This window comes from Streptomyces sp. NPDC001902, assembly GCF_042891295.1.
In the GTDB taxonomy this organism is placed as follows: domain Bacteria; phylum Actinomycetota; class Actinomycetes; order Streptomycetales; family Streptomycetaceae; genus Actinacidiphila.
The window spans coordinates 171,812-226,322 of record NZ_JBIATA010000008.1; the positions used below are offsets into that span (position 1 = coordinate 171,812).

Sequence of the window (54,511 nt, forward strand, 5' to 3'; positions counted from 1 at the left end):
TCCCCGGTGACCGGCCACTACGTCACGATCGACGTGGAGGACGTCCAGTACAAGGTCTTCTACCTGGAGAACGGCCAGGGACAGCCGCTGGTGTGCCAGCACACGGCGGGCTGCCACAACCACCAGTGGCGCGGCCTCCTGGAGGACGAGGAGATCACCGCGAACCACCGCGTCATCGCCTACGACCTCGCCCGCCACGGCAAGTCCGACCCGCCGCTGAACAAGGAGTGGTGGAAGGAGGAGTACAAGCTCACCGCGGACCACTACGTCGCCTTCATCACCGCGTTCTGCGACGCGCTGGGTCTGGAGGACCCGATCTTCATGGGCTCCTCCTTCGGCGGGAACGTGGCCCTGCAACTGGCGCTGCGGCACCCGGACCGCTTCAAGGCGGTCATCCCCGTGGAGGGTGCGGACTACTCTCCCGGCTTCTACCTCGACTGGTGGCAGCATCCCCACGCCAACGCGGCGCAGGTCTGCGCCAGCGGGGTGTGGGACCTCATGGCCCCGCAGTCGCCCGACGCGGACCGCTGGGCGACCTGGTTCTACTACAGCCAGGGCTCGGAGGCGTTCAAGGGCGATCTGTACTTCTACTCCGTCGACCACGACCTCCGCGGCAGGCTGGGGGAGATCGACGGGGAGCGCTGCCCGGTCGTCATGCTCACCGGCGAGTACGACTACCTGACCACCCCCGAGGACGGGGCCCGTACCGCGGAGCAGATCCGCGGGGCCGAGTTCATCGAGATGAAGGAGATCGGGCACTTCCCGATGAGCGAGAACTACCCGCGCTTCGCCGGGTACCTCAAGCAGGCGCTGCGGCGGATCGAGGAGCGCACCGCCTCCTGAGGCACGCGCCGTACGCTGCCGCCCGCCGGGCCGCGGGGTGCCCCGCGGCCCGTGGCCGGGCGATCAGTTGAAGGCGTCGGGGTCCGGGCCGATGCGGGTGCCGTTGTCGAGGGCGGTGATCGCCGCGACGTCGGCGTCGGAGAGCGCGAAGTCGAAGACGTCGAGGTTCTCGCGGATCCGCTCGGGGGTCACCGACTTGGGGATGACCACGTTGCCGAGCTGCAGGTGCCAGCGCAGGATCACCTGGGCCGGGGTCCTGCCCAGGCGGCCGGCGATGCCGGTGATGACCGGGTCCTTCAGGACGGCGCCCTGGGCGAGCGGGCTCCATGCCTCCGTGGCGATGCCGTGCCGGGCGTGGAAGGCACGCAGCTCGGCCTGCTGCAGTTGCGGGTGCAGCTCCACCTGGTTGACGGCGGGCACGACGTCGCCGTTGTCGATGAGCCGCTGCAGGTGCGCGGGCTGGAAGTTCGAGACGCCGATGGCGCGGGCCCGGCCCTCGGCGTGGATCCTCTCGAAGGCGCGCCAGGTGTCCAGGTAGGTGTCACGGGCCGGGGCCGGCCAGTGGATCAGGTAGAGGTCCACGTGGTCGAGGCCGAGCTTGGCGAGGGAGGCGTCGAAGGCGGCGAGGGTGCTGTCGTAGCCCTGGTCGCCGTTCCACAGCTTGGTGGTGACGAACAGTTCGTCACGGGCGATGCCCGAGGCGGCGAGGGCCTGGCCGACGCCGGCCTCGTTGCCGTAGATCGCCGCGGTGTCGATGCTGCGGTAGCCGCTCTCCAGGGCCGAGGTGACGGCGGCCGCGGTGTCGGCGTCGGGCACCTGGAAGACGCCGAAGCCGAGCTGCGGCATGGTGACGCCGTTGTTCAGCGTGATGTCCGGGGTGGGGGTGGTCATGGTGCAGATCCTTTCGCGTCGCGGCCGGCGATGGGTGCCGGTGCGAGTGCGGACGGGTGAACGTCCCGGGAGGGGGCGGGGGACGCGCCCTTCCCGTGCTCCACGACCAGGTTAGTTGCGCACGCGGTTAATTGCAAACGCGGAATAAGTTCGTGCGCGGAATGGCCGGGTCAGGAAGCCGGGACCTTCGCGCCCTGCAGGTCCTCCACCGCCTTGACCAGGGGGGCGAGCTCCGGGACGAGTGCCGCGTCGTCCATCGCGGCGCGCAGCGCCGCGTTGTTCGTCGGCCGGGCCTCCTCCAGCAGCTTCAGGCCGGCCTCCGTCACGTCCGTGTAGATGCCGCGCCGGTCGGTGGGGCAGAGGTAGCGGGCCAGCAGGCCGCGGTCCTCCAGCCGGGTGACCAGGCGGGTCGTCGCCGACTGGCTCAGCACGACGGCGTCGGCGACCTGGCGCATCTGCAGGTGGCCGCCCTCCCCGTCGTGCTGACGGCTGAGGACGTCGAGCAGGGAGTACTCGCGCACGCTGAGGTCGTGGTGAACCTGGAGCTGCTTCTCGATCCGCCCCTCGATCCGTCCGTGTAGGAGCGACAGGGCGTGCCACCCCTGGGCGAGGGCGGTCAGGGCCGGATCGGTGGCGGTCATCGAGGTCCCCTTTGTGCGGCGGCTGCGGGTGAAGGCTGTTCGTCGTCACTGGCCATGGTATGCCGCCGCCCGGAGATGTCCAGCGTTTGACGTTATAGCGCGTCTGCAATTATTGTTTTCGCTTGTTAGGTGCCACTGCAACATCTGGAAGGTCTCCGCCATGCCTCTCGCGCTCCTGGCCCTCGCCATCGGGGCTTTCGGGATCGGAACCACCGAATTCGTGATCATGGGCCTGCTGCCCGAGGTCGCCTCCGACTTCGGGGTCTCCGTCCCCACCGCCGGCCTGCTCGTGACCGGCTACGGACTCGGCGTCATGATCGGCGCGCCGATCATGACGTTGCTCGGCACCAAGGTGTCCCGCAAGAACATGCTCATGCTGCTCATGGGCCTGTTCGTGCTCGGCAACCTGGTCTCCGCCCTGGCACCCGCCTTCGGCGTGATGATGGCCGGGCGCATCCTCGCCTCCTTCACGCACGGTGCCTTCTTCGGCATCGGCTCGGTCGTCGCCGCCGACCTGGTGGCCCCGGAGAAGAAGGCGCGCGCGATCTCGATGATGTTCGCCGGCCTCACCGTGGCCAACGTGATCGGCGTGCCGCTGGGCACCTTCATCGGTCAGAACGCCGGCTGGCGCGTGACCTTCTTCGTCGTCGCGGGCCTCGGCGTCGTCGGCCTGGCCGGCGTCCTCAAGCTGGTGCCCGACATGCCGAAGCCGCAGGGCGTGCGCCTGCGGCACGAACTGGGCGCCTTCCGCAACGTCCAGGTCCTGCTGGCCATGGCGATGACCGTGCTCGGCTTCGGCGGCGTCTTCGCGGCCATCACCTACATCGCGCCCATGATGACCGAGGTCACCGGGTTCGCCGACTCCTCCATCACCTGGCTGCTGGTCCTGTTCGGCGCGGGCATGGTCGTCGGCAACCTGGTAGGCGGCAAGTACGCCGACCGCGCCCTGATGCCGATGCTGTACACGGCGCTGGGCTCCCTGGCCGCCGTGCTGGCGCTGTTCACCCTCACCGCCCACAACGAGGTCACGGCCGGCGTGACGATCCTCCTCATCGGCGCCCTGGGCTTCGCGACGGTGCCGCCGCTGCAGAAGCGGGTCCTGGACCAGGCGTCCGGCGCCCCCACCCTGGCCTCGGCCGTCAACATCGGCGCCTTCAACCTCGGCAACGCGCTGTCCGCCTGGCTCGGCGGGGTCGTCATCGCCGCGGGCTTCGGCTACACCGCGCCGAACCTCGTCGGGGCCGTCCTCACCGCCTCCGCCCTCGTGCTCGCGGTTGTCTCCGCGGCACTGGAGAAGGGCCGTGGCGGCCGGACCAGCCGGGTCGTCACCGGGGCCGCGCCCGCCGAGCAGCCGGCCCTCACCTCCCGGCACTGACCGCGGGGGCCGGGACCACGGGCACCGCCGGTCCCGGCCCCGACACCGCACCGACGAAGGCCCGCACCATGACCAGCACCGCCCTCACCCGCCTCACCGGCCCGCACCAGCGGCTCACCCTCGGACTCGAACTCCCCCTGGACAACGACTGGGGAGCCGGCCGCCGTGCCGCCGACCAGCAGGCCGGCCGCCCCTTCGGGGTGCCGGACCTGAGCGGTCACGCCGACCTCGCCCGGCTCGCCGACCGCCTCGGCTTCAGCGCCCTGTGGCTGCGCGACGTACCGGTGTACGACCCGCTCGCCTTCGGCGACGCCGGATCCGTCTTCGACGTCTTCGCGTACCTCGGGCACCTCGCCGCGCTGACCGAACACGTCGTGCTCGGCACCTCCGCCGTCGTCCTGCCGCTGCGCAGCCCGCTGCACGTGGCCAAGGCCGCGGCCACCGTCGACGTGCTCTCCGCAGGACGCCTCGTCCTGGGCCTGGCCAGCGGGGACCGCCCGGTGGAGTACCCGCTCTTCGGTGCCGACTTCGACGGCCGCGGACAGGCCTTCCGCGACGGCGTGCGGACCCTGCGCGCCGCCTGGGAGACCCCCGCTCCCGGGCTCGGGCTGACCCTGCCCGGCACCGGGCTCCGGGCCGAGCGGCGGATCGACGTCCTGCCGAAGCCCGTGGGCGGGGACATCCCGATCGCGGTGGCGGGCAGCGCCCGTCAGACCCCGGAGTGGATCGCCGGGCACGCCGACGCGGGCCTGAACTACCCCCGGCCCCTCGACGCCCTGCGCGACGACGTCCAGCGGTGGCGGGAGCTCACCGGCGGGAGGTCCAAGCCCTACCTCACGCCCATGCTGCTCGACCTGGTCGCGGACCCCGCGGCCCGGCCGGAGCCGATCCGCCTCGGCCTGCGCACCGGGCGCACCGCCCTCGTCGAACACCTGGGCGCGATGGCGGACCTGGGCGTCGCCCACGTCTCCCTCAACCTCCGTCCGGGGGACCGTCCGGTCGCGGAGGTACTGCACGAACTCGCCGAGGAGGTCCTGCCCCACTTCCCCGGGCGCTGACCCGGCGCCGGGCCCCCTCGGGGGACCGGCGCCGCGCACCCGCCGCGCACGCGGGGAGGTCAGCGGTGCCGGGGACTGCGGCCCGGCGGCTGCTCCGGCGCCTGACGCGTGCGCAGGGTCGGCACCTTGCGCGTCTGCGAGCGGTCGACGGTGAGCGTGAACCCGTCGTCGTAGTGGTAGAGCTCCAGCGGCTCCCCGTCCAGCAGGGTGTACGTCGCCGCCGCGCCGGTGATCTCCACCCTCAGCCGCCGCCCCCGCACCTGCAGGGTGAAGGCGAGCCGCCGCAACTTCTCCGGCAGCCGCGGTGCGAAGGCGGCGCGGCCGTCCCGGTACCGCATCCCGCCGAAGCCGCCGACCAGCGCGGCCCAGGTGCCGGCGAGGGAGGCGATGTGCAGGCCGTCGCGGGTGTTGTTCTCCAGGTCGTGCAGGTCCATCAGCGCCGCCTCGCCCAGGTAGTCGTAGGCGAGGCGCAGATGACCGACCTCGGCGGCCATGATCGCCTGGGTCGACGCCGAAAGGGACGAGTCCCGCACCGTCATCGGCTCGTAGTAGGCGAAGTTCCGTGCCTTCTGCTCGTCGTCGAAGGCCTCCGGTTGCTTGACCATGGCCAGTACCAGGTCCGCCTGCTTGACCACCTGCCTGCGGTACAGGTCGAAGTAGGGGAAGTGCAGCATCAGCGGGTACTGGTCGGGCTGCGTGGTGGAGAAGTCCCACATCTGGTGCCGGGTGAAGCCCGCCGACTGCTCGTGGACGCCGAGCGCGCTGTCGTAGGGGACGGTCATGGCCGCGGCCGCGTCCCGCCAGGCGGCCGTCTCCTCGTCGTCGACGCCGAGGGCCGCGCCCTCCTTGGTGTGGCGTTCGACGACGTCGGCGGCGGCGCGCAGGTTCGCCTGGGCCATCAGGTTGGTGTAGACGTTGTCGTCCGCGATGGCGCTGTACTCGTCGGGCCCGGTGACCCCGTCGATGTGGAAGTTCCCGTGGGGGTCGTGGTGACCGAGGGAGTGCCACATGCGCGCGGTCTCCACCAGGAGCTCCACACCCGTTTCGCGCTCGAAGTCCTCGTCGCCGGTGAGGGAGACGTAGCGGACGACGGCGTCGGCGATGTCCGCGTTGATGTGGAACGCGGCCGTTCCCGCCGGCCAGTAGCCCGAGCCCTCCGAGCCGTCGATCGTGCGCCACGGGAAGGCGGCGCCCTCGAGGCCGAGCTGGTGGGCGCGCTCCCGGGCGGCGGGCAGGGTGGCACGGCGCCAGCGCAGGGCCTCCGCGACGGACTCCGGCGAGGTCAGGGTGAGCAGCGGAAGGACGAAGGTCTCCGTGTCCCAGAAGGAGTGCCCGTCGTAGCCCGAGCCCGTCAGGCCCTTCGACGGGATCGCCCGCTGCTCGGCGCGCGCACCCGCCTGCAGGACGTGGAACATGGCGAAACGGACCGCCTGCTGGATCTCGGCGTCGCCGTCGATCTCCACGTCCGCCCGCGCCCAGAACGCGTCGAGGTAGTCGCGCTGCTCGTCGCACAGCCCCTGCCAGCCCGTGCTGCGGGCGCCCGCGAGCGCCGCCTCCACCTGGTCGCGCACGGCGGGCAGCGAGCGGACCTGGGACCAGCCGTAGGAGACCATCTTCTCCAGGCGCAGCTTCTCCCCGGCCGCCAGGGACGAGGTGACGGTGAGCCGGCTGGTGTCGTCGTTGCTCTCGCTGAAGCTCCGGGTGGACGGCGGCCCCTCCACGGCGTGATCGGCCGCCACCGCGACCCGCAGTCCGGTGACCGAGGTCGAGTGCACCAGGCGCAGACGGTTGTCCAGGGCCAGGTTCTCCTCCGGTTGCAAGGGGGAGTCCAGCACGGCCGAGACCCGGGGGTCGCCCGAGGTCGTCGGCAGCTGCTCGTTGGCCACCAGCTCGGACTGGACGACCAGGCGCACGTCGTCCACGGCCTCGACCTCGTACACCACCGCGGCGATGGACCGCTGGGTGAGCGAGATCAGGCGGGTCGAGGTCACCCGGATGGTGCAGCCGGCGGGGGAGGTCCATTCGCAGGTGCGGCGCAGGTGCCCCGCGCGCAGGTCGAGGACCCGTTCGTGCGAGACGAGCCGCCCGTAGCGCACGTCGAACGGCTCGTCGTTGACGAGCAGCCGGATGATCTTGCCGTTGGTGACGTTGATGACGGTCTGGCCGGCCTCCGGGTAGCCGTAACCCGCCTCCGCGTAGGGCAGCGGGTGCCGTTCGTGGACACCGTTCAGATAGGAGCCGGGCAGTCCGTGCGGCTCGCCCTCGTCGAGGTTGCCGCGCCAGCCGACGTGGCCGTTGGAGAGGGCGAACACGGACTCGCTCTGGGCGAGCACGTCGAGGTCCAGCTCGGTCTCACGCAGGCACCACGGCTCGACCACGTAGGAGGAGTGGCTGATCACGCGTCCGCCTCCAGCAGCTCGGCGAGGTCCCGTACGACGATGTCGGCGCCGTGCGCGCGCAGGGCGTCGGCCTGGCCCACCCGGTCCACCCCCACGACGTACCCGAAGTGGCCGGAGCGGCCGGCGTCCATGCCGGCCAGCGCGTCCTCGAAGACCACCGCCGCCTTCGCCTCCACCCCGAACTCGCGCGCCGCCTCAAGGAAGGTGTCGGGGTGCGGTTTCCCGGGGAGCTTGCGCTCGGCGGCCACCACACCGTCGATGCGCACGTCGAAGAGGTCCTCGATGCCGACCGCGACCAGCACGTCGCGGCAGTTGGCGCTGGAGGACACCACGGCCGTCCGCAGGCCGGCGGCCCGTACGGCCTTCACGTAGCGGACCGAGCCCGGGTAGGCCTCGACGCCCTCGCTGCGGATCTTCTCCAGCAGGATCACGTTCTTGCGGTTGCCCACCCCGTGCACCGTGTCGCGCTCGGGCGGGTCGTCCGCGGAGCCCTCGGGCAGTTCGATGCCGCGCGAGGCCAGGAAGGCCCGCACGCCGTCCGCGCGTGGGCGGCCGTCGACGTACTCGTCGTAGTCGGTCACCTTGTCGAAGGGGCGGAAGTCCGCACCCTCCCGGTGCCGCAGGAAGTCGTCGAACACCTCCTTCCAGGCGGCGGCGTGCACGACCGCGGTCTTGGTCAGCACTCCGTCGAGATCGAACAGGCAGGCCCGGATGCCCTCCGGGAGACCGGTCTTCGTCATGCAACGCGCTTCCCCGCAGCGGGCCCCGGGCATGCCTTCCGCGGCCGCGGACCACCGGGACGCGGGAACAATCCGGGCCGGGGCACGGTTCCACCTGATGCGGGTGCCGTGAGTGGGCCAGTGACCCCGGGCCTCATCCCTTCGCCCGTGGGGACGATCGTTCGGCTGAAGCCCCACGGAGCCCCTCGCCGGGGGCGACCGCCACCGCGGCCCCGCAACGCAGACCGGCGCCGGTCAGGTTCCCCCGTCCTGACCGGCGTCTTCGCGTCTCTGGGGGACGGGCTTGATGACGGGCTCCCGGTACGGCACCAGGGCCTGGCTGACGACGGCGAGCGGACGCCGGGGCGCGGGGCGGGCGGCCTGAACGGCCGTCACGTAGGCCAAGGCGTCGGCGGGGGTGAGCGCCGGTATCCGTTCCCGCAGCTCGACCATGGCGAACACGCGGCCGCGGGCGGACACCGACGTGCGTATCCGGTCGTCCAGATCGTCCACCGCGGTCCGCACCGGCAGTCGGCGGACACGCGCCCGGTACTCGTCCTCCCATCCGCCCATGAGGTAGTCCACAGGTCCGATCGCGTGCATGCGGCCGTCGGCACGGTCCACCAGGTACGGTCCGTTGCCGGCCAGGAGATGCTCCGCGTCGCCGGTCCTGACGTACTCCGCGGACTGGTAGACGACGACCCACACCAGTTCGTGCTCCTCGGCCTCCACCACCGCCATGCGCCCCGGGAAGCACCGGTCCAGGTGCTCCTGAACCCTCCGGACCGCGTCCTCGCGCTCGATCATGCGGGGAGCATCCCGCAACCGGCGCGGACCGGACCAGTGGTCCCTTGGTCCTAGGTCCCCGGCCGGCACGAGGCCCTGCTCTCCTCCGCGCTGTCCTCCGTGGCGGCCTTCAGCATGCGGAGTATCTCCTCGTGGCCCCTGCGGAGCCGTGTGCTGTCGTAGAACAGCGTGAGGAGCGGCCCGGAGAGCGACTCCTCGATCGTGACGACCGTCCGGCCGTCGTCCGTGGGTGCCATCCGCATCCGGTCGACCGCCTTCATCCAGCCCATCGCCAGCCCGGTCCACGACAGCTCCCGCTCGGGCGCCACCACGGCGAAGGAGGACGTGATGCGCGTCCCCCGCAGCTTCCAGCGGAAGCGTGCGTCCGGTTCCACGGCCCCGAGCTCGACGACGCGGGCGTCGGAGCGCCAGGTGTCCCAGGCGCGCAGGTCGCTGACGAGCCGCCACACCGTGGCGACCGGTGCGTCAACGGTGACCGAACTGGTCGACCTGACCGGGGCGCGCTCGTCCAGCCGGCCCTTCTTCGCGTACTCCTCGTGCAGTTCCCCGAGCGGCGGGCCCGCGTAGAACAGCTTCATCCCCATCCCCCGTCGAGAGCAGTGCTTATAAATGAGAGCAATGCTCTCCCATGGGCATGGATGCGGTCAAGACCCGCCGGCGGCATGCGCCGGCGGGCCCGATGTTCCGCTGGTCGGGGGAGGGGTGGGTGCGTGTGCCCTACGGCGACGTCGCGGGGTCGGCGATCTCCAGGCGCGCGGGTGGCGGTTCCGGCAAGGGCCCGGAGTCGGCGGCGCGCAGCCCGTCGAAGGCCAGCGCGAGGTAGCGGCGCCACGCCTGCGGCTGGATGGGGAGCAGCGGTGCCGCCGTCTGGTGGATCCCGCCGAGCAGCAGGACGACGTCGGTCCCCGTGATGTCGCCGCGCACGGCGCCTTGCTCGCGCGCCCGGGCCGTGAGCGCCTCGGCGGCGTCGCAGAGCAGGGCGATGCGGTCGCGGACCTCGGCGTGCTGCAGTGACGGGCGGCCGATCACCTCGCAGAACGCGCGGTCGGTGGCGAGCGCCTCGACGCCGTCGGTCATGAACTCGCGCAGCGCCGCCCCCGAGTCGTCGGCCTCCAGGAGGCGGCCGGCCGAGCCGACGAGCTGGTCGAGCAACTGGAGCATGATCGCCGCGAGGAGGTCCTCCTTCGAGGCGAAGTGCCGGAAGACGGTGCCCTTGGCGAGGCCGGCCCGCTGGGCGATCTCACCGATCGGCACGTCGACCCCGCGCTCGGCGAACGCCGCCGTCGCCGCCTCGAGCAGCAGGCGTCGGTTGCGGACCATGTCCGCCCGCTGGCCCGGAGTGGCTGTCGTCCCGCTCATCCGCGCCTCCTCCCAGGTGTGGAGCCTATCACCAACGTGACCGGAGGGTCAGGTTAGCTGTTACGCTCAACATGACCCGGCGGTCACCTTCTGCCCGGGTCGCGAACCACGAACACGAACCCCTGGGAGAACAACGTGAGCGGCACCCTGGAAGGCAAGGTCGTCCTCGTCACCGGCGCGTCCTCGGGCATCGGCCGGGCCACGGCCATCGCCCTGTCGAAGGCCGGCGCCCTGGTCGCGGTCGGGGCCCGGCGGGCCGACCGGCTGAAGGACCTCGTGCAGGACGCCCCCGGCGAGATGCTCGCCATCGATCTGGACGTCACCGACCACGCATCGGTGCGCGACGCGGTCGCGGCGACCGTCGAGCGCTTCGGAGGTCTCGACATCCTGGTCAACAACGCGGGCGTCATGCTCAGCGGCCCGATCCTCGGCGCGGACACCACCGAGTGGACGCGCATGGTCGAGACCAACCTGCTGGGCTCGATGTACGCGGTCCACGCCGCCCTGCCCCACCTGCTGGAGCGCAAGGGGGCCGTGGTCCAGGTCTCCTCGACCTCGGGGCGCACGGCGACGGCCGCGAGCGGCGTGTACTCGGCCACCAAGTTCGGCGTCACCGCCTTCGCGGAGTCGCTCCGTCAGGAGGTCACCGAACAGGGCGTCCGGGTCGTCCTGGTCGAACCCGGCTTCGTCTCGACCGAGCTGACCAGCCACATCACCGACCCGGCGATCCAGGCCATGGCCAAGAGCATGGCCGAGTCCATGCGGACCCTGCAGCCCGAGGACATCGCCGCCGCCGTCCTGTACGCGGTCACCCAGCCCGACCACGTCGCGGTGAACGAGATCCTGATCCGGCCCACCGACCAGGCCCGCTGACGAGGCCGGCCGCCGCGGACCGGGGAACCCTTCCGCGGCGGTTCGCCCGGCTCAGGACGGCTCCAGCGACTCCAGCATGATGCGCTGCGTCTCGGCGAGGTACGCCTGGGCCGCCGCGCGGGCCGTGGTCGCGGCACCGTCGATGACGGCGGTGACGAGGGGTTCCAGGCGGGCGGCCGCCTCCGCCGGGTCGCGGAAGGGGGCGACGAGGCGGGCGCGCAACGGCAGGTAGGCGGCGAAGAGGGTGTTGGTGAGGAGCACGTAGACGCGGTTGCCGGTGGCCTGGGCGAGGGCGCGGTGGACCTCGGCGTCGGCCAGTTGGACGGCGTCGGGGTCGGCGGCGGTGCCGACGGCGTCCAGGAGGGTGCGTAGCCGGGCGCGTTGCGGGGGAGTGGCCTTGACGGCGGCGCGTTCGGCGATCAACGTGCCGACACCGGCACGGACTTCGAAGATGTCGGCCAGCCATCCGGGGTTGTGCCGTACGAGCATGGGCAACAGGTCCGCACCGCCGAGGCGCAGGTAGTCGCGGACCCGGGTGCCGACGCCGTGGCGGGTCTCCAGGAGACCGGCTTGGGTGAGCCGGCCGAAGGCGTGCTTCACCGTGGTGCGGGTGACGCCGTAGCCCTCGGCGAGGCGTTGTTCCGGGGGCAGCAGGGTGCCGGCGGGGTGGGTGCCGCCCAGGATGTCCTCCTGCAGGCGGCGTTCCAGCACGTCGACGATGGTCTCGCGGGGCAGTGGCTCCACCGTGGTCGTCCTCTCGAAGCGGTCCGGTCCAAGCCCACCGAGCAACGGGGACCGCGTCAACACACTCAGGCAGTGGATGAGCCACTCATTCAATGAGTCTGTGTGCAACCTCTTGCCCTGACGTCGCGTCAGCGGCATCCTGCGTGGTGCCCAGGCCCCGTACGCCCCGTCCCCACGACCGCCGGAGTCTGCCCATGCCCCGTTTCCGCCGTTCCTCACGCCTGCTGACCCTGGCCGCGGCCGCCCTGTTCGCGGTGACCGCCACCGCCCCCGCCTCGGCCAACGCTCCCGACCCGTACTCCGAGCCGCCGTTCGCCGCCGCCTGCGACTGGCACGCGTACGGGGAGGGCGAGACCCCCGACCCGTGGCTCTGGCTGTCCGACCCGGTGTGCGTGGAGTACTCCAAGCGCGACATCACCCTCGACAACGGCGGCGCCGTCCGCTTCCTGCTCGCCGAACCCGCCCGCTTCGCGCTCGCCCTGCCCGTGTGCCGCTACTACCAGCGCGACCACTGGAGCGTGCAGTCCACCACCGGCGCGGTCCCGTACGTCTCCTGGGACGGCCGCTACTGGTTCGACAAGCGCAACCGGCGTGCGGCGATGCTCCTGACGAACTTCCGGCTCAACGGGGTCACCGTGGGCATCGGCGACCTGGTGGCCGCGCTGCGTCCGCAACTGCCCGAGGTCGCGGACGTCCTGGACGCGTACGGGGACGAGGCCGGCGAGAGCGGGCTCTCCGTCACGCTGCCCTTCAGCCTTCTGTGCGCGGGGTGGTAGCCGGTGGAGCCGCTCCCCGGCATCGACCGGCGCGCCGTGCTGCGCGGTCTGGCCGCCGCCGTCGCCGCCCTGCCCGCACTGGGCACGGCGGCGGCTCCCGCCGCGGCCGCTCCCGCCGCGGCCGCCGCGCTCGGCTCCTGGCAGCCGGTCTCCACCCTGGAAGCCTTCGCCGACACCCTCGTGCCGGGGGAACGACGTTCCCCCTCCGACCGCGCCATCGCCGGTGCCGCCTCCGGCCCGGGCGCCGTACAGGCCGGCGTCATCACCCTGCTCACCTCGCCCGACCTCCCGCTGAACGCGCTCCTGCCGGGCATCGCGGCGCTGCTGGACGCCCGCGCCACCGCCTACGCGATCAGCCGGCTCATCCTGCTCCCGCTCGACCGCCCGCCTTTCGTCGGCCTCTCCTTCGACCACCGCACCACCCTGGTCGCCGGGCTCTTCCGGGCCGACGACCTCGACCGCCCGATCTGGCAACTGCTCGCCTTCCTCGTCGGTCTGGCCTTCGACACCGCCGCCCACCGCCACACCGCGCAGGCCCTCGCCGAAGGCCACCCCGGTCTGGTCTGGACCGGCTTCCCGCCGCCCGACGCCGACGGCCTGTGGCGCTACCCGTCCCACTCCTACGGCACGGCCCTCGCCGAGCCGCACCCCGCCACCACCCCCTCCGGGAGCCCCGCATGAGCCCCCAGACCACCGATGTCCTCGTCATCGGCAGCGGCTTCGGCGGTGCGATACCCGCCTACCACCTCGCCGCCGCGGGAGCTCGGGTCACCGTCCTCGAACGCGGACCGCGCCTGGCCACCGAGGACTTCACCCACGACCTCGACCTGGGCGCGTACCCCCGCATCGTCGACGTGATCAAGGGAGACGGCATCTCGGTCGTCGCGGGCAACTGCGTGGGCGGCGGCAGCGTCGTCTACTTCGCCGCGTCGCTGCGCGCGCCGTCCTTCGTCTTCGACCGGCGCGACGCCTCGGGACGGCGGCTGTGGCCCGCCTCCCTCACCCGCGCCGCCCTCGACCCCTGGTACGAGCAGGTCGAGCAGGCCCTGCCCGTGACGAAGCTCGACTGGCCCGACGTCTCGTACGCGGGCGGCGTGCTGGCCGCCGCCTGCGACCGCGCCGGGCACACCTGCAACCCGGTGCCCGTCGCCGTCGACCGGGCCCGCTGCACCGACTGCAACTGGATGCTCTCGGGCTGCCGATTCGGCGCCAAGCGCTCCATGCTCCTCAACTACCTGCCCGCCGCGGAGGCCCACGGGGCCGAGATCCGCCCCCTGCACGAGGTGCAGCTGATCCGCCCGTCCACGGTGCCCGGATACCGCTACGCCGTCGACTACACCACCGTGGACCCGGCGGACTACACCTGCCCCACGGGCGCGGGCACCGTCCACACCAAGGTCCTGGTGCTGGCCGCGGGCGCGGTCGGCACACCGGTCCTGCTGCAGCGTTCGGCGCTCGCCCTGGGGGGAGTCCCGCCGGCCGTCGGCGGCTACTTCTCCGGCAACGGCGACCGGGTCAGCGTCGCGGAGATGGACGAGGGCAAGGTCCGCTCCCTGCTCGGGCTGGCGCGCAGCGCGACGGTCGCGTACGAGGCGCTGCACATCGGGATGCCGATCACCGCGGCGTCCTTCGACCGACTCGACGCCCGGGCGCCGGAGTTCTCCCGCTTCACCCTCCAGCAGATCTACTTCCCGACCGTCACCAACTCCCTCGCCCAGACCGCCGGGGGGCGCTGGTCGGGCGTCGCCAAGAAGCAGATGCGGGCCCGCTGGCGCTCCTGGCTCACCGTGCTCGCCATGACCGAGGACGAGGCCGAGGGCAGCTTCGGCGTGCCGCCCCTCACCGGCAGTTTCACCCGCCTGGCCAACGGGCTGGGCCTGGGCACCATGCGGTTCGCACCGACGGCCGGCACGCGGCGCGGCTGGTCCGAGGCCGACACCCACGCACGGGCGGTACTGGAACGGGACGGCCTCGCCACCGTCCGCCCGTGGAACGAGGACGTGGCGGGCACGGTGACCGCCCATCCCCTCGCCTCCTGCCGGCTCGGCGACTCCGCCGCGATCTCCGCGCTGACCGAGCTCAACGAGCTGCGCACCCACCCCGGCCTCTTCGTGACGGACGGTGCGGCCGTCCCCACCTCCCTCACCGTCAATCCCTCCCTGACCATCGCGGCCCTCGCGGAGCGTGCCTGCCCCGCCATCGCCGCCCGCTGCGCCCAGTACGGCGTCGCCGTGCGCTACGCACCGAGCGATCCGCTCACCGGCGCGACCCGCGGGGGCGACATCGCGGCGGCGGCCCGTGCCGTCGCGGCCCGCGCGGGGGCTTGAGTCTCCCCCGGGGGGAGACGGAAGAGTGGAGGTGTGAACGGCGACGCGCGCTACTCGATCGGCGACCTGGCCCGGCGCACCGGGCTGACGGTCAAGACCATCCGCTCCTACTCCGACCGGGGGATCGTGACGCCGGCCGGCCGTAGTCCGGCCGGCTACCGCCGCTACGGCGACGAGGCCCCGGCCCGGCTGGAACTCGTGCGGACCCTGCGCGAGCTGGGACTCGACCTGGCCACGATCCGGCGGGTCGTGGACCGGGAGCTGTCCCTGCCCGAGGTCGCGGCGGCCCATGCCGCGGCCCTGGAGGCGCAGATCCGCACGTTGCGGTTGCGGCGCGCGGTGCTGACGGCCGTGGCCCGGCGCGGGTCCACCCCGGAGGAGACGGAGCTCATGCACGAACTGGCCGGGCTGTCCGCGGCGGAACGCGGACGGCTCATCGACGACTTCCTCGACGCCGTCCTCGGCGGATCCGGTGACCTCGCGGACGCCCCCGCGCTCGCGGGCCTGCGCCGCTCCCTCACCCCGGCGCTGCCCGAGGACCCCGAGCCGGAGCAGGTCCAGGCGTGGGTGGAGCTCGCCGAACTGTCACAGGACCCCGGCTTCCGGGCCACGATGCGCCGGATGGCCGGGGAGCACGCGGCCGACCGTGCCCGGGCCGGGACCACGTCGCCGCGCCGCGACGTCGTCGCGTCGGTCGGCGAGCGGGTCGGCCCCGCCGTGGCCGCCGGCGTCGACCCCGCCTCCGACCGGGCGCGTACGGTCGTCGCGGCCGTCGCCGCGGAGTACGCGGACCTCCTCGGCGCCGCGGACGGCGCCGAGCTCCGGCGACGGCTGCTGACCCGTCTGCGGACCGCGTCCGACCCGCGCCGGGAGCGGTACGCCCGGCTGCTCGCGGTGGTCAACGGCTGGCCCGTCCTGGAGAGCCGCGAGCCCGCCCTCGACTGGGCCGTCCGCGCCCTGGAGGCCGCCGCCGCGTGACCGGACGGCTCGCCGGGCCCTCACGCCGGTGCGCCGGACCCAGGTCCCGTCAGGTAGCGGGGGTGGATCACCGGCAGTAACTTGGGCGGCGGGTTCGCCCCGCACCGCCGGCCGTGCCGCGAGGCCGCCGGGGACGGAGCTCGGCCTTTCGGAGGGTGCGATGAGGGTAAGCCGATGACTGCCCCCTCCGGGCTGTCACGTTTCCGGCCGGCCGTGGTCATCGTCCTGCTCCTGGCGGTGGGGGCGGGGCTGTTCGCCGGTTCGTACAGCTTCGCCATGGCGCATCCGACACCGCATCACATCCCGATCGGCGTCGTGGACGACTCCCCCCAGCTGCAGAAGTTCGTGGCGGGCATGGACTCGGGCCTGAGCACCGAACTGCTGCAGCGCCGCTTCGCCACGCGGGCGGCCGCCGTCGACGCCGTCGACCGGCAGCATGTGTTCGCCGTGGCGCAGACCAGGGCCGGGGGCGGCGGCGTCTCGTTCGACCTGGTGCCGGCCGCGGGGGCCTCGGTGGCGCGTGTGCTGGCGGCGGCGGCCCCGGTGGCGGCCGCGCAGGCAGGGGTGCAGCTGAGCCTGGGCGACCTCAGACCGCTGCAGCCCGGCGACCCGCAGGGGCTCGCGATCTTCTACATCACGCTCGCCGCGGTCATCGTGGGCTTCCTGGGCGCGGTGCAGCTGACCGTGCACGCGTCGGAGCTCAGACCGCTGGAGCGCTTCCTGACGATCGTCGCGTACTCCGCGCTCGGAAGCCTGTCCATCGTCGCGGTGGTGGACTGGGGGCTGCACGTGCTGCGGCTGCCCTTCCTCCAGTCCTGGGCGATCCTGACCCTCACGATGGTGACCTCGGGGCTGGTGTTCACGGCGTTCTACATGCTGTTCGGCAAGTGGGCCATCCTGCCGACCTGGTTGCTCATGGTGCTGCTCGGCAATCCGTCCTCGGGCGGGGCGGTGTCCTGGCTGCTCCTGCCCGAGCCGCTGGGGGCCGTCGGCCGCTGGCTGCCGCCCGGGGCCTCGGTCAACGCCCAGCACAACGCGATCTACTTCGCCGAGAACCAGTACGCCTTCCCGTACCTTGTGCTCTTCGGCTGGGCGGTGGCGGCCGCCGCGGTGGCGTGGACCTGGCGGCGGCGCCGGTACCCGCAGATGTGACCCCGTACGGTCGTACCGGACGGCGTCACACCCGTACGGCGGCCGCTCAGCGGCGGTGCCGCTGCGCCGTCACGATGTCCCGCGTCGCACGCTCGGCGGATCCGCTGAGCCGCTGGACGCGGGCGGCGAAGACCGGGAACTGCCCGGCGACGGCGCTGAGCAGGCGCAGCTCGGGCGGGGCCACGTTCACCTCGCCGAGGTTGCGTTCGACGGCCCGGACGACCCCCGCCGTGACCTGCCGGGGCGTCACGGTACGCGCCCCGGCGGGCGCCTTGGCACCCGTGTCGGCGAACATGCCCGCGTCCCGGACGAATCCGGGCTGGACCAGGGACACCCCGACACCGGTCCCGTGCAGGTCCTCGCGGAAGCCGTGGGCGAAGCCGCGGAGGCCGAACTTGGTCGCGCTGTACAGGGAGGTGGACCGCGAGGCGGCCTTGCCGGACAGCGAGCCGATGAGGACGATGTGGCCCTGCCCGGCCCCGACCATGGCCGGCGCCAGCAGCCGCGCCAGCAGGACCGGTGCCCGCAGGTTCACCATCAGGGCGCGGTCGAGCTGGTCGGGGGAGTAGTCCAGCAGCTCGCCGCTGCTCGGCAGGGCGGCGTTGGCCACGAGGACGTCGACGCCGGCGCACTCGGCGGCCAGCCGCTCCACGTCGGCGCGATCCGCGAGGTCGGCGGGGACGGCCCTCGCGTCCAGGCTCTTGGCCAAGGGTTCGAGGACGTCGGCGCGGCGCCCGCTGAGGGTCAACCGCGCGCCCCTGGCGGCGAGTTCGCGCGCCATGTCCTGGCCGAGCCCACCCGTGGCACCGGTGAGCAGAACAGTTGCACCGGCGATGCGCATCCGTCTAACCTCCCGTCTCGTTCGTTCGAACGAACAATAGGGAGAGGGGGCGGCCGTGTCCACTGCCCGTACCGAGGGGCTTGCGGCGCAGGCCCGGGCGCTGCGCGAAGGCGATGTCACCGCGGCGGAGCTTGTGCGCGTGACGCTCGGCCGCATCGACGCCACCCAGCCGACCGTCAACGCCTTCCGCCGCGTGCGTGCCGAGGCCGCCCTGGCGGAGGCCGAGGAGGCCGACCGGCGGCTGGAGCGCGGCGAGCGGCTGCCGCTGCTGGGCGTCCCCGTCGCGATCAAGGACGACACGGACCTGGCGGGCGAACCGACCGCGTTCGGTTGCGCCGGGGCCTTCCCGGCCAAGTCCGAGGACGGCGAGGCGGTACGGCGGCTGCGCGCGGCCGGCGCGATCGTCGTCGGCAAGACCAACACCTGTGAGCTGGGGCAGTGGCCGTTCACCGAGGGCCCCGCCTTCGGTGCCACCCGCAACCCGTGGGACCTGGGGCACACTCCCGGGGGTTCCTCCGGCGGCGGCGCGGCAGCGGTGGCCGCCGGGGTGGTGGCCGCGGCGCTGGGCTCGGACGGGGCGGGTTCGGTCCGCATCCCCGCGGCGTGGACGCGTCTGGTGGGCATCAAGCCGCAGCGTGGCCGGGTCTCCACCTGGCCCGACGCCGAGTCCTTCCACGGCCTGACCGTCAACGGCCCGCTCGCCCGCACCGTTGGCGACGCGGCGCTGCTGCTGGATGCCGCCGCCGGACAGCACCCGGGCGACCTCCACCGGCCCCCGGGCATCGCCGCCGTCGAGGCGGCCGGACGCGAACCGGGCCGGCTGCGGATCGCAGTGTCCTGGCGGCCCCCGTTCGTCGCCGCCCGTGCCCCGCTCCACCCGTCCGTGCGCCGCGCGCTCGGGGACCTGGCCGACGCCCTCGCCCGGCTGGGCCACGAGGTGGAGGAGGCCGAGCCGCGCTACGGCCTGATCGGACTGAGCTTCCTGCCCCGCGCGTTCGCCGGCATCAGCCAGTGGAGCGACCGCGTCCCGGACCGTACGCTCCTCGACCCCCGCACCCTGACCGCCTCCCGGAACGGGCGCCTGCTCGCCGGGGCCGCCCTGCGCCGCGCCCGCCGCGCGGAGGGCGGCCAGCACCGCCGGATCGGCGAGATCTTCTCCCGCTTCGACGTGCTCCTCACCCCCGCCACCGCCACCCCGCCCCCGGCCGTGGGCGCCATGACCGAGCTGTCCGGGCGGCGCACCGACCAGGCGGTGATCGCGGCCTGCCCGTACGCCTGGCCCTGGAACGTGCTCGGCTGGCCCGGCATCAGCGTCCCGGCGGGCTTCGGCGACGGCCTGCCGGTGGGCGCCCAGCTCCTCGGGCCGGCCCACAGCGAGCCCCTGCTGATCTCGCTCGCCGCACAGCTGGAGAGCGATCAGCGCTGGTACGAGCAGCGCGCCCCCGCCGCGGTGACACAATGACAGGCATGCCCAACCCCGCCGGCACCCGCCAGAACATCATCAGTGCCGTCCTGCGGATCATCGGTCAGGACGGTGTCGCCGCGGTCACCAACCGGCGCATCGCCCAGGAGGCCGGGGTGTCCCTCGGCTCGGTGACCTACCACTTCGCCACGCAGCACGACCTGCTGCGGGAGAGCCTGCTCCACTTCGTGGAGGAGGAGACCGGCCGCTTCACCGAACTGGCCGCCCGGGGGCAGGAGGAGGGCATCGACCTCAAGGGTGCCGCCGCGCTGGTGGGGCAGGTCGCCGAGGGGACGGGCTTCGACAGCACCCACCTCGCGCCCTTCGAGCTGTACGTCCAGGCCGGCCGCGACCCCGCGCTGCGGGACGCCGCGGCCGAGTGCTTCGCCGCCTACGACCGGCTCGCCGCGTCCGTGCTGACCGCCCTCGGCGTGCCGGACGCCGAGGAGGCCGCCTCGACGGTCGTGGCCCTGGTGTTCGGGATGCAGCTGCGCCGCCTGGCCACCGGCAGCTCGGCCGAGAGCCTGGTCGACGCGCTGCTCCTGCTGGCACGGGGCGCCTCGGGCGCCCGCTGACCCGGGCCCGCCGGACTACGCGCGCGCCTGCCCGGCCGCCTCGGCGGCGAGCTTCGTGACCTCGTCGGCGGCCCGCTTGGCGCGTCCGGAGACCTTCCAGGCGACCATGCGCATCGCCACGGCCGGCGACGGGGGGAAGACGCCGAGCTGGCCCAGCATCGTGACGTCGTCACGCAGCGCCTCGTGCCGGACGACCTTGCCGTCGCGGAGGTCGAGCAGGTGCACCTGCTCGAAGTCGACCTCGCGCCCCGTGGGAGGGATCGCCTGGTCGAGGACGCCGTCCCGGAAGCGCACGAACGGGCCGGTGTGCCGTCCCTGCATGCGCAGCCGGATCCAGACCTGATCGTCGTTGCGCGCGATGCCCAGCACGGGGAAGCGCAGGTCGCTGAAGGCCGAGCGGAGCCACGCGCCAGAGGCCAGCGTCCCCGCCGGGCCGGGTGTCGAACAGGCCGCGGGCGAGACGGCCGCCTCCCGGTTGTGGTTGTCGGCGCCCACGACCTCGGCGGCCAGCGCCGCGTCGCCCGTCTCCAGGATCCGGAAGAGCCCTTCGGCCAGGTCCTTGGCGTCCATCGCCATCGTTCCCACCTTTCGCCCGCCCGTCCTGCGGGCCGGTCTCACCGGATGCGCGAGCCGCGCATCCGATATTGAGGTTATAGAGGACCGATTGGATAGGTCAAAGCGGCACTGATAGTAGGATGACGGCATGGTCACCAAGCGCGCATACGTCTCCCCGCTCCGTGAACAGGCCGCGGCGCGGACGCGTGCGGTGATCCTCGAACAGGCGGAGCAGCTCTTCGCCGAACGCGGCTACGGGCGGGTGACCGTCGCGGACATCGCGGCGGCGGCCGGGGTCGCGTCGAAGACGGTCTTCGCGAGCGTCGGCAGCAAATCGGACGTCCTGGACCGGATCGTCGACAAGGCCGTCGTGGGGTCCGGTTACGAGGGGGCCGTCGCGCGCATCCTGGCCGTACGGACGCCCGAGGGCGTCCTCCGGGCGCTCGCCGGCGGCACCCGGGCGGGCAACGAGAGCCAGTTCAAGGCGCACGAGGCGATTCAGAAGGCGTTGCCCGTGCATGAGAACGGCGAGGCGCTGTGGGAAAGGGCGACGGCCGACTACCGGGAGGCGCTGCGCGCGGTCGCCCGGCATTTCCTGGCGGTGAGCGCACCCGCCCCGCGCTACTCGCCGGAGGAGACCGCCGACCTGCTCTGGTTCTGGTTCGGCCCGACCGGCTGGCGCACGCTCGTGGTGGAGAACGGCTGGTCGTGGGACCGGGCCGAGGAGGTCCTGTACCGCACGGCGATGGACGCCCTCGTGTGAAACCGCGGCTTCCCGAGCGTGGAGGAATGCGGGGGGAATCGCGTGATGATGTGTCACAAACCCGGTCCGGGTGTCACTCGTTAAGGCGATCCGTGGATTGACGGGCGTTCACCGGGGAATGCGTTCTGGCGAAAGGGAGTGATTCTTCATGGATTTGAAGATTCGCAGGCTCGTTTTCGGTGCGGGAATGCTGGGAGTCGTGCTGGGCACCGTGGTCGGGGTGCTCTCGGCGGGCACGGTCTACAGCGTCGTCGTCGGCGCGTTGCTGTGCGCGACTGCCGGTGTCGTCGCGGTCCTCTACTGGGGCGAGCACGGAGGCGCCCGGCGCCGACGTGCCCGGTGGGCCCAGCGGCCGGAGCAGATCCCGCACCCGCGGCGGTTCGGGCGGCTCGACGGTCCCGACGCCTTCCGCTACTGACCCGACGGGGCGCGGCGCCCGGGACCGGAACCGGGACGCGGGAGCGCCGGCTTCCCCGGCGCCCCCATACAACGCCCGAAGCGGGGAAGGCGGGCATCCGACGCCACAGTGGAGGTGCCCATGTCGCCCGTGTCCCCCCGTGTCCACGACCGCCGCCACCCGTCCGACGCCCTCGCCCGCAGTCGGCGAACGTCCCTGCCGCACGCGGAGGATCTGCGATGATCGCCGCATTGGTGCTCGGGCTGCCGGTGTTCCTGCTCGGGCTGATGCTCGTCCTGTCCGCAGTGGAGGACCGGATCGTGAGTCCTCCCCCCACCCAGCCGTCGGCGGGCCCCAACGCGCCCGGCACGCAAGCGCCGTAGGGCGACCGCCCACCACGGCCCCCGGCGGTCCGGCGGCGGAGGAGGCACGTTGCCCGAAGCCGGCGCAACCCCTGATACCGATGTGACCACCGATACCGGCGCAACCACCGAAGCCGGGCCAGGCGGCCTCATCGTCTTCCTCAACGGGACGTCCAGTTCGGGGAAGTCGAGCATCGCCAGGGAACTGCTGCTCACCCTGGACGGGACCTACTTCCACATGCCGGTGGACGCGTTCCACGCCATGCGGTCCCGTCGCGAGGTGGGCCCGGAGGAATTGCCGGGCGTACTGCGGCGCACCTGGCGGGGATTCCACCGCGCGGTCGCCGGCATGGCCGCCGGGGGCAACAACGTGGTGGTCGACCACGTCCTCAGCGAGCCCTGGCGCCTGCGGGACTGCCTCGGGCTGTTCCCCCCGAGGGACGTCGTCCTGGTGGGGGTGCACTGCTCGCCCGGGGAACTCCGGCGGCGCGAACGTGAGCGCGGGGACCGCCCCGAAGGCCTGGCGGCCCGTCAGTCCGGACTCGTCCACGCCCACGGCCTCTACGACGTCGAGTGCGACACGACCGAGGCCTCCGCGGCGGAGTGTGCCCGCCGCATCCGTGACTTCCTGCCCCGCAGGCCGTTCCCGACCGCGTTCGAGCGACTGGCGGCCGTCACCCGGTGAGTTCCTGGGTGCCGAGCACGGTGAGCAGCGCCAGGCGGTCGGCGTCCTCGGTGCCGGGTTCTGCGGTGTAGACCATGATGCGCAGGTCGCTGCCCGTCACGGTGAGCACGTCGCAGTCGAGGGTCAGCGGGCCCACGCGCGGGTGGTCGAACGTCTTGCGGGCCGCCTCGTGGCGGCCGACCGCGCCGGCGTCCCACAGCTCGGCGAAGCGGTCGCTGTTCGCGCGGAGGTCGGAGACGAGCCGGCGCACCTGCGGGTCGGCCGGGTAGCGGTCGGCGGCCGCGCGGAGGTCGGCGACGAGCGCCGACTCGAAGGCGGCCAGGTACTCCGGGGTGCGCCGGATCCGCTCGCCCCCGCCGACGAAGTGGTTCCAGACCCCGTTGCGCTGGTTGCCGCGCCACCCGGACGGATCGCCCATGAGCGCCGCGTACGGGGGATTGGCCACCAGCAGCGTCCAGGACGCGTCGTAGACGGCGACCGGGGTGCCGGTCAGCCGGTCGAGCAGACGCTGGACGCTGGGCGTGATGTAGGCGGGGACGGTGTCCGGCCCCGGGGGCGCCAGACCGGCCAGCTGGAACAGGTGCCCGCGCTCGTCCGGGGACAGCCGCAGCGCCCTGGCCAGGGCTTCCACGACCTGTGCCGACGGATGGGAGGCCCGGCCCTGTTCGAGCCGGGTGACGTAGTCGACGGAGATCCCCGCCAGCTGGGCCAGTTCCTCCCGGCGCAGTCCCGGGGCACGCCGGTGCCCGCCGACCGGCAGCCCGGCGGCCTCGGGGGCCACCCGCTCCCGCCACCGCCGCACCGCTCTGCCGAATTCCGTCGCCGCCATGCCCCCAGTGTGCTGCGCGGGCCGCGTGGGTGCCTGGTACCCGCAGTCCCAGGAGGTCCGGCGACGGTGGCACGGGGCCGGCCCGGGGCGACCGCCGACATTTGACTCAGTCCAAACTGAGATTTACGTTGGGATGCACGAGGGAACGGAGTCCGGGTCCGCTGGGACGTGCGTCATCCCGGGAGCCGTCCTCTCGCCCCGGCGGTGCGGCCGGCGCCGACAGTTGGCCCCGGCGCCCGGACGCGCCGCCGGACTCAGGCGGTGACCATGCGCGACAGACGGTGCAGGCTGTCGTCCAAGGCCTGGTCCACGACGTCCTCCGGCGGCGCGATGCTCTCGTCGGAGAACGACAGGTGGATGGTCACCTCGCTGGTCCGCTCGTCGGTCCGGTCCACCTGCAGCCAGCCCGCGTAGCGGTCGTCCTCGCTGGTACCCCACTCCAGCCGTTTGTGCGCGCGGTCGGCCCGGAAGAGCGCGGCCGCGTCCCGTCCGGTGTCGTCGTCGTGCACGGTGACGGCGGGCGGTTCGGCGGCGTGGACGTGCAGCTCGTCGGGGAGCCAGGACTCGATACGGCCGAGGTCCTCCGCCCGGTCGAAGACGCGGTCCGCGGAGGCCGACATGTTCATGGAGCGCTCGAACTCGCTCACGGCGATCCCACCTCCTCAGGGGGAGACTTCAAGTGTCCCTTCGCCGCGAGGAGGCAGCCACCGGGCCCCCTTCCGCCCTTCCGGAGCGGCGGGCCGCCCGGCAGCGCCCACAATGGACCCCACCGGCGTCCGGAACGCCGGTCACCACCGTCGTCTGACCCTGGAGCGCAGCCGATGCCCGGCAAGATCACGCTGTCCACCTGGCCCACCCCCGTCGAGCCCATGCCGCGCCTGGCCGCCACCCTCGGCCTGGGCGCGGACGACCTGTGGATCAAGCGGGACGACCTCACCGGGCTGGGCGGCGGCGGCAACAAGGTCCGCAAGCTGGAGTGGACGGTCGGCGAGGCGCTCGACGCGGGCGCGGACACCCTGGTGACGGTCGGCGCGGCGCAGAGCAACCACGCCCGCCTCACCGCCGCGGCCGGCGCGCGCCTCGGGCTCGACGTCGTCCTCGTCTTCCCCGGCAAGGAACCCGAAGCCGGGTCCGGCACCGGCAACCTCGTGCTCGACGGCCTCTTCGGCGCCAGGGTCGTCTGGGCCGGCGACGCCGAGCCCGCCGACCTCGCGGGCGTCGCCGAGGAGGTGTGCGGGCAACTGCGCCGCGAGGGCGCGCTACCCCACCTCATCCCCTTCGGCGGATCCAGCCCGACCGGGGCCCGCGGCTACGTCGAGGCCGGTGAGGAGCTCCACGCCCAACTGCCGGACGTCGCCCACGTGGTGGTGGCGCTCGGCTCCGGCGGCACCATGGCCGGTCTCGTCGCCGCACTGGGTGAGGAACGGGTCCTGGGCGTCCACTGCGGCGCCGTGACCGGACCCGCCGCCATCGTGGCGGACCTGGTGGGGGAGGTCGCCCACCGTGCCGTCGCCCCGGACTCGCTGCGCATCCGCACCGACCAGGTCGGCGCCGGCTACGCGACGCTCCACGAACCGGTCCTCGAGGCGATGCGTACGGCGGCGGCCACCGAGGGCATCGCCCTGGACCCCACCTACACCGGCCGCGCCATGGCCGGTCTGGCCGCGGCGGTGCGCGACGGCGACATCCGCCGCGGGCGGCGCACCGTCTTCCTGCACACCGGCGGCCTGCCCGGGCTGTTCGGGCACGCCGAGGCCGTACGCCGCTCGGTCGCCGCGCTGCGGCCGTACGAACGGGGCTGACGGGCCCGGAGCTTCACGCCGCGTCGCGCAGGACGGCGTCGACGAAGCGGCCGCGCGGTTCCGGGTTGCCGGTGAACCACAGGGCGAGCCGGTGCTCCGCGTCCGGGTAGGTGAGCCGGGTGAAGCGCGCGCGGGAGCCCCCGAGCGCGGTGGCGACGGCCTCGGTGACGGCGGGCGGGATCACCGTGTCGGCGGCCGGGGTCGCCAGGACCGCCCGGCCGGACAGGGAGCGGAAGACGTCGAGGGCGGGCGAGTTCCGCCAGCTCTCCGGGCTCCGGATGATCTCGGTGAAGCCCGCCCCGAAGGGCACGGTCCACGCGTCGGCCGCGTACACGGCAGGAGCGCACAGGCCGACGGACGCCACCCGTGCACCGTAGTGCCGCGCCAGGTCGGCGACGGTCTGCCCGCTCATGCTGAAGCCGATCACGGCCAGGCGGTGCCGGGCCGGGACTTGTCCGTCGATGACGGCCCGGGCCTGGAGGAACCGCCGCCTCAGGCTGGAGTCCGCGAGCAGGCCGGTGCTGTCGCCGTGCCCCGAGAAGTCGAAGGCGAGCGCGTGGTGACCCCGGGCGGCGACGTCGCCGAGCAGGCCGGTGAGCCGCTGCCTGTCGCTGGTTCCCGCGCCGTGCAGGACGACGGCCGTCAGGGCCCCGGCCGCTCCCCGGTCGTCCGTGACCGGGCGCGCCGCCGTGCAACTGAGGGTCTCCCCGTCGCAGTCCACGGTGAACGACTCGATCGTGGCGGGGTTCCCGCCGGTGCGTTCGGTGCCGGTCATGCCGCCGAGACCTCCTGGTGCGCCGGTGCGGTGCGCGCGGGCGGCCGCAGGATGCCGGCCGCCGCGGCCGCGACGGCACAGCATGCCACGGGCAGCAGGAAGGTGATGTTGAGCGGCATCAGATGGGTCAGCGGCCCGATGACCGCCGGCCCGGCGAGCATGCCGAGGTAGCCGAGCCCGGCGACGCGGGAGACGTTGGCGCCCGCGGCGGCGGGGTCGGCGTGGCCCGCCGCGCTGAACAACTGGGGCACGCAGCCGGACAGTCCGGCGCCGAACACGGCCCAGCCGGCCACCGCCAGGGGCACCCAGGGTGAGAGGGCCGCCGTGAAGAGCCCGGCCGCGGCCACCGTGGCGCCGCCCCGCAGGACGGCCAGGGGGCCGAGCCGCGTGGCCACGCGGTCCACGACGAACCGGCCGGCCGTCATGGCGGTGGAGAAGGCCCCGTAGGCGAGCGCGGCGGTGGCGGCCGGCGCGTCCAGCACGGTGCTCAGGTGGAGCGTGCTCCAGTCGTTGGCCACCCCTTCGCACATCATGATCATCAACGCGAGCACGGCGAGTGCCCAGATGCGCCGTGGCGTCCGCCGGCGGACCGGAGCCTTCGCATGCTCCGTACCGGGGGCGTGGGTTGCGGGCCGCAGCAGGGCGGGTGCCGCCGCGACAGCGACGACGACGCCCAGCGCCGCGACGACCCCGAGCGTCCACGCTGGGCTCCAGCCGCTGCTGAGCGTGCGCGCGCCCGCGAGCGCGGCCAGGACGCCGCCGATGGAGAAGGTGGCGTGGAAGGCCGACATGACGGGCCGTCCGTAGCCGTGCTCGACCTGGACGGCGTGGGCGTTCATGCTGACGTCCAGGCTGCCGTTGCCGATGCCGAGCAGCAGGAGGGCGGCCCCCAGGGTCCAGGCGTCGCCGGCCAGGCCCGGCAGGACGACGGTGGCGCTGCACAGCGCCGCGCTGACGGGCACGACCGTACGGGCACCGAGGCGGTCGGTGAGCGGGCCGACGATCTGCATGCCCGCGAAGGCCCCCGCGCCGAGCAGCAGCAAGAGCCAGCCGAGCGTGGCATGGCCGATCCCCGTGCGGTGCTCGATCTCCGGGATGTGCACGATCCACATGCCCAGCACGAAGCCGTTCAGCACGAAGTAGGCGAAGGTGGCCATTCGGGCGGCCCGAGGTGCTGTGTTCACGCTTCGAACATAGCGAACATCGATTACTTTCGAAACCTTGCCTTTTGAACATGCCTGCTGTTCAATGCGCTCATGGCTGGTACCGACCGACTCAGGCAGATCACCGAGGCCGTGCAGGAGGCGGGGCGCGTCGGCGTCGCCGAGCTGGCCGTCCTCACCGGCGCCTCGGAGATGACCGTCCGCCGCGACCTGGAGGTGCTGGCCGCCCAGGGTGTCCTGGAGCGCTACCGGGGCGGCGCGCGGAGCCTGCTGCTGCGCGGTGACGAACCGCCCTTCGGGCTCCGGTCCCAGGAGGGGCAGGAGGGCAAGCGGCGCATCGCCGCCGAGGTCGCCGGGCTGATCTCCGACGGCGAGGCCGTCGTCCTGGACAGCGGTACGACCTGCCTGGAGGTGGCCCGGGCGCTCGAAGGGCGCCGGCTGACGGTGATGCCCCTGTCCCTGCACTCGGTGAACGCCCTGACCGGCGCCCCGCAGCTGACCCTGCTCGTCCCGGGCGGCCGGCCGCGGCCCGGTGAACTGGCGCTCACCGGCCCGCTGACCGAGGCGTCGCTGGCCGCGCTGCGCTTCGACACCGCGGTGATCGGCTGCTGCGGTCTCAACGCCGCCAACGGCCTCACGGCCTACGACCTGGACGACGCCGCCGTGAAGCGGGCCGCCATCGGCTCCGCCCGCCGCGTCATCGCGGTGACGGAGGGGGCCAAGCTCTCCCGTACCGCCCTCGCCTTCGTCGCCCCGGTCACCGCGTTGCACGCCGTCGTCACGGACGACTCCGCGCCGCAGGACGCGGTCGGCGCACTGACCGCGGCGGGTGTCATGGTCCGGCAGGTGTGACCACGCTTCCGTCGTCCGACCTCGTCAGGGTGTCCTGCCCGCGCGGAATGCGACGGCAGGTCAGACGTGGGCGAGGCGGTCGCGCAGCATCCAGGCGTGCTTCTCGACGGACTGCAGCGTGGTGTTGACCAGGTCCCCGGTGGCCGGGTCCTCGGCGCCCGTGGCACTGGATGCCGCGCGCAGCACGCATCCGACGGTGTTGAGGCGGCCGAGGACGAGGGTCGCGGCGCGGGTGTCCTCGATGCGGCCCGCCGGGAACTCGGGGAGCGTCGTGGTCCGTGCCACGGTGTCGCTCCTGCCGTCTGGGGTGGCGCCGACGGCGCGCGTCCGCTCGGCGATCTCGTCCGCCGCTTCACGGGCGGTCGCGGCGATCTCGTCCAGTTCCAGGTGCAGGCTGCGGAAGCCGCGGCCGACGAGGTTCCAGTGCGCCTGCTTGGTCTGTGCGTGCAGTTCCAGCAGGTCGACGAGGACGTCCTGGAGGGTGGCGGCCAGCGGTGCGGAGGCGGTGAACGGGGCGGCGTCGAAAGCGCGGCGCCGGTTGGTGGGGGAGGCGTGCAGGGTCGTGGTCACGATGGACTCCGTTCCCATGGGCGGGCGGTGTGCGGTGCGTGCCGCGAGGTCCGCGTCCGGCCGGCAAGGTGGGGGGTGAGGGGGCCGGTGGCGGCCTTCGTCCTGGTGCGCTTCCCACACTACGCCTAGATTGGACCCGGTCAAATCTAGATGCCGGTGGCGGCCTTCTGGCAGTCGGCGCACAGGCCCCACCAGGTGATCTCTGCCTCGTCGATGACGAAGCCCTTGTCCTCCACGGGGTCCAGGCAGGGGGCCGCGCCGACCGTGCAGTCGACGTCCTCGACCCGTCCGCAGTTGCGGCAGACCAGGTGGTGGTGGTTGTCGCCGACGCGCAGCTCGTAGCGCGCGGCGGAACCGGCGGGCTCGATGCAGCGGATCAACTGCACCCTGGTGAGGTCGTCGAGCACGTTGTAGAGGCCCTGCTTGGACAGTCCGCCCGCGCCCGGGGAGCCGACGCCGATCCTCGCCTCGAGCTCGGAGGCGGTGGAGTGGGGGTGGCCCTGCAGGGCGCTGAGGAGGGCGCGGCGCTGTGCCGTACTGCGCAGCCCCTTGCTCTTGAGCAGGTCGCCCACTGACTGCTCCATGGCGGCGTCACGCTCCTTCGTGCACGAGATTTGACACAGTCAATTTTAGTGCACGTGTCGCCGTGGCCGTGCTCACTCGGCGGTCTCGGCCGTGTGGCAGGTGGCGCAGACGACGCGGCGCGCGGGCAGGCGGCTGGTCGCCCGGCCGAGCCCGCGGGGCTGGTGGACGGGGAGGCGGACGACGCGGGAGTGGTCCGCGCAGGTGAACAGGCCGCAACGGGTGCAGACGCCGATGCCTTCGCTGTCGTGGCGCGCTTCCTGGGCGCAGTCGTAGCACTTCACGCGGGTTCGCTCCGTGGGGTGGGGGGAGGGGCGCGGCTCTCGTCGCCCGCCCCTCGAACGTAAAGGCGAGAATTGACCGAGTCAAATCTCGGGCCGTACGTGTTCCGCCGTACGGAAGGACTCAGGCCTCCGGGCGGCGGTAGGTGCCGTACCACTGCGACCCGGCCAGGTCGCGGGCCACGGCCTCGTCCCGGGACGGGTCGCCGATCGCCACCTGACGTGCGATGACCTGCTCACCGCCCCAGGCCAGCACCTGCGCCGCGGCCGTCGCGTCCACCCCCCGGTGGAGGCGGCCGGCCTCCTGCTCCTCCTCGATCAGCCGGGTCATGTGCCGGGTGAACCGGTCGATCTCCCGCGCCCTGGCCTCGCGCATCTCGGCGTCGTAGGCCGCCACTTCGGCGATGGCGGCGAGCAGGGGCCCGCGCTCGCGGTAGTAGCGCAGCTGCTCCGCGTAGATCGCCGCCAGGCCGTCGGGGCCGCCGTCCGGCCCGGTCGGACGCCAGTCGCCGCCGATCCGGAACAGCTCCTCCTTCATGTGGGCGGTCAGCCGGATGAGCAGGTCGGTCTTGTCCCGGAAGCACAGGTAGAAGGTCGACCGGGCCACGCCCGCCTCCGCGGCGATCCGCTGGACGCCGAGCTCGGTGAAGGTGGCGCCGGCCTGGAGGAGCCGCTCGGTGGCGGCGAGGACCGCCGCCTCGGAGTCCGCGCGGCGCCTGGTCTGGCGGGTCGGGCGGGTGATCGATGCCATGTGTGCTGCTCCCTGGTTGACCGGACGCCCATTCTCTCCGTCCCCTAGGTCACCGTACTGTCTCGGACACTGTGTCCGACACTATGTCGTGCATACTGTCCGATGTGCCCCGTGAACGGTGCACCGCTGTCCGGTCCGCGAGGCAGTGACACGCAAAGGCAAGGCAGACGACGACATGCGCTACACGCGACTTGGCAACACCGGCCTCCTGGTGTCCCGGCTCGGCCTGGGCACCATGTCCTTCGGCGGAGGCGACCACGACTTCTGGAAGGTGCTCGGGGGCCTCGGCGACACCGAGTCCGGCAAGATGCTGGACGCCGCGCTCGACGCTGGCGTGAACCTGATCGACACCGCGAACATCTACTCCGACGGGGAGTCGGAGGAGGTGCTCGGCCGGATACTCGGCGGACGGCGCGACGACGTCGTCCTCGCCACCAAGGTCTACGGCCGGATGGGGGCCGGCCCCAACGACATGGGCCTGTCGCGCCTGCACGTCATGCGCCAGCTGGAGGACAGCCTGCGGCGGCTGGGCACGGACCGGATCGACCTCTACCAGATCCACAGCTTCGACCCGCTGACGCCGCTGGAGGAGACCCTCCGCACGCTCGACGACGCGGTCCGCCAGGGCAAGGTGCGCTACATCGGCGCCTCCAACCTCGCCGCGTGGCAGCTGATGAAGGCGCTGGGCGTCTCGGCCCTGCACGACCTGGAGCGCTTCGCCTCCCTGCAGGCCTACTACTCCCTCGTCGGCCGGGACATCGAGCGGGAGATCCTCCCCGCCGTGCGTGACCAGGGGCTCGGCCTGCTGGTCTACAGCCCCCTCGCGGGCGGTTTCCTGAGCGGCAAGTTCCGCCGGGGAGCGGAGCGCGACCGGTCGACGCGCTGGGGCAAGGGCTCGAACCCGCCGGTCGACGAAGCACGCGGACACGACGTGGTCGACCGCCTCGACGAGATCGCCGGGCGGCACGGCGCGACGGTCGCGCAGGTGGCCCTGGCCTGGGTGATGCAGCAGCCCGGGGTGAGCAGCGTGCTGGTCGGCGCGAGCCGCATGGACCAGCTGCAGGGCAACCTCGCCGCGGCCGGGCTCACGCTCACCGAGGACGACCTCGCCGCGCTCGACGAGGTCAGCCGGCTCGCCCCGGAGTACATCGAGCGCGTGCACTCCGGCCCGGGAGCCCAGCGGGACCTGGACGGCTGACCCCGCCGTGACGGACGGGACCCCGCCGTGACGGGAAGGGCGCGGCCCGGCCGTCACGAACGGCGGGCCGCGCCCCTTCGGTCACGGTCGTGGCTCACCGGCGCGGGCCGGGGCGGACCGGGTGCTTGCTCAGGATGGAGACCCGGTTGAAGGAGTTGATGGTGATCGCCACCCAGATCAGGGCCGAGAGCTCGTCGTCGCCGAACACCTCGCGCGCGGCCTGGTAGGCCTCTTCCTGGGCGGCGGCGTCGGTGGGGTCCGTGGTCACCTCGGCCACCGCGAGCGCGGCGCGCTCGCGTGCGGTGAACAGCTCGGTGTCGCGCCAGGCCGGCAGCACGGTCAGCCGCTGCGGGGTCTCGCCCGCGCTGAGGGCGGTCCGGGTGTGCCGGTCGAGGCAGAAGGCGCAGCCGTTCAGCTGCGACACGCGGATGTTCACCAGCTCCACGAGGTCGTGTTCGAGCCCGGCCTCGGTGGCCACCGCGCGTACGGTCTCGGCGGCCGCCAGCATCGCCTTGTAGGCCCGAGGGCTCTGCTTGTCGATGAAGATCCGCCTGCTCTGCCGAACCGCCGTGGTGTCGCTCACCAGTACTCCTTCGCCGGGCCGTCTCCGGCCGCTGTGGGATGCGCCGTCGTCCGTCGGGGGCATCGCCGTATCATCAACTCCATGATTGTTGAAATTCGAAGCAGTCGTTGTGTGAGAAGCGCGACATGAGCGGGACCCCGCCCAAGGGCACCGTGGAGATCCTGTCCGCCCGTGACGTCCCGCTCGGCGGACCCCGCGCGATGACGGTGCGGCGCACCCTTCCGCAGCGGAACCGCTCGCTCATCGGCGCCTGGTGCTTCGCCGACCACTACGGGCCGGACGACGTCTCCGACACCGGAGGCATGGACGTCGCGCCCCACCCGCACACCGGGCTGCAGACCGTGAGCTGGCTCTTCAGCGGCGAGATCGAGCACCGCGACAGCCTCGGGACGCACGCCTACGTACGGCCCGGCGAACTCAACCTCATGACCGGCGGCCACGGCATCAGCCACTCGGAGGTCTCCACCGAGCGCACCACGGTCCTGCACGGCGTCCAGTTGTGGGTCGTGCTCCCCGAGCGGCACCGTGACACCGCCCCCGCCTTCCAGCACCACGTCCCGGAGCCCGTGGCACTCGGCGGCGGTGTGGCACGGGTGTTCCTGGGGTCCCTGGCCGGCGACACCTCGCCGGTGCCGACCTTCACCCCGCTGCTCGGCGCCGAACTCGCGCTCGATCCCGGTGCGACCGTCACCCTGGCGATCGATCCGGCCTACGAGCACGGCCTGCTCGTCGACGCCGGCGACGTGGAGATGGCCGGCACCCGGCTGAGCCCGGCCGAACTCGGCTACCTGGCCCCCGGCGGCGACACCCTGACCCTGACCAACCACGCCGACGAGCCCGCCCGGGCGGTGCTGCTCGGGGGGCCTCCCCTCGGCGAGCGGATCATCATGTGGTGGAACTTCATCGGCCGCACGCAGGAGGACATCGAACAGGCCCGCTCCGACTGGATGACGGGTACCCGGTTCGGTGAGGTCAAGGGCTACGACGGCGACGCGCTGCCCGCGCCCGAACTGCCGCGGGTGCCCCTGAAGTCGCGGGGGAACACGCACTGACCGGCGCGGTCCGGCGGCGGCCACCCGGGTCCGCCGCCGGACCGGTCGGCGTCGCTCAGACCGGGACCGACTCCGGAGCCTCGACGGGGGCGGGCCCGCCGGCGGGCCGCCCCGGCCTGCCGCGGCCCACGAACGCGTACGCCGCGCCCACCAGCAGTCCGCCGCCGACGAGGTTGCCGAGGCCCACCAGCAGCAGGTTGCGCGCGAAGGCGGCGGCCGTGGCGTCCGGCACGTGCTCCAGCATCCCGAGCGAGTAGTACGTCATGTTGGCCACGACGTGCTCGAAGCCGGAGCCGACGAACGCCAGCAGGGCCCAGAAGATCAGCGCGATCTTGGCGCCGTCCGAACGGGTCCGCGCGGCCATCCAGACGCCCAGGCAGACCAGGAAGTTGCAGAGCACACCGCGGAAGAACAGCGCCCCGCCGGACTCCGCCGCCTTCGTCTTGAGCAGGGTGGAGAGCAGGGCGAGGGCCGGCGCGGTGTGCCCGGGGGCGGCGCCCGCGGTGATGACCCCGCTGCCGTGCACCAGCAGCGCGAACAGGGCGGACCCGATGAGGTTGCCCACGAACGAACCGACGACCAGGGCCACCGCGTTGGCGCCGCTGATGCTGCGGACGACGACGCCCTGGACCGTCGTCATCATGTTGCCGGTGGTGAGTTCGGCGCCGGCGAAGACCACCAGGGTGAGCGCCACGCCGAACAGCAGGCCCTGGACGAGTTTCGTGGACGGCGAGCCCGCGGCCGCCAGTGGTCCGGTGACCGTGAGCAGCAGCACCGCCGCGACCCCGACGAACGCCCCGGCCAGCAGGGAGCTGACCAGGTAGCGGCCCGGGCTGCGGAGGCCGGCGGCCTTCTCGGCGGCCGTCCGCCCCTGCTCGTCGAGGGCCTGGGACACGGGGATCGGCATGGTGTCACCTCTTCACTGATGTACCGGAATGTCCGTCCTGGTTTTCCCGATGCTAGGTCCGTCGAGGCGTCGTGAAGGAAAAGGAGTTGCACGTCACAAGGGAAATGACGCGCTATGTCATCGGCATGCAATCCGTAATGCAAGGCCGGGTCAACGGAAATTCGGCCATGGGTAAAGTCGCGCTGCGTGGCGGGTGGAGCCGCAGGAAGAAGCCGATGACCGGTTCGCCGCGGCGGGGGTTCCCGAATGCGGTCCGACCTTGCTCTGCCTGATGCGTGGCACCGGAAATCATCGCCCGGGTGTCATCGCCGGCGGAATGCGGGCCTTTCCTGTTGTGGCGGCCGTGGCCGGGTGCCACCAAGGCCGCGCCGGCGGCGGACGATCGTCCGTATAATGGCCGCCGAGAGGATGCCCGTGCGGTCGGGAGCCGGTGAAGGGGAACGGACGCAGGCGCGACGCCGTCTGCGGGCGGTCCGCCCTGCGGTCACCGGTGGGCGGGGCATCGCGGTCGTGGACGCGGGAGGCATCGGATGGCAGGGCGCGGAAGCGGTCCGGACTTCGTGGAGGCGCTGGCCCGCGGGCTGGACGTGCTCGGCTGCTTCGACGCCCGGCACCGCCGGCGGACGCTGAGCGAGATCGCCGCCGCGACGGGGCTGGCGCGGCCGACGGCGCGCCGACTGCTGCTGACGCTGGAGGAGCTCGGCTACGTCCGCGCCGACCAGGGCGCGTTCACCCTCACGCCGCGCGTGCTGCGCCTGGGCATGTCCTACGTGGGCTCGCTCGGCCTGTGGGACGTGGCCCGCCCCCACATGGAGGCGCTGGTCACGCGGACCGGGGAGTCGTCCTCGATGGCGCAGCTGGACGGTTCCGACATCGTCTACGTGGCCCGCGTCTCCGTACCGAAGATCATCGCGCTGCGGGTGGACATCGGCACCCGGTTCCCCGCCCCGCAGACCTCCCAGGGCAAGGTGCTGCTGGCCGCCCTGGGCCCGCAGGAGCTGGAGGCCGTCCTGGCCGAGCCCAGCCGCTCCGGGCTGCCGGAGTCCCCGCGGCGGACGCCCGAGGAGTTCGCCGCGGAGCTGCGCACCGTCCGGGCCCGCGGCTGGGCGCTGGCCGACGAGGAACTCGCACCCGGCGTACGGTCGGTCGCCGTGCCCGTACGGGACGGCGACGGGTTGGTCCGGGCGGCGATGAACGTCACCGTGCACGCCGCCGAGACCAGTGTGGACGTGCTCACCGGCACGTACCTGCCCCTGCTGCTGCGCGCGGCCGGGGACGTCTCGGCGGACTGGGCGCTGTGGCAGAGCCGGCCGCACGGCGAGGTGCGCCCCGCCGCCGGCTGACGCCCTGCCGGAACAGGGCACCGCGCCGTGGCGGCGGCGACGCACCGCCCCTGCGGCCGACGCCGCGTCAGCGGGGCTGCAGCACGAAGTCGTACTCGGCGAGCAGGTACGGCACGTCGACGGCCGTTCCGTCGGGGGCGGGTCCCGCCGGCCGTTCGGTGAACCGGACCACCAGCGCTTCCTTCGTGCCGAAGACGACGTCGCTGTCCAGGTACGCGCTGCCCTCCTGGAACAGATGGGTGATCAGCTTCTCGTACCCCAGCTCGTCGACGAGGAAGTGGACGTGCGCGGGGCGGAAGTGGCTGATGTCGGTGGTGCTGATCAGGTCGCCGACCGGGCCGTCCATCGGGATGGCGTAGCCGCGCGGCGCGATGGTGCGGACGCAGTAGGTGCCGTCCTCGCGGGCCCGGTACTTCGCACGCAGCCGCGCCTCGTCGACCTCGGGGAGCTGCGCCTCGTAGGCGCCGTCGGCGTCCGCCTGCCACACGTCGAGGACGGCCCCGGGCACGGGCTTGCCGTCCAGGTCGGTGACCTTGCCGGTGATGAACAACGGCGTCCCGGGGATGCCGTCGGACATGTCGAAGCCGTACGGGGCGGCGGGGGACCCGTCGATGTGGAAGGGGCCGAGGACGGTGGCGGGGGTGGCCCGCGGCGCGAACCTGTTGTTCAGCTGCACCACGAGCGTGCTCAGCCCGAACACGTCGGAGGCGAGGATCAGTTCCTGACGTTTGTCGTCGCTGATCCGGCCCGCCTCGGTCAGCCACTGGATCGCGGCCATCCACTCGTCCTCGGTGAGTTCCACCTCGCGCGCGAACGCGTGGAGGTGGCGGACCAGCGCGGACAGGAGCTCGGCCTGGCGCGGGGCGTGCGCGGTCGCCCAGCGCCCGGCCGCCAGTTCGGTGAGGTTGTCCTCGTTGACAAACACGGTCACTCCTTGGTGTTCCCTGCGGATTCGGTGTCCGGCCGGGGCGGGACGGGCCGGTTGTTGAGGTCGACGGAGAGGAAGATGTCGTTCGCGACCGGATCGCGCATCTCCTCGGCGAGCTGGCCGATGAGCCCGGCGGTGCGCGCGAGCAGGGCGAAGCCGCGCAGCAGCGGCAGCGGCAGCCCGAGGTCGGCGAGTGCGGCTCCGCACACGCCGGCGCCGTTGAGCGGCAGGGCCTTGCCGAGGACCTCGGGGTGCACGCGGCCGATGGCCGCGAACAGCGACAGGTGCGGGCCGAACAGGCCCTCCTCGGCGGCGATGGCCATCAGCCGGGGCGTGCGCGGGTCACCGTCCTTGTGTACGTGGTGGCCGAGGCCCGGGACGAAGCGGCCGGCCGCCCGCTGCTCGCGCACCAGGCGCAGCGCCAGTTCGTCCCAGCCGGACTCGTCGTGGGGCGGTTCGCCGTGTGCGGCGAGGGCCTCGTGCAGGAACGTCCCGGTGTCCTCGGTGACGCCGAGGAAGCGCGAGCCCCCGCCGAGCAGACCCGCGGCGAGCGCGCCCTGGACGGAGTCCGGCGCGGACAGGTACGTCAGCCGGGTGACGATGGCCGTGGGCGTGAAGCCGTGGTCGGCCAGGGCCGCGAGCACGGCTTCGAAGACGCGGGTCTCGCCGCGGCTCGGACGGCGCTGCGTCGCCAGCCAGAAGGCGAGTTCGCCGAAGCCGACGGTGCCCATGATGTCCTCGGCGAGGTCCTGGCCGAGCAGGGTGATGCTCTTGCGGTCCGAGGCGCCCAGCGCGGTGGGGTAGCCGCCGGACGCGGACGGGTCAGTCACGGGTGTCCTCCGGGTCCTGGACCAGCCACGCGCGCAGTTCGGCGCCGTGCTCGTCGAGTTCGGGCGGCGGCAGCCGGTACACGGCGGGAGTGGCGGAGAAGGTGACCGGGTGGCGGGTGGTGGGCACCGCGCGGTCGCCCTCGCCGACGGTGACGACCGGGTCCAGCCCGAACCGCTCGGCCATGGCGAAGCCGCCGTCGATGGTGTTGATCGGCCCGCTCGGCACCCCGGCCTCGACCAGCAGCTCGAACCACTCGTTCGCGCCGCGCTTGACCAGTTGCTCCACGAGCAGCGGCCGCAGCTCCTCCCGGTTCGCGGTGCGGTCGGCGTTGCGCGCGAAGCGCGGGTCGTCGGGGACCCCGGGGATGCCGAGGACCTCGCACAGCTTGCGGAACTGGCCGTCGTTGGCGGCGGTCACGATCAGGTCGTTGTCGGCCGTGGGGAAGGGCTCGTAGGGGAACACGCTCGGGTGCGCGTTGCCCATCCGGTACGGGACCTCACCCCCTGCCACGTAGGCCGAGCTGTGATTGACCAGTCCGGTCAGCGCCGACGACAGCAGGTTGACCTCGACGTGCTGGCCCTCGCCGGTGGCGTCGCGGTGGCGCAGCGCGGCGAGGATGCCGATGGCCGCGTGGTTGCCCGCCATGACGTCGAAGACCGAGATCCCGGCCCGGTAGGGCGGGCCGTCGGGCTCCCCGGTGAGGCTCATCAGCCCCGAGACGGCCTGCACCATCAGGTCGTAGCCGGGCACCTTGCGCCCGGCGCCGGAACCGAAACCGCTGATGGAGGCGTAGACGACGGCCGGGTTCCCGGTCCGCACCGACGCGTAGTCCAGCCCGTACTTGACCAGGCCGCCGGGCCGGAAGTTCTCGATGACGACGTCCGCCCGGCGCGCGAGTTCGCGCGCCGCCTCCAGGTCGGCCCCGTCGTGCAGGTCGAGTGCGATGGAACGCTTCCCGCGATTGATGCCGAGGTAGTAGGTGGACACCTCGCCGCGCACCGGGGGCGTCCAGCTGCGGGTGTCGTCCCCGCGCGGGCCCTCGACCTTGACGACGTCCGCACCGAGGTCCGCCAGCAGCATCGTGGCGTAGGGCCCGGCGAGGATGCGGGAGAAGTCGGCCACCAGCAGCCCGGACAGCGGGCCCGCCGGGCCCGGTCGCGCAGGCGCGGTGCTCTCTGACATCCAGTGTCACCTTTCATCTGACCGCAGGACGGACATCCGTCCGTCACCGTGATTCTGTTGCTGAAAGCCGGGGGCGTCAAGGGTGATCGTCACCGCCGTGGCCGGTCAGAGGCTTGCCGGCACTGCGGTGTCTCGTTTTGCGACAGGGCCGGGGCCCATCCGCGGGCGTGTGCGCTCCGAACTGCGTCGCGAGGCTAGCGCTCGGTCCATTGGCCGAATAGCGTACCTGTGTCCGTCAAGCGGCCAAGGGAGTTCAACGTGGATAAGGTCGAGGCATTCACCCCGGGGCGGCCCATTGTCCTGCGGGGTGGGACCGTGCTGCCCGTCAACCGTGAGCGCGAGGTCCTCGGGGACACCGACGTGCTCGTCGTCGACGACCGGATCGCGGCGGTCGGTCCGCGACTGGCGGTCCCCGACGGGACGGTGGAGATCGACGCCACGGGCGGCATCGTGATGCCGGGCATGATCGACACGCACCGCCACATGTGGCAGACCGCGATGCGCGGCTACGGCGCCGACTGGACCCTCACCCAGTACTTCGTCTGGTACTACCTGGAACACGGCAGGAAGTTCCGCCCCGAGGACGTCCACGCCGGCAACCGGCTCGCCGCGGTGGAGGCCCTCGACGCGGGCGTGACCACCGTCGTCGACTGGTCGCACGGCCTGCAGACCGTGGACCACGCCGACGCCGCCGTGGACGCCCTGCGGTCGGTGCCCGGCCGCTTCGTCCTGGCCTACGGCAACATCCAGCAGGCACCCGCGGAATGGACCGCCGCGCCGGAGTTCCGCGACTTCGTCGCCCGCCGCATCGACGGCGACGACATGCTCGGCTTCCAGCTCGCCTTCGACGTCACGGGCGACCCCGCCTTCCCCGAGAGGCCCGCCTTCGAGGTGGCCCGCGAACTGGGCGTCGCCGTCACCACCCACGCCGGGGTGTGGGGCGCCACCAACGACGACGGCATCCGCCTGATGTACGAGAACGGCTTCATGACCCCGCAGACCGTGTACGTCCACGCCTCGACGCTCAGCGCCGACTCCTACCACCGCATCGCGGCCACCGGCGGCTCGGTCTCGGTGTCGACGGAGAGCGAGCAGAGCGCCGGCCAGGGCTACCCGACGACCTGGGCCATCCGCTCGCACGACATCCCCGTCTCCCTGTCGATGGACACCAGCGTCTGGTGGAGCGGCGACCTGTTCTCCGCCATGCGCACCACCCTCGGCGCCGACCGCGCCCGCGCGCACCTGGAGGCGCACGCCAAGGGCGACACCGTCACTCACTGCGCCCTGCGCGCCGACCAGGTGGTGGAGTGGGCCACCCTGGGCGGGGCCCGGGCCCTCGGCCGCGAGCGGGACCTGGGCAGCCTGGAGGCCGGCAAGAAGGCCGACATCGTCCTGCTGAAGAACGACCACTCGCCGGTCTCCTTCCCGCTGCTCAACCCGTACGGCCAGGTCGCCTTCCAGGCGCAGCGCGGCGACGTGCACACCGTGCTCGTCGACGGACGGGTCGTCAAGCACGAGCACCGCCTGGTCGGCGTCGACCTGGCCGCGGTGCGGCGCGAGGTCGAGGAGACCGTCGACCACCTGCGGTCCGCCATGGGCGAGGAGGAGTGGCGCAAGGGGATGAACCCCGACGTCCCCGAGACGAAGGTGCTCGACAACCCCTACACCTACACCGATTACCGCAGCGCCTCGACGCACGGCCGGTGACACCGGTGACAGCGCCGGCACGGGTTACACCAGCGACACGAAGGAGAACCGAGAGATGAGCGTGGGGCTGCTGCTGCTCCGACTGCTGCTCGCCGCCCTGCTCTTCGGCCACGCCACGCAAAAGCTGCGCGGCTGGTTCGGCGGGGCGGGGCTGGCGGGTACCGGCGCCGTCTTCGAGCGCTACGGCATCGTCCCCGGGCCGCGGATGGCCCTGGTCGCCGGGGTGGCCGAGCTGACGGGCGCGGCGTCGGTCGCGGCCGGACTGCTGACGCCCGGCGGGTGCGCGGTCGTCGTCGGGACGATGACGGTGGCGGCCGTCTCGACGGCGCCGGGCGGCTTCTGGGCGCTGAAGGGCGGCTGCGAGGTGCCGTTCCTCTACGGCGCGGTCGCCGCGTGCCTCGGCTTCACCGGGCCGGGGGAGTGGTCGCTCGACCACGTCCTCGGCCTGAGCTGGCGGCCGGCCCCCGCCTGGGGCGCGGCCGCGCTCGCGGCCGGACTCCTCGCGGCGACGGTGCCGCTCGCCGGCCGCGCCAAGGTGCGCAGGAGCAGGAGGGAGTCCCCCGGGTCCCACGGGAACGCGTAGTCACTCCGGATAAGGCGCCTCCTGCCGGGCATACGGCTGGAGTACGCCACGCGACGCCGCGGCCGGACGGGCCGCGGCGGCACCGGAACCGGGGGGCACGACGGCATGGGCGCTTCGCTGGAGGAGACCGACCGCACCGACGGAGACCGGCCGGAGCGTTCCGTCGCCGACCGCAAGCAGGAACTGCGCCGCCGCCTGGAACGGCTCATCGGCATCGCCGCGACCGAGGGCAACTGCCTGCAGGCCCTGCGGAACGGGGACGAGATCTTCCCCGCGATGCTGGACGCGATTCGCGCGGCGAAACACACCGTCGACATGACCACCTTCGTCTACTGGCGCGGCCAGATCGCGCGTGACTTCGCGCACGCGCTGGCCGCCAAGGCTGCGGAGGGGGTGCGGGTACGGCTGCTGCTGGACGGCTTCGGCGGGCGGCTGATCGAGCAGGAACTGCTGGACGGCATGGACCGGGCCGGCGTGGACGTCGCCTGGTTCCGCAAGCCCGTGCGGCTGTCGCCGTTCAAGCAGAACCACCGCTGCCACCGCAAGGTCCTGGTGGTCGACGCCGAGGTGGCCTTCACCGGCGGCGTCGGCATCGCCGAGGAGTGGTGCGGCGACGCCCGGCACCCCGGCGAATGGCGGGACACCCACGTCCGGGTCACCGGGCCGGCCGTGGACGGCCTGGCCGCGGCGTTCGCGCAGAACTGGGCGGAGTGCCGGCGCAACGGGCTCTTCGACGACCGCGACCGCTTCGGCGAGCACGAGCAGAGCGGAGGCGCGATCGTCCAGGTCGTCCGGGGCTCGGCGAGCGTCGGCTGGCAGGACATGCGCACCCTGCTCCGGGTGGTGATCGCCTCCGCGGAGCAGCGCATCCGGCTCGCGACCGCGTACTTCGCGCCCGACCCGTACTTCGTCGGCCTGCTCTGCCACGCGGCGGCCCGCGGGGTGGACGTCGAGATCCTGCTGCCCGGCCCCTACACCGACAAGCGCGTCTGCCAGTTGGCCGGGCAGCGCTACTACCAGCGGCTCCTCGACTGCGGCGTGCGGATCTGGCACTACCTGCCGACCATGATGCACGCCAAGGTGATCACCATGGACGGGGTCGCCACCCTGATCGGCTCGACCAACTTCAACCGCCGCTCCCTCGACCACGACGAGGAGGTGATGCTGGCGGTGCTCGACGAGAACTTCACGTCCGTCCTCGACGCCCACTTCGACGAGGACCTGCTGCGCAGCGACCCCGTCGACGGCACGCGCTGGCGCACCCGCTCCTCACTGGAGCGGGCCCAGGAGGTGGCGACCGCGCCCATCCGCCGCTTCCTGTGAGCATCATGGTGTCGCCCCACGAGACGGCCGCGGGGGCGTACGGACACCGGGGCGCGTCAGCGCACCGCTCACCCTGGAGGGCGACATCGACGTCAACACCGGCCCAGAACCGGCATCGACAGGCAGCCGGACCGACGCCGCCGACGCGGCGCCGCACGAACCGTTCCCCGCCGACCTGGAGGTCGCGACGGTCGCCGAGCTGACCGCCCTGATGGCCTCGGGCCGCATCACGAGCGTCTCCCTCACCCGCGCCTACCTGCGGCGCATCGAGGACCTGGACGTCGGCGGACCGGCCCTGAACGCGGTGCGCTGCGTCAATCCCGCCGCCCTGGAGGAGGCCGCCGCGGCCGACGCGCGCAGGGCCGGCGGCGACCCCGGCGGCCCGCTGCTGGGCATACCGGTGCTCGTGAAGGACAACATCGACGTCCTCGGCATGCCGACCACCGCCTGCTCGGTGGTGCTCGCCGACTCCCACCCCGCGCAGGACGCCCCGCTGGTGACCCGGCTGCGCGAGGCGGGTGCGGTGATCCTCGGCAAGGCGAACCTCACGGAGTTCGCCAACTACCTCACCGTCGGCATGCCCAGCGGCTACAGCTCGCTGGCCGGTCAGGTGCTCAACCCGTACGACCTGAGCGAGACGCCGAGCGGTTCGAGCGCCGGTTCGGGGGTCGCCGCCGCGGCCGGACTGGCCGCCGTCACCATCGGCACCGAGACGGACGGGTCCATCCTCAGCCCGGCGTCCGCGACGTCGGGGGTCGGGGTGAAGCCCACCCTGGGCCTCGTCAGCCGCACCGGCATCGTGCCCATCGCCTCCAGCCAGGACACCGCGGGCCCGATGACCCGGACGGTCGCGGACGCCGCCGCCCTGCTGACCGTCCTCACCGGCACCGATCCCGAGGACCCGGCCACCGCCGGCAACCCGCTCGAAGGCCACGACTTCACCGCCGACCTGTCCCCCGACGCCCTGCGCGGCGTGCGCATCGGCGTCGTCGCGGAACAGACGCCCGAGGACGGCACGGACGAACGGGCCCTGTGGGACGCGGCCCTGGACGCACTGGCGCGACGCGGCGCCGCACTCGTCGACGTCGGCATCGAGGCGCGCCGCCGGTACGACGTCGCCTCCCCGGTGCTGAGCCACGAGTTCAAGCGCGACCTGAACGCCTATCTCGCGCGGCTGCCCGAGGGTGCACCGGTGCGCACCCTCGCCGACGTGATCGCCCACAACGAGGCCCACGCGGACGTCGCCCTGAAGTTCGGGCAGACGCTCGCGCTCGCCGCGCAGGCCAGGGACCTCGGTCCGGACAGCGCGGACACCGTCGAGTACAAGGCGGCCCGCGCCCGGGACCTGGAGGAGAGCAAGGACCGCATCGACGCCCTGATGGCCGAACACGCCGTCACCGCCCTGCTGTTCGCGAACAGCGGCAGCTCGTCCATCGGCGCCAAGGCGGGCTACCCCTCGGTCACCGTGCCCGCGGGCTACCTCGCGGCCAACCGCCGCCCGTTCAACATCACCTTCCTGGGACGGGCGTGGAGCGAACCGCTGCTCCTCGGCTACGCGCACGACTACGAGCAGGCGACCCGGCTGCGCAGGCCGCCGTCCGCCGTCAACCCCACCCTGCTGCGCCGCCGTCCGCTCGCCGTACCGGCGCCGAGGGCGGCGGACCCGGAGCGCTGACGGCGTCGGCGCCCGGGACCGCCCCGCACGAGCGGGGCGGTCCCGGTCCCACGCTCAGTCGTCCCCGGCGTCCTCCAGCAGGCCGCGCACCTCCTCGGCGGTGGTCTCGTGGAGCTCCTCGCCCACGAGCAGCCAGCGTGTGATCCCGACCGACTCCAGGAACGGCAGGTCGTGGCCGGCGATGACGAGTGCGCCCCGGAAGGACGCGAGGGCGGTCGTCAGCTGACGGACGCCGTCCACGTCGAGGTTGTTGGTGGGCTCGTCGAGCATCAGCAGTTGCGGGGCCGGCGTGGCGAGCATCGACGCCGCCAGGGCGGCGCGGAAACGCTCCCCGCCGGAGAGGGTGCCCGCGGGCTGTTCGGCGCGGGCGCCCCGGAACAGGAACCGCGCGAGCCGGGCGCGGATCTCGTTCTCGCAGACCCCGGGAGCCACGCGGGCGACGTTCGCCGCCACGCTCAGCTCCTCGTCCAGGACGTCGAGGCGCTGCGGCAGGTACCGCAGCGGAACGTGCGTCCTCGCCTCGCCCGACAGCGGGGTGAGTTCGCCGGTGAGGGTGCGCAGCAGCGTCGTCTTGCCGGCCCCGTTGCGGCCGACCAGCGCGACGCGTTCCGGCCCGTGGACGTGGAGGTCGCCCTGGCGCAGCCTGCCGAAGCGTGGCCGCAGCCCCCGCAGGGTGAGCACGGTGCGGCCCGCCGGGACCGCGGTGCGCGGCAGGTCGACCCGGATCTCCGCGTCGTCGCGGAGCGCGTCCGCGGCGGCCTCGCGGCGTTCGCGCGCCTGGGCGAGCCGTTCCTCCTGCACGCCCCGGAGCCGGTCGGCGGACTCCTGCGCGGAACGCTTGCGTTCGCCGGCGACGATCCGCGGGGCGCGCCGCTGGGCGTCCATCTTCCGGCTGTGCCGCCGTCGGCGGTCCGACGCGATCCGCGCCTCCCCCAGTTCGCGGCGCCGGCGGCGCACGTCGGCCTCGGCGGCGCGGAGCGCGCGCCCGGCAGTCTCCTGCTGGGCGGCCACGGTCCCCTCGTAGTCGGACCACGCCCCGCCGTACCAGGTGACGGAGCCCGCGCGCAGTTCGGCGACGCGGTCCACGCGTTCCAGCAGCTCGCGGTCGTGACTGACCACGACGAGGACGCCGGAACGCCAGGATCCGACGGTCTCGTGGAGCCGGCGGCGCGCGAAGAGGTCGAGGTTGTTGGTGGGTTCGTCGAGCAGGAGGACGTCGGGGCGGCCCAGCAGCAGTGCGGCCAGGCGCAGCAGCACGGTCTCGCCGCCGGACATCCGGCCGACGGTACGGTCCAGTCCGAGGCCGCCGAGCCCGAGGGAGCCCAGGGTCGCCAGGGCGCGTTCCTCCACGTCCCAGTCGTCGCCGACGGTCTCGAAGTGCTCCTCCCCGGCGTCCCCCGCCTCGATGGCCCGCAGGGCGGCGCGCCGTTCGGCGATGCCGAGGGCCTGGTCGACGCGGAGCGCGGTGTCGAGGGTGACGTCCTGGGGCAGGTAGGCGAGGCTGCCGCCGACGGTCACCGACCCCCGGGTGGGGGGCAGCCGGCCGGCCAGCAGCTTCAACAGGGTGGACTTGCCGGTGCCGTTGGCTCCGACGAGCCCGGTGCGGCCCCTGCCGATGGTGAGGGAGAGCCTGTCGACCACGGGTGTGCCGTCCGGCCACCGGAAGGAGAGGCCGGAGCAGCCCAGGGACGGGCCGGTGGCGGTGGGGGTGTGAGTGGACATGATGGTCCTCGCAGTCGCAAGCGCAGGGGTGGCGGGCTTCGGGTGCGAGCACCACGCGGCGACCGTGGGGGGACGGGGGGTGCGGTCCTCCGGGGAACGGGGACGGCTCGTGCACCGAGGTCGCATGCGCGCGGGGTCACGGGCGGCGGGAAGGCCGACTGCTGCGTGACCGGCGGACGGCGGTGGGGCCGTGCGCGCGATGATCGCGGACCTCAGATGAGCAACGTCCACCTCTATTGGAGACGACAGGACCCAGGAACTGTACCTCAGGCTTCGAGGGAAAGGCGCGACCGCGAATTGCCGGGGCCCGGTCGATACAATTCAGAAAGGGAGCGCGGAAAGGTCTCCGATGTCGGGCCGCGTGGCGGTGGTGCGCGATGAATTCGATTCCGCATGACGTGAGCGTGTACGCCGGGCGGTCCTCCGGGCTCATCGGGGCCCAGATCGCCGGCTACCGCGTGGAGCGGGAGATCGGCCGCGGCGGCATGGCCGTGGTCTACTGCGCCCGGGACCTGCGGCTCGACCGTACGGTGGCCCTGAAGCTGCTCGCCCCCGAGCTGGCCCGCAACGACACCTTCCGCCGCCGTTTCACGCACGAGTCACGGGTGGCGGCCGCGATCGACCACCCCCACATCGTGCCGATATTCGAGGCCGGGGAGACCGACGGTGTCCTCTACATTGCGATGCGTTACGTCTCGGGCCTCGACCTGCGGGCGCTCTTCGACCGGGACGGTCCGCTCCCCATTCGCACCGCCCTGCGCATCGCCACCCAGGTGGCCTCCGCACTGGACGCGGCACACGACCACGACCTGGTGCACCGCGATGTGAAACCGGGGAACGTGCTCGTCGCCAAGGGCACCGACAGCGAGCACCCCGAGCACGTCTACCTCACGGATTTCGGGCTGACGAAGAAGTCGCTGTCGCTGACCGGGTTCACCACCGTCGGCGAGTTCGTCGGCACCCTGGACTACGTGGCGCCCGAGCAGATCTCCGGGCGCCCGGTGGACGGCCGCTGCGATCTGTACAGCCTGGCCTGCGTCGTCTACGAGAGCCTGACCGGTGGCCTGCCCTTCGAGCGCGAGGAGGACATGGCCCTGCTGTGGGCGCACCAGTACGACCAGCCGCCACCCCTCAGCGAGCGGCGGCCGGACATCCCGCCGGCCATGGACGACGTCATGGCCAAAGCGCTCGCGAAGGTCCCCGAGGACCGTTACGACTCCTGCCTGGAGTTCGTGGGTGCCCTGCGGGCGGCCGCTGCCGCGACCGCGCCGGAGGAGGGTTCCGCGCGGGGCGGTTCCCCCGACCACCAGGCGACGCGGGTGACGCCCCGGGCGCCCGTGCTCCCCACGCCCCCGGGACCGCCGCCGGACCCGCCGACGTGGGCCCGGGCGGTCTTCCGTCGTCTGCCGGGTCTGTGAACGTCAGCTGCTGGGTGCGGTGCTGGGTGCGGTGCTGGGTGCGGTGCTGGGCGCGGTGCTCGACGCGCCGCTGGGCGAGCTGTTGGGCAGTTGCTTGGGCTCGGTGGTCTCCGAGGTGTTGTTGACGAACGTGTTCCCCTTGCCCTTGAGGTCGCGGTTGGCGAGGTCGGCGGGCTTGTTGCCGCGGGCGACGTTGTCGCGGATGGTGTTCTCGGAGTTGGACGTCCCCACGACGCTGCCGAACAGCACGATGCCGCCGGACATCGGGGACTTGCCGCTGTTGTCGCGCACGTCGTTGTCGGTCACGACGGTCTTCTCGACGCCCGTGAGCAGGATGCCCGTGCCCTGGATGAACGGGAGGCGGGCGCTGGGCGCACAGTACTTGTTGTTGCCGGTCACCGTGTTGCGGGTGACGGTCAGCGCACCGCCGCGCGGGACGCCCTCGTCGCCGACGACGAAGACACCGCCGCAGTTGCCGGTGACCTGGTTGCTCTCGACCGTGACGCCCCGGACGCGGCGCAGTCCGATGCCGATCCGGTTCTCCGTCAGTTTGTTGCCGTCGATGACGGCGCCCTGGGTGTCGAGCGCACCGCCCTCGGTGTCCATGGAGTTGGCGAGGAAGATGCCGGAATCGCCGTTGTTGCGGGCGGTGTTGTCGCGGAAGACGGTGCGGACGGACTTCTCCGCGAGGATGCCCTGCACCTTGTTGTCCCGTGCCGTGACGCGGACGACCTGCAGGCCGTCGGCCTGCGTCGCGTGGATGCCGGCCTTCTTGAACCCGGCGACCGTCAGCGACTCCAGCGTCACGTCGGACGCCTTCTTCTGCGCCGTACCGGTGACGCAGATGCCCTCGCCCGCCTTGGCGCAGGCGTTCTCCTTGCCCTTCGTGCTCGGGGAGATGACGGTGCCCGTGCCCGCTCCGCGCAGCGTCAGCCGCGGCGTGCTGATCTGGACGCTCTCGTGGTAGGTACCGGCCGCGATGTCGATGACCTGACCGGGCTTGGCGCGGTCCACCGCCGACTGGATGGATTCCCCCGCGCGGACGGAGATCTTCTTCTGCGCGTCCGCGGACTGCGAGGCCGTGGGCTGCGACTCGCCGCCGCACGCGACCGCGCCCCCCACGATGGTCGCCGTGGCGGCCGCCGCGACGACGGCCCTGCGGGACCGACAGAGCTTCATGTGTGTGCACCTGCTTTCCGTGACATGTGATCAGCCGAAAACAGACGCTATGGACGGATCTGACACCTCGCCACTCCAGAGCCTGCGGCATGCGGGCGACGGGGCCCTGATCGGCCGGTGGCCCCCGGGCTCACGGGGGTGCCGGGTCCGGTGGCCGGAATCGACCCGGTACGGCTGATGGGGTGGCCGCGGCCGCATCAGGGCCCGGGCCCCGGGCAGGCGCATCGTCATGGGAACACTGAAACGATGGGAACGGGTGATCGAGCGCTGGGAACAGGTGCTGGTGGCGAAGCTGATCCACCGTGAGCCGGTGGAACTGGTGGACGCCCTGCGCCGGGAGTGCGACGAACGGGCGGTGGTGTGCAGTTCGAGCCGCGTGGTGGTGCCGAACGTGTACACGGTGGAGCTGGCCGACGCTCCGCACAGGGAGCTGATCCCGCATCGGGCCCGCGTGGGGGAGGCCCTGACGGATTCGCTGCTGCGCCACGCCGACCGGCGCGGCTACGAGTGGGCCGGCCCGGTCACCGTGCGCATCGTCCGGTCCGGCGAGGTGCCCAACGGGCGCTACCGGGTGAGCAGCAGGCCCATGAACCGGATCCGCGCGGACGCGCTCGCCCGGATCGCGCCCGGGTGGTCGTGAGCCACGGTGGCGCGGTCAGCGGGCGACGCCCTCCGAGGGGGTGAACTCCACGCCCTCCGGCGGGAGCACGGTGCCGGCGTCGTCGACGAAGGCGACGCTGACCGGGCGGCCCTCGGCCGCCGAGCGCCGCAGGTGGCTCGGCCCCCGCACGGGGGTCCGGTGCGTGTCGCCCCACTGCTGGAGCGCCGCGAGGATCAGCCGCAGCTCCTCGCCCGCCGGTGTCAGGTGGTAGCTGTACCGGGTCCGGCTGCCCGGCTCCCGGTACGGCCGCTTCTCCATGATCCCCTCGTCCACGAGCGAGCCCAGGCGCCCGGTCAGCAGATCGGGCGCGATGCCGAGCTCCCGGCGGAAGTCCGCGAAGCGCGTCACGCCCCGGATCGCCGCCTCACGCAGGACGAGCAGCGTCCACTTGTCGCCGACGACCTCGAGGGTCCGGGCGATCGAGCAGACGGTCTCCTCCTTGCCGGTGGCGTTGCGGGTGGCCTTGGCGCTGGACATGCCGCCAATGTACCTCTGGATTGACATTTCCAATTCAGCTGCCGGCGCGGCGTGTGCCGGTCAGCGGGCAGCCGGTGCGGGCAGGCCCGGGTAGAGCAGTTCGAGTCCGCCGGACAGGGCGGCCCGGACGCCGCGGCTCCGGTCGTCGACGACGACCTCCAGCGCCCGCTGCTCGATGCCGTCCAGGGCCAGGCCCGCCACCCATGCGGGGTCCACCTTGTCGGAGGGGTCGACGTAGTCGGCCATCTCGGTGTCCATGTAGCCCACGTGGAGCGCGGTGACGTCGATGCCGGACGGGGCGAGCTCCTGCCGGAGGACGTTGGTCATCGCCAGTTCGGCGGCCTTGGCCGCGCTGTAGCCGCCGTATCCCGGGAGGTGGATCCAGGACAGGATGGACAGGACGTTGAGGACGGCTCCGCCGCCGTTCGCGGCGATCACCGGCGCGAAGGCCCGCGTGACGCCCAGGGAGCCGAAGAAGTGGGTCTCCATCTCCAGGCGGATGTCGGCCATGTTCCCCTCGGCGAGCCCCACGTGGGTGCTGACGCCCGCGTTGTTGATCACGAGGGTGGCGTCGGAGGCGGTCCGGGCCGCCCGGGCGACCGACTCGGGGTCGGTGATGTCCAGCCGGAGCGGCTCCACGCCCGGCAGGTCGAGGGCGTCGGGGTTGCGGACGCCGGCGTAGACCTTGGCGGCGCCCCGGTCGAGCAGCTGGGTCGCCAGGTGACGGCCGAGGCCGCGGTTGGCGCCGGTCACGACGGCGACGGAGTTCTTGATGTCCATGAGGAGCGCTCGTTCCGTTGGGCTGAGTAGGTATCTCCAATCTAGGTCAGCTGGATTCTGAAAAGCAACTCAGATGGGAAATGACCTTGCCCCGGAGCCGCGGTTGCCGTTGGCTGGGCGGTGTGACCGAACTGAGCACCGAACGCCTGATCCTCCGCCGCTGGCAGGACCGCGACCTCGCGCCCTGGGCGGCGATGAACGCCGACCCCGAGGTGCGGGAGCATCTGGGGGAGCCGCTGACCCGGGAGCAGAGCGACGCGTCCGTGGCCCGGTTCCTGGCCGAATTCGACGAGCGCGGCTACGGCTGGTGGGCGGTCGAGATCCGGGCGACCGGCGGGTTCGCCGGCTTCGCCGGCCTGGACCGGGTGGACGACGGCCTGCCGTTCACGGGAGTGGAGATCGGCTGGCGCCTCGCGCGTGCGGCCTGGGGCAAGGGCTACGCCACCGAGGCCGCCCTGGCCGTCCTGGCCTTCGGCTTCGGCACCCTCGGGCTCGATGAGATCCTCGCGGTGACGACGGCCGGGAACCTCCGCTCCCAGGCCGTCATGCGCCGCATCGGCATGACCCGCGACCCCGCCGGCGACTTCGAGGACCCCACCGCCCCCGAAGGGCCGCTGCGCCCCAACGTGCTGTACCGGATCACGGCGGGCGCCCCGGTCCAGGCGCCCTGACATGACCGCCGGAGGCGGCGCGCAGCGCACGGGCGGCGCCGCGGACGCCGGAGGACGGACACGGATGACGAGGTGGCGGCGGTTCGAGGCCCCGGGGGCCGGGAGGACCGAGTACCGGGAGATCCGTCAGGAGGGGATCCGCTGCTTCCTGCGCTGGGGCTCCGTCGGTGCGAACGGCAAGGGGAGCACCTCGACGCTCGACGACGAGGAGCACGCCCGGCGCCACGCCGCGCGCAAGGCCGGCGAGTGGCTGCGGAAGGGTTTCGTGGAGGTCGACCCGCCGGAGGACGACGCCGGACCCGACCAGGCGAAGGTCCTCGACGTGCTGAGGGCGGGCGCCCGCCCGCACGCCCGGCTGCACGCCCCGGCCCTGGAGTACCTGCCGGTCGAGGGCTTCGAGCAGGTGTACCGCCATGTGCTCGCGCCGGGGCGGCCGGCGGGTTTCCACGAGTACGTGGTCCTGCGCGACGACGGACGCAGCGCCGTCCGCTTCGCCGTGCGGTCCGACCGGAGTGACGCCGCAGCGGTGTCCGCCTTCCTGGACTTCGTCCGTACCCGTCGCGACCTGCCCTTCGGCGGGCGCTCCCACCACAAGGTGCCGCTGCCGGAGCCGGTCGGGGCGTTCAGCCACGCGCTGTTGTGCGCACCGGCCCTCGGACGGGGCTGCGTCGCCTACCCCGCCATCGCCGACCGCGTCGCCGCGGCCTTCCCGGTCTTCGACTGCGAGATCGGTGACGCGGATCCCGAGGTCCTGGTCGACGCGCGGATCCACGGGCACGGCTCGCTGCCGTACGCCGACTGGGCCCGCCGGCCGCAACCGGTCGTGGACCTCCGCTTCGACGTCCAGCCGTCCCACTACCGGCGGACACGGACGTTCAAGGTGTTCGGCGCCGCCGATCTCGAGGCCCTCCTGGCGGCACTGCCGGGTGCGGACCCCGGCAGCTGGCTTGAAGTGCGCTCCTTCCGCGGCGAGATCCGGCGCTTCACACCCGCCGAGGTCCCGTCCCTCGCGGAGGTGACGGCCTTCCTGCACGGCTGAGGCGGCCCCGAGTGGTGACCTCGCCCGCCTGCGCAAGACTGGGAACCTGAGGACCGGAACGTGATGGGACGGTCATGGGCACTTGGGCATCGCGGGAACGCGGCGAAGAGCGCGAGGAGCCGGCGGGGCGTACGGCGGCGCGGATGGTGATCGACGCCCATGGCACGGTCGTCGCATGGAGCCCGGAGGCGGAGCGCCTCCTCGGCCGCCCGGCGGGCGACGTGCTCGGCCGGCCCGCGCTGGACCTGCTCGCCCCCGTCCCCGCCCCCGGCACCGCCGACGCCGGATCCGGCGCGTGCGCCGGGCCCGGATGCGTCCTCCTCCGGCACCGTGACGGGCGGACGGTGGCCTGCCGGCCGAGCCTGCGGGCCGTGCGTGACGACGGGACGGGCCCGCGCCTGACCGTCGACCTGCTGACCGGGGTGTCGGGCCTCTCCCCGGACGTCGACCGCGCCCTCCTGGAGGCACTGTTCACCCGCTCGCCCATCGGGCTGTTCGTGCTGGACCCGCAGCTCAGGCTGATGCGGTTCAACCCGGCGGCGGAGGGGATGCAGGACCACCGCTCGCAGCTCGCCCTGGGGCGGCGGCCCACCGAGGCGTGGCCCGACTTCAGCGCGGAGCTCGCCGAGCGCGTGATGAACAGGGTGCTCAGGACCGGAGAGGCCGCGATCTCGTTCGAGAAGCGCGGCCGTCCGCCCGGCGATCCCGCCAGGGAGCACGTCTACTCGGCGTCCGCCTTCCGGCTCGAGTCGGAGGACGGCCGCATCCTCGGCGTGGCCGACGCCGTCGTCGACGTCACGGAACGCCACCTCGCCGAGGCGCGCCTGGCCCTGATGGCCGAGGCGGGACGGAGGATCGGCACCACCCTGGACCCGATCCGCACGGCGCAGGAACTGGCCGAGGTGGGTGTCCCGGCACTCGCCGACTGCGTGAACGTGGACCTGCTGGCCCCCCTCCTCGGCGGCGAGGAGATGGCGGCGGGGCCGGTCGCGGACGACACCGGGCTGCGGCGCGCCGCCACCTCCGCCCGCTGCGGCCAGACCGGGGCGTACACCACGGGTGCGGTCAGCACCCACCTGGTGGGCTCGCCCGCCCTGCAGGTGCTCGCCGACCACGAGCCGCGCCTCGTTCCCCGGCTCAGCCAGGACAGCACGTGGATCGGTGACGACCCCGTACGGGGCGGCAGGATGCTGGAGGAGCGGGTGCACTCCCTGATGGTGGTGCCGCTGCTGGTCCGCGACTGCGTGCTGGGCCTCGTCACCTTCCACCGGTGGGACCCGGAGCTGGGCCCCTTCGACGACGACGACCTCACGCTCGCCGTCGACCTCGCCGGCCGCGGCGCGATGGCGCTGGACAACGCCCACCGCTACGTGCGCGAACGCAACGCCGTCCTCGCCCTGCAGCGCGGCATGCTGCCCCAGCGGCTGCCCGCGCCCAGCGCCGTGGAGTGGGCCCACCACCTGGTGCGTTCCGGTGCCGGCGGCGACTGGACGGAGGTCATTCCGCTGCCGGGCGCACGCGTGGCCCTCGTCAGCGGCAGCACCCCCGGCCGTGGCATGCGCACCGCCGCCACCATGGGCCGGCTCCGGGCGGCCGTGCACACCCTTGCCAACCTGGACCAGGCCCCCGACGAGGTCCTGGCCCGCCTGGACGACCTGGTGCGCAACCTCGCCCAGGAGCACGAGGGCGCGGGCTCGGCCTCCCCGGTCGGGGCCACCTGCCTGTACATGGTCTACGACCCCGTGACCCGGCAGAGCACCATGGCCTCGGCGGGCCATCCGCCGCCGGCGGTCGTCCACCCCGACCACACCGTTCGGATCCCGGACGCCCCCGCGGGCGAACCGCTCGGCCGCCCCGAGCCGTCCTTCGAGATGGCCACCCTGGAACTGCCCGAGGGATGCATGCTGGTGCTCCGCACCCCCGGGCTCCTGCAGAGCCACCCGGCGGGCACCGGTCGGGCGGAGTTCGAGCGGCTGCTGGCCACGCCCTGCGACTCCCCCCAGGACATGAGCCTGCTGCTCACGGACGCCCTGGTCCCCGCGGACCCGGACCACGACGCCTCCGTGCTCGTGGCCCGCCCCCGGCCGCTCGGCCCCGACTCCGTCGCCACCTGGGACCTGCCGTGCGACCCCGCCGCCGTGGCCACCGCACGGACGCTGACGACGCGTCAGCTCGCGGCGTGGGCCCTGCACGAGGAGTGCTTCGCCACCGAACTCATCGTCAGTGAACTGGTCACCAACGCCATCCGGTACGCGACACCGCCCATCCAGCTCCGGCTCATCCGCGACCGGGCGCTGACCTGCGAGGTCTCCGACACCAGCAGCGCCGCACCCTTCCTGCGCCACGCCCGCACCACCGACGAGGGCGGCCGCGGCCTGCTGCTGGTCTCCCAGTTCGCCGAGCGCTGGGGCACCCGCTACCGGGAGCGCGGCAAGACCATCTGGACCGAGCAGACCCTCGCCGTCTAGAGGCGCGCGGAGCCGGTCCTGAATTCTCGTGGGCGGCGGAACGGACGTCCCCGGTGAAATCCCCGGATGGCGAGACGTTTTTTTGCGCCCGCTTTTTCGCCGCGTTCCCCCGGATACGTACAGTGCCGCGACGAGCTGGGAGTTCGCCCTGCTCTTCCTTGATCGGCGCCGCCTATCAAGCAAAAGGAACGGCCTCTTTGACGGGCCGGTGAAGCGGGTCTAGCTTTTCTGCGGATCGGTATTCGCGGCGGTTTCCGCGGTGTCGGAAGCCGGGAAGGCAGGGCAGGCATGAGCGCTCTGGAGGACCCAACGGACGAGCACCTGGAGATCACCTCGCCCAAGACCTGGGCGACCGGTCTCCCCGCGGTCACGCACGCACTGCGGTACTCACTGAGCCAGACCTCGCCCCGCCGGACCATGCTGACCCTGCTGAACGTCAACCAGGCCAAGGGCATCGACTGCCCCGGCTGTGCCTGGCCCGAGGCGGCGCCCGGCAAGCGGCACATGAACGAGTACTGCGAGAACGGCGCCAAGCACATCAACGACGAGGCGACGTCGCACCGCGTGCGGCGGGAGTTCTTCGAGCAGTACACCGTC

At 72.9% G+C, this 54,511-nt stretch carries 57 protein-coding genes (2 of these 57 cut by a window edge); 30 read left to right on the forward strand and 27 right to left on the reverse strand.

The window, feature by feature from the left end; genetic code table 11:
- Nucleotides 1-843 carry the 3' portion of an alpha/beta fold hydrolase gene (locus ACFYYN_RS16095; protein WP_499515879.1) on the forward strand. Its footprint begins 21 nt before the window's first position, so only the last 843 of its 864 coding nucleotides appear in the window; the start codon falls outside the window, past its left edge; it ends in the stop codon at nt 841-843.
- A gap of 63 nt (nt 844-906) precedes the next feature.
- Here the strand turns inward: ACFYYN_RS16095 and ACFYYN_RS16100 are convergent, their stop codons facing one another.
- Together ACFYYN_RS16100 and ACFYYN_RS16105 are read right to left on the reverse strand one after the other, a co-directional pair.
- A complete protein-coding gene (locus ACFYYN_RS16100) occupies nt 907-1,734 on the reverse strand; it encodes an aldo/keto reductase (RefSeq protein ID WP_500546299.1) in 828 nt (275 codons plus the stop codon).
- 170 nt (nt 1,735-1,904) lie between these two features.
- Nucleotides 1,905-2,375: a MarR family winged helix-turn-helix transcriptional regulator gene (locus ACFYYN_RS16105; protein ID WP_500363074.1), complete on the reverse strand. Its 471-nt coding sequence runs from the start codon at nt 2,373-2,375 to the stop codon at nt 1,905-1,907.
- Nucleotides 2,376-2,535: 160 nt separating this feature from the next.
- Between ACFYYN_RS16105 and ACFYYN_RS16110 the strand changes: the two genes are divergently transcribed.
- Together ACFYYN_RS16110 and ACFYYN_RS16115 are read left to right on the forward strand one after the other, a co-directional pair.
- Nucleotides 2,536-3,750 (forward strand): MFS transporter, encoded by a 1,215-nt coding sequence (locus ACFYYN_RS16110; protein WP_499515882.1) that lies wholly within the window; start codon nt 2,536-2,538, stop codon nt 3,748-3,750.
- Nucleotides 3,751-3,818: 68 nt separating this feature from the next.
- Nucleotides 3,819-4,808, forward strand: coding sequence for an LLM class oxidoreductase (locus tag ACFYYN_RS16115; RefSeq protein WP_500546300.1), 990 nt, complete (start codon nt 3,819-3,821; stop codon nt 4,806-4,808).
- Nucleotides 4,809-4,867: 59 nt separating this feature from the next.
- On the opposite strand, the gene ACFYYN_RS16120 is transcribed toward ACFYYN_RS16115, so the two are convergent.
- The 5 genes from ACFYYN_RS16120 to ACFYYN_RS16140 form a co-directional block, all read right to left on the reverse strand.
- Nucleotides 4,868-7,207 (reverse strand): glycoside hydrolase family 65 protein, encoded by a 2,340-nt coding sequence (locus ACFYYN_RS16120; protein ID WP_500546301.1) that lies wholly within the window; start codon nt 7,205-7,207, stop codon nt 4,868-4,870.
- Nucleotides 7,204-7,947 (reverse strand): HAD family hydrolase, encoded by a 744-nt coding sequence (locus tag ACFYYN_RS16125; RefSeq protein WP_500324722.1) that lies wholly within the window; start codon nt 7,945-7,947, stop codon nt 7,204-7,206. The genes ACFYYN_RS16120 and ACFYYN_RS16125 overlap by 4 nt, the downstream gene beginning before the upstream one ends.
- Nucleotides 7,948-8,181: 234 nt before the next feature.
- Nucleotides 8,182-8,733 (reverse strand): YrhB domain-containing protein, encoded by a 552-nt coding sequence (locus ACFYYN_RS16130; protein ID WP_500546302.1) that lies wholly within the window; start codon nt 8,731-8,733, stop codon nt 8,182-8,184.
- A 50-nt stretch (nt 8,734-8,783) separates the two neighbouring features.
- A complete protein-coding gene (locus ACFYYN_RS16135; RefSeq protein WP_500546303.1) occupies nt 8,784-9,311 on the reverse strand; it encodes an SRPBCC family protein in 528 nt (175 codons plus the stop codon).
- A 139-nt stretch (nt 9,312-9,450) separates the two neighbouring features.
- Nucleotides 9,451-10,092 carry a TetR/AcrR family transcriptional regulator gene (locus ACFYYN_RS16140; protein WP_500324727.1) on the reverse strand — a complete coding sequence of 214 codons (642 nt, stop codon included), beginning with the start codon at nt 10,090-10,092 and terminating at the stop codon, nt 9,451-9,453.
- A gap of 135 nt (nt 10,093-10,227) precedes the next feature.
- Between ACFYYN_RS16140 and ACFYYN_RS16145 the strand changes: the two genes are divergently transcribed.
- The gene (locus ACFYYN_RS16145; protein ID WP_500546304.1) at nt 10,228-10,965 is read left to right on the forward strand and encodes an SDR family NAD(P)-dependent oxidoreductase; all 738 of its coding nucleotides are present in this window, start codon (nt 10,228-10,230) and stop codon (nt 10,963-10,965) included.
- Between the two features lie 51 nt (nt 10,966-11,016).
- Here the strand turns inward: ACFYYN_RS16145 and ACFYYN_RS16150 are convergent, their stop codons facing one another.
- The gene (locus ACFYYN_RS16150; protein WP_500546305.1) at nt 11,017-11,709 is read right to left on the reverse strand and encodes a FadR/GntR family transcriptional regulator; all 693 of its coding nucleotides are present in this window, start codon (nt 11,707-11,709) and stop codon (nt 11,017-11,019) included.
- Between the two features lie 194 nt (nt 11,710-11,903).
- Here ACFYYN_RS16150 and ACFYYN_RS16155 point away from each other — a divergent pair, with 194 nt between their 5' ends.
- From ACFYYN_RS16155 to ACFYYN_RS16175, 5 genes are all read left to right on the forward strand, one after another.
- Nucleotides 11,904-12,485, forward strand: coding sequence for a hypothetical protein (locus tag ACFYYN_RS16155; RefSeq protein ID WP_500324732.1), 582 nt, complete (start codon nt 11,904-11,906; stop codon nt 12,483-12,485).
- A gap of 3 nt (nt 12,486-12,488) precedes the next feature.
- Nucleotides 12,489-13,166: a DUF5987 family protein gene (locus ACFYYN_RS16160; protein WP_500546306.1), complete on the forward strand. Its 678-nt coding sequence runs from the start codon at nt 12,489-12,491 to the stop codon at nt 13,164-13,166.
- Nucleotides 13,163-14,812, forward strand: a complete 1,650-nt coding sequence (locus ACFYYN_RS16165; RefSeq protein ID WP_500546307.1) for an FAD-dependent oxidoreductase — start codon at nt 13,163-13,165, stop codon at nt 14,810-14,812. The genes ACFYYN_RS16160 and ACFYYN_RS16165 overlap by 4 nt, the downstream gene beginning before the upstream one ends.
- A gap of 33 nt (nt 14,813-14,845) precedes the next feature.
- On the forward strand, nt 14,846-15,790 hold the full coding sequence (locus ACFYYN_RS16170; protein WP_500546308.1) for a MerR family transcriptional regulator: 945 nt from the start codon (nt 14,846-14,848) through the stop codon (nt 15,788-15,790).
- Between the two features lie 174 nt (nt 15,791-15,964).
- The gene (locus ACFYYN_RS16175; RefSeq protein WP_500546309.1) at nt 15,965-16,942 is read left to right on the forward strand and encodes an ABC transporter permease; all 978 of its coding nucleotides are present in this window, start codon (nt 15,965-15,967) and stop codon (nt 16,940-16,942) included.
- A 46-nt stretch (nt 16,943-16,988) separates the two neighbouring features.
- Here the strand turns inward: ACFYYN_RS16175 and ACFYYN_RS16180 are convergent, their stop codons facing one another.
- Nucleotides 16,989-17,783: an SDR family NAD(P)-dependent oxidoreductase gene (locus tag ACFYYN_RS16180; protein WP_500546311.1), complete on the reverse strand. Its 795-nt coding sequence runs from the start codon at nt 17,781-17,783 to the stop codon at nt 16,989-16,991.
- A gap of 55 nt (nt 17,784-17,838) precedes the next feature.
- Here ACFYYN_RS16180 and ACFYYN_RS16185 point away from each other — a divergent pair, with 55 nt between their 5' ends.
- Together ACFYYN_RS16185 and ACFYYN_RS16190 are read left to right on the forward strand one after the other, a co-directional pair.
- The gene (locus ACFYYN_RS16185; protein ID WP_500546312.1) at nt 17,839-19,245 is read left to right on the forward strand and encodes an amidase; all 1,407 of its coding nucleotides are present in this window, start codon (nt 17,839-17,841) and stop codon (nt 19,243-19,245) included.
- A gap of 5 nt (nt 19,246-19,250) precedes the next feature.
- A complete protein-coding gene (locus ACFYYN_RS16190; protein ID WP_500324745.1) occupies nt 19,251-19,820 on the forward strand; it encodes a TetR/AcrR family transcriptional regulator in 570 nt (189 codons plus the stop codon).
- A gap of 15 nt (nt 19,821-19,835) precedes the next feature.
- Here the strand turns inward: ACFYYN_RS16190 and ACFYYN_RS16195 are convergent, their stop codons facing one another.
- Nucleotides 19,836-20,396, reverse strand: a complete 561-nt coding sequence (locus ACFYYN_RS16195) for an ester cyclase (protein ID WP_500436761.1) — start codon at nt 20,394-20,396, stop codon at nt 19,836-19,838.
- 127 nt (nt 20,397-20,523) lie between these two features.
- Here ACFYYN_RS16195 and ACFYYN_RS16200 point away from each other — a divergent pair, with 127 nt between their 5' ends.
- The 4 genes from ACFYYN_RS16200 to ACFYYN_RS16215 all read left to right on the forward strand — a co-directional run bounded on the left by ACFYYN_RS16200 (nt 20,524) and on the right by ACFYYN_RS16215 (nt 22,582).
- Nucleotides 20,524-21,138, forward strand: a complete 615-nt coding sequence (locus ACFYYN_RS16200) for a TetR/AcrR family transcriptional regulator (RefSeq protein ID WP_500546313.1) — start codon at nt 20,524-20,526, stop codon at nt 21,136-21,138.
- A 148-nt stretch (nt 21,139-21,286) separates the two neighbouring features.
- The gene (locus ACFYYN_RS16205) at nt 21,287-21,556 is read left to right on the forward strand and encodes a hypothetical protein (RefSeq protein ID WP_500356626.1); all 270 of its coding nucleotides are present in this window, start codon (nt 21,287-21,289) and stop codon (nt 21,554-21,556) included.
- A 218-nt stretch (nt 21,557-21,774) separates the two neighbouring features.
- On the forward strand, nt 21,775-21,918 hold the full coding sequence (locus ACFYYN_RS16210) for a hypothetical protein (RefSeq protein ID WP_500356625.1): 144 nt from the start codon (nt 21,775-21,777) through the stop codon (nt 21,916-21,918).
- Between the two features lie 82 nt (nt 21,919-22,000).
- Nucleotides 22,001-22,582: a chloramphenicol phosphotransferase CPT family protein gene (locus tag ACFYYN_RS16215; protein WP_500546314.1), complete on the forward strand. Its 582-nt coding sequence runs from the start codon at nt 22,001-22,003 to the stop codon at nt 22,580-22,582.
- On the opposite strand, the gene ACFYYN_RS16220 is transcribed toward ACFYYN_RS16215, so the two are convergent.
- Nucleotides 22,572-23,411 (reverse strand): helix-turn-helix transcriptional regulator, encoded by an 840-nt coding sequence (locus tag ACFYYN_RS16220; RefSeq protein WP_500324756.1) that lies wholly within the window; start codon nt 23,409-23,411, stop codon nt 22,572-22,574. The two genes, ACFYYN_RS16215 and ACFYYN_RS16220, sit on opposite strands and share 11 nt — an antisense overlap.
- A 254-nt stretch (nt 23,412-23,665) precedes the next feature.
- A complete protein-coding gene (locus tag ACFYYN_RS16225) occupies nt 23,666-24,058 on the reverse strand; it encodes an SRPBCC family protein (RefSeq protein ID WP_500546315.1) in 393 nt (130 codons plus the stop codon).
- A gap of 174 nt (nt 24,059-24,232) precedes the next feature.
- On the opposite strand from ACFYYN_RS16225, the gene ACFYYN_RS16230 reads away from it, so the two are divergent.
- On the forward strand, nt 24,233-25,213 hold the full coding sequence (locus ACFYYN_RS16230) for a D-cysteine desulfhydrase family protein (RefSeq protein WP_500324760.1): 981 nt from the start codon (nt 24,233-24,235) through the stop codon (nt 25,211-25,213).
- A gap of 13 nt (nt 25,214-25,226) precedes the next feature.
- On the opposite strand, the gene ACFYYN_RS16235 is transcribed toward ACFYYN_RS16230, so the two are convergent.
- Both ACFYYN_RS16235 and ACFYYN_RS16240 read right to left on the reverse strand, forming a co-directional pair.
- A complete protein-coding gene (locus tag ACFYYN_RS16235; RefSeq protein ID WP_500546317.1) occupies nt 25,227-25,988 on the reverse strand; it encodes an alpha/beta hydrolase in 762 nt (253 codons plus the stop codon).
- A complete protein-coding gene (locus ACFYYN_RS16240; RefSeq protein WP_500546318.1) occupies nt 25,985-27,172 on the reverse strand; it encodes an MFS transporter in 1,188 nt (395 codons plus the stop codon). Before ACFYYN_RS16240 ends, ACFYYN_RS16235 begins: the two co-directional genes overlap by 4 nt.
- A gap of 72 nt (nt 27,173-27,244) precedes the next feature.
- On the opposite strand from ACFYYN_RS16240, the gene ACFYYN_RS16245 reads away from it, so the two are divergent.
- Nucleotides 27,245-28,003, forward strand: a complete 759-nt coding sequence (locus ACFYYN_RS16245; protein WP_500546319.1) for a DeoR/GlpR family DNA-binding transcription regulator — start codon at nt 27,245-27,247, stop codon at nt 28,001-28,003.
- Nucleotides 28,004-28,063: 60 nt separating this feature from the next.
- Here the strand turns inward: ACFYYN_RS16245 and ACFYYN_RS16250 are convergent, their stop codons facing one another.
- The 4 genes from ACFYYN_RS16250 to ACFYYN_RS16265 all read right to left on the reverse strand — a co-directional run bounded on the left by ACFYYN_RS16250 (nt 28,064) and on the right by ACFYYN_RS16265 (nt 30,187).
- The gene (locus ACFYYN_RS16250; RefSeq protein WP_500546320.1) at nt 28,064-28,573 is read right to left on the reverse strand and encodes a Dps family protein; all 510 of its coding nucleotides are present in this window, start codon (nt 28,571-28,573) and stop codon (nt 28,064-28,066) included.
- A 146-nt stretch (nt 28,574-28,719) separates the two neighbouring features.
- Entirely contained in the window at nt 28,720-29,157 is a 438-nt protein-coding gene (locus ACFYYN_RS16255; protein ID WP_500324767.1) for a Fur family transcriptional regulator, read from the reverse strand.
- A gap of 72 nt (nt 29,158-29,229) precedes the next feature.
- Nucleotides 29,230-29,439: a DUF2180 family protein gene (locus ACFYYN_RS16260; protein WP_500546321.1), complete on the reverse strand. Its 210-nt coding sequence runs from the start codon at nt 29,437-29,439 to the stop codon at nt 29,230-29,232.
- A 121-nt stretch (nt 29,440-29,560) separates the two neighbouring features.
- Nucleotides 29,561-30,187, reverse strand: a complete 627-nt coding sequence (locus ACFYYN_RS16265; RefSeq protein ID WP_500546322.1) for a TetR/AcrR family transcriptional regulator — start codon at nt 30,185-30,187, stop codon at nt 29,561-29,563.
- 175 nt (nt 30,188-30,362) lie between these two features.
- On the opposite strand from ACFYYN_RS16265, the gene ACFYYN_RS16270 reads away from it, so the two are divergent.
- Nucleotides 30,363-31,385, forward strand: coding sequence for an aldo/keto reductase (locus tag ACFYYN_RS16270; protein WP_500546323.1), 1,023 nt, complete (start codon nt 30,363-30,365; stop codon nt 31,383-31,385).
- A gap of 94 nt (nt 31,386-31,479) precedes the next feature.
- Here the strand turns inward: ACFYYN_RS16270 and ACFYYN_RS16275 are convergent, their stop codons facing one another.
- A complete protein-coding gene (locus ACFYYN_RS16275) occupies nt 31,480-31,968 on the reverse strand; it encodes a carboxymuconolactone decarboxylase family protein (protein WP_500546324.1) in 489 nt (162 codons plus the stop codon).
- A gap of 125 nt (nt 31,969-32,093) precedes the next feature.
- Here ACFYYN_RS16275 and ACFYYN_RS16280 point away from each other — a divergent pair, with 125 nt between their 5' ends.
- A complete protein-coding gene (locus ACFYYN_RS16280; RefSeq protein ID WP_500546326.1) occupies nt 32,094-33,020 on the forward strand; it encodes a pirin family protein in 927 nt (308 codons plus the stop codon).
- A gap of 55 nt (nt 33,021-33,075) precedes the next feature.
- On the opposite strand, the gene ACFYYN_RS16285 is transcribed toward ACFYYN_RS16280, so the two are convergent.
- On the reverse strand, nt 33,076-33,927 hold the full coding sequence (locus ACFYYN_RS16285; protein ID WP_500546327.1) for a formate/nitrite transporter family protein: 852 nt from the start codon (nt 33,925-33,927) through the stop codon (nt 33,076-33,078).
- A gap of 530 nt (nt 33,928-34,457) precedes the next feature.
- Here ACFYYN_RS16285 and ACFYYN_RS16290 point away from each other — a divergent pair.
- Entirely contained in the window at nt 34,458-35,270 is an 813-nt protein-coding gene (locus ACFYYN_RS16290; RefSeq protein WP_500546328.1) for an IclR family transcriptional regulator domain-containing protein, read from the forward strand.
- Between the two features lie 67 nt (nt 35,271-35,337).
- On the opposite strand, the gene ACFYYN_RS16295 is transcribed toward ACFYYN_RS16290, so the two are convergent.
- Genes ACFYYN_RS16295 through ACFYYN_RS16305 form a run of 3 tightly spaced genes read right to left on the reverse strand, consistent with a single transcriptional unit; the run spans nt 35,338 to nt 38,211 of the window.
- Nucleotides 35,338-36,195, reverse strand: coding sequence for a dioxygenase family protein (locus tag ACFYYN_RS16295; RefSeq protein ID WP_500546329.1), 858 nt, complete (start codon nt 36,193-36,195; stop codon nt 35,338-35,340).
- 2 nt (nt 36,196-36,197) lie between these two features.
- On the reverse strand, nt 36,198-37,028 hold the full coding sequence (locus ACFYYN_RS16300) for a citryl-CoA lyase (protein ID WP_500546330.1): 831 nt from the start codon (nt 37,026-37,028) through the stop codon (nt 36,198-36,200).
- Nucleotides 37,021-38,211, reverse strand: a complete 1,191-nt coding sequence (locus ACFYYN_RS16305) for a CaiB/BaiF CoA transferase family protein (protein ID WP_500546332.1) — start codon at nt 38,209-38,211, stop codon at nt 37,021-37,023. The genes ACFYYN_RS16300 and ACFYYN_RS16305 overlap by 8 nt, the downstream gene beginning before the upstream one ends.
- Nucleotides 38,212-38,469: 258 nt before the next feature.
- Between ACFYYN_RS16305 and ACFYYN_RS16310 the strand changes: the two genes are divergently transcribed.
- The 4 genes from ACFYYN_RS16310 to ACFYYN_RS16325 all read left to right on the forward strand — a co-directional run bounded on the left by ACFYYN_RS16310 (nt 38,470) and on the right by ACFYYN_RS16325 (nt 43,499).
- Nucleotides 38,470-39,918 (forward strand): amidohydrolase family protein, encoded by a 1,449-nt coding sequence (locus ACFYYN_RS16310; protein ID WP_500546333.1) that lies wholly within the window; start codon nt 38,470-38,472, stop codon nt 39,916-39,918.
- 55 nt (nt 39,919-39,973) lie between these two features.
- Nucleotides 39,974-40,501 carry a DoxX family protein gene (locus ACFYYN_RS16315; protein WP_500324790.1) on the forward strand — a complete coding sequence of 176 codons (528 nt, stop codon included), beginning with the start codon at nt 39,974-39,976 and terminating at the stop codon, nt 40,499-40,501.
- Nucleotides 40,502-40,606: 105 nt separating this feature from the next.
- Complete coding sequence (locus ACFYYN_RS16320) at nt 40,607-41,824, forward strand: phospholipase D-like domain-containing protein (RefSeq protein ID WP_500546334.1); 1,218 nt, start codon at nt 40,607-40,609, stop codon at nt 41,822-41,824.
- 211 nt (nt 41,825-42,035) lie between these two features.
- A complete protein-coding gene (locus tag ACFYYN_RS16325) occupies nt 42,036-43,499 on the forward strand; it encodes an amidase family protein (RefSeq protein ID WP_500546335.1) in 1,464 nt (487 codons plus the stop codon).
- A 54-nt stretch (nt 43,500-43,553) separates the two neighbouring features.
- Here the strand turns inward: ACFYYN_RS16325 and ACFYYN_RS16330 are convergent, their stop codons facing one another.
- On the reverse strand, nt 43,554-45,221 hold the full coding sequence (locus tag ACFYYN_RS16330) for an ABC-F family ATP-binding cassette domain-containing protein (protein WP_500546336.1): 1,668 nt from the start codon (nt 45,219-45,221) through the stop codon (nt 43,554-43,556).
- Nucleotides 45,222-45,598: 377 nt separating this feature from the next.
- On the opposite strand from ACFYYN_RS16330, the gene ACFYYN_RS16335 reads away from it, so the two are divergent.
- Nucleotides 45,599-46,639, forward strand: coding sequence for a serine/threonine-protein kinase (locus ACFYYN_RS16335; RefSeq protein WP_500546337.1), 1,041 nt, complete (start codon nt 45,599-45,601; stop codon nt 46,637-46,639).
- Between the two features lie 3 nt (nt 46,640-46,642).
- On the opposite strand, the gene ACFYYN_RS16340 is transcribed toward ACFYYN_RS16335, so the two are convergent.
- Nucleotides 46,643-47,818, reverse strand: a complete 1,176-nt coding sequence (locus ACFYYN_RS16340) for a right-handed parallel beta-helix repeat-containing protein (RefSeq protein WP_500546338.1) — start codon at nt 47,816-47,818, stop codon at nt 46,643-46,645.
- 229 nt (nt 47,819-48,047) lie between these two features.
- On the opposite strand from ACFYYN_RS16340, the gene ACFYYN_RS16345 reads away from it, so the two are divergent.
- Nucleotides 48,048-48,458, forward strand: coding sequence for a DUF3662 domain-containing protein (locus ACFYYN_RS16345; RefSeq protein ID WP_500546339.1), 411 nt, complete (start codon nt 48,048-48,050; stop codon nt 48,456-48,458).
- Nucleotides 48,459-48,473: 15 nt separating this feature from the next.
- Here ACFYYN_RS16345 and ACFYYN_RS16350 read toward each other — a convergent pair whose 3' ends face one another.
- Entirely contained in the window at nt 48,474-48,956 is a 483-nt protein-coding gene (locus tag ACFYYN_RS16350; protein ID WP_500546340.1) for a winged helix-turn-helix transcriptional regulator, read from the reverse strand.
- A 60-nt stretch (nt 48,957-49,016) separates the two neighbouring features.
- Nucleotides 49,017-49,736 (reverse strand): SDR family oxidoreductase, encoded by a 720-nt coding sequence (locus ACFYYN_RS16355; protein WP_500324804.1) that lies wholly within the window; start codon nt 49,734-49,736, stop codon nt 49,017-49,019.
- 122 nt (nt 49,737-49,858) lie between these two features.
- Here ACFYYN_RS16355 and ACFYYN_RS16360 point away from each other — a divergent pair, with 122 nt between their 5' ends.
- The 4 genes from ACFYYN_RS16360 to ACFYYN_RS16375 all read left to right on the forward strand — a co-directional run.
- Nucleotides 49,859-50,407, forward strand: coding sequence for a GNAT family N-acetyltransferase (locus ACFYYN_RS16360; RefSeq protein WP_500324806.1), 549 nt, complete (start codon nt 49,859-49,861; stop codon nt 50,405-50,407).
- A 64-nt stretch (nt 50,408-50,471) separates the two neighbouring features.
- A complete protein-coding gene (locus tag ACFYYN_RS16365; protein ID WP_500546341.1) occupies nt 50,472-51,446 on the forward strand; it encodes a WGR domain-containing protein in 975 nt (324 codons plus the stop codon).
- A 74-nt stretch (nt 51,447-51,520) separates the two neighbouring features.
- Nucleotides 51,521-53,914, forward strand: coding sequence for a SpoIIE family protein phosphatase (locus ACFYYN_RS16370; RefSeq protein ID WP_500546342.1), 2,394 nt, complete (start codon nt 51,521-51,523; stop codon nt 53,912-53,914).
- A gap of 288 nt (nt 53,915-54,202) precedes the next feature.
- Nucleotides 54,203-54,511, forward strand: the 5' end (the start) of a protein-coding gene (locus tag ACFYYN_RS16375; protein ID WP_500546343.1) for an FdhF/YdeP family oxidoreductase. It continues 1,986 nt past the right edge of the window; only the first 309 of its 2,295 coding nucleotides appear in the window; the start codon lies at nt 54,203-54,205; the stop codon falls past the right edge of the window.

Coding starts and splice junctions, on each gene's coding strand:
- ACFYYN_RS16325 (WP_500546335.1), top strand. CDS start 42,036: ATGGCCTCGGGCCGCATCACGAGCGTCTCCCTCACCCGCGCCTACCTG.
- ACFYYN_RS16210 (WP_500356625.1), top strand. CDS start 21,775: ATGATCGCCGCATTGGTGCTCGGGCTGCCGGTGTTCCTGCTCGGGCTG.
- ACFYYN_RS16105 (WP_500363074.1), bottom strand. CDS start 2,375: ATGACCGCCACCGATCCGGCCCTGACCGCCCTCGCCCAGGGGTGGCAC.
- ACFYYN_RS16235 (WP_500546317.1), bottom strand. CDS start 25,988: ATGACCGGCACCGAACGCACCGGCGGGAACCCCGCCACGATCGAGTCG.
- ACFYYN_RS16280 (WP_500546326.1), top strand. CDS start 32,094: ATGAGCGGGACCCCGCCCAAGGGCACCGTGGAGATCCTGTCCGCCCGT.
- ACFYYN_RS16200 (WP_500546313.1), top strand. CDS start 20,524: ATGGTCACCAAGCGCGCATACGTCTCCCCGCTCCGTGAACAGGCCGCG.
- ACFYYN_RS16110 (WP_499515882.1), top strand. CDS start 2,536: ATGCCTCTCGCGCTCCTGGCCCTCGCCATCGGGGCTTTCGGGATCGGA.
- ACFYYN_RS16285 (WP_500546327.1), bottom strand. CDS start 33,927: ATGCCGATCCCCGTGTCCCAGGCCCTCGACGAGCAGGGGCGGACGGCC.
- ACFYYN_RS16245 (WP_500546319.1), top strand. CDS start 27,245: ATGGCTGGTACCGACCGACTCAGGCAGATCACCGAGGCCGTGCAGGAG.
- ACFYYN_RS16100 (WP_500546299.1), bottom strand. CDS start 1,734: ATGACCACCCCCACCCCGGACATCACGCTGAACAACGGCGTCACCATG.
- ACFYYN_RS16340 (WP_500546338.1), bottom strand. CDS start 47,818: ATGAAGCTCTGTCGGTCCCGCAGGGCCGTCGTCGCGGCGGCCGCCACG.
- ACFYYN_RS16195 (WP_500436761.1), bottom strand. CDS start 20,396: ATGGCGATGGACGCCAAGGACCTGGCCGAAGGGCTCTTCCGGATCCTG.
- ACFYYN_RS16180 (WP_500546311.1), bottom strand. CDS start 17,783: ATGCGCATCGCCGGTGCAACTGTTCTGCTCACCGGTGCCACGGGTGGG.
- ACFYYN_RS16270 (WP_500546323.1), top strand. CDS start 30,363: ATGCGCTACACGCGACTTGGCAACACCGGCCTCCTGGTGTCCCGGCTC.
- ACFYYN_RS16265 (WP_500546322.1), bottom strand. CDS start 30,187: ATGGCATCGATCACCCGCCCGACCCGCCAGACCAGGCGCCGCGCGGAC.
- ACFYYN_RS16155 (WP_500324732.1), top strand. CDS start 11,904: ATGCCCCGTTTCCGCCGTTCCTCACGCCTGCTGACCCTGGCCGCGGCC.
- ACFYYN_RS16355 (WP_500324804.1), bottom strand. CDS start 49,736: ATGGACATCAAGAACTCCGTCGCCGTCGTGACCGGCGCCAACCGCGGC.
- ACFYYN_RS16305 (WP_500546332.1), bottom strand. CDS start 38,211: ATGTCAGAGAGCACCGCGCCTGCGCGACCGGGCCCGGCGGGCCCGCTG.
- ACFYYN_RS16330 (WP_500546336.1), bottom strand. CDS start 45,221: ATGTCCACTCACACCCCCACCGCCACCGGCCCGTCCCTGGGCTGCTCC.
- ACFYYN_RS16190 (WP_500324745.1), top strand. CDS start 19,251: ATGCCCAACCCCGCCGGCACCCGCCAGAACATCATCAGTGCCGTCCTG.
- ACFYYN_RS16175 (WP_500546309.1), top strand. CDS start 15,965: ATGACTGCCCCCTCCGGGCTGTCACGTTTCCGGCCGGCCGTGGTCATC.
- ACFYYN_RS16140 (WP_500324727.1), bottom strand. CDS start 10,092: ATGAGCGGGACGACAGCCACTCCGGGCCAGCGGGCGGACATGGTCCGC.
- ACFYYN_RS16255 (WP_500324767.1), bottom strand. CDS start 29,157: ATGGAGCAGTCAGTGGGCGACCTGCTCAAGAGCAAGGGGCTGCGCAGT.
- ACFYYN_RS16290 (WP_500546328.1), top strand. CDS start 34,458: ATGGCAGGGCGCGGAAGCGGTCCGGACTTCGTGGAGGCGCTGGCCCGC.
- ACFYYN_RS16365 (WP_500546341.1), top strand. CDS start 50,472: ATGACGAGGTGGCGGCGGTTCGAGGCCCCGGGGGCCGGGAGGACCGAG.
- ACFYYN_RS16220 (WP_500324756.1), bottom strand. CDS start 23,411: ATGGCGGCGACGGAATTCGGCAGAGCGGTGCGGCGGTGGCGGGAGCGG.
- ACFYYN_RS16345 (WP_500546339.1), top strand. CDS start 48,048: ATGGGAACACTGAAACGATGGGAACGGGTGATCGAGCGCTGGGAACAG.
- ACFYYN_RS16315 (WP_500324790.1), top strand. CDS start 39,974: ATGAGCGTGGGGCTGCTGCTGCTCCGACTGCTGCTCGCCGCCCTGCTC.
- ACFYYN_RS16205 (WP_500356626.1), top strand. CDS start 21,287: ATGGATTTGAAGATTCGCAGGCTCGTTTTCGGTGCGGGAATGCTGGGA.
- ACFYYN_RS16115 (WP_500546300.1), top strand. CDS start 3,819: ATGACCAGCACCGCCCTCACCCGCCTCACCGGCCCGCACCAGCGGCTC.
- ACFYYN_RS16335 (WP_500546337.1), top strand. CDS start 45,599: ATGAATTCGATTCCGCATGACGTGAGCGTGTACGCCGGGCGGTCCTCC.
- ACFYYN_RS16165 (WP_500546307.1), top strand. CDS start 13,163: ATGAGCCCCCAGACCACCGATGTCCTCGTCATCGGCAGCGGCTTCGGC.
- ACFYYN_RS16230 (WP_500324760.1), top strand. CDS start 24,233: ATGCCCGGCAAGATCACGCTGTCCACCTGGCCCACCCCCGTCGAGCCC.
- ACFYYN_RS16135 (WP_500546303.1), bottom strand. CDS start 9,311: ATGAAGCTGTTCTACGCGGGCCCGCCGCTCGGGGAACTGCACGAGGAG.
- ACFYYN_RS16130 (WP_500546302.1), bottom strand. CDS start 8,733: ATGATCGAGCGCGAGGACGCGGTCCGGAGGGTTCAGGAGCACCTGGAC.
- ACFYYN_RS16350 (WP_500546340.1), bottom strand. CDS start 48,956: ATGTCCAGCGCCAAGGCCACCCGCAACGCCACCGGCAAGGAGGAGACC.
- ACFYYN_RS16125 (WP_500324722.1), bottom strand. CDS start 7,947: ATGACGAAGACCGGTCTCCCGGAGGGCATCCGGGCCTGCCTGTTCGAT.
- ACFYYN_RS16320 (WP_500546334.1), top strand. CDS start 40,607: ATGGGCGCTTCGCTGGAGGAGACCGACCGCACCGACGGAGACCGGCCG.
- ACFYYN_RS16370 (WP_500546342.1), top strand. CDS start 51,521: ATGGGCACTTGGGCATCGCGGGAACGCGGCGAAGAGCGCGAGGAGCCG.